The following is a 57,671-nucleotide window of genomic DNA, read 5'->3' on the forward strand; positions in this document are numbered from 1 at the left end:
AAATTTGAAGATTACGGCCTGTCCGGCTATTACAAGCAATTTGCCCTGCGCCTGGGGTATCGTCTTAAACTAAGTAAATAATATTTCCCGGCCCGCGTAGGGGTAAAAGCCATAGTTGTTGTCACAGCCTCAAACAACAATATGGAAAGAGTCCGCGAAACAATTATTGCTTTACTGATGATCTTTTTACTGATCGGCACGCTGATCATCATTTACAGTTTACTGATCTGGCAGGAGCTACCCAGGATATTGACACTGGTTTTACTTTTTTCACTGGTATTACTAAAAAGCAGCATCACTCATCTGCATCATGATCAAAAAACCCGGGAGTTAACCTGCACCGATACCAGGGCCCTTAAATTCTTTTTGCTGAGCGTGCTCAGTGTTTTTTGCGTAGTGATATTTATTTCATACCTGCTTAAAAGCCAGCAACAAGCGGCCGAACTGGCCTTTGGCACAAGTCTGCTGACCATTAAAAAAGCGCTCGACTTTTTACCGGCCGACTAACCCTTCTGCACACACACAAATTAATAATTATAGCGTAATCACATGAAACCATCATGAGCTAAAGCTCACCAACCGGTATGTATAATACGGCTCATGATAGCTTCATTACCATTAAAAAACAAATTACACACATGAAAATTAAACTTTGCTTATCATCACTTTTTTTGCTGCTGATATTATGCTGCCCGATAGCAAGGGCACAAACAACCAATGGCTGGCGCTTAGGCTTTGGTATCGACGCCGGAGTAGCGCCCACAAACGCATTTAAATACACGCTCGGCGGCGACATCAGGCTGCAAAAAGATATCAACAAACATTTTGCCGCAACGCTCACTACCGGATTTACTCATTTTTTTGAGAAAGATCATTTTGACAGCTTCCCGCAATATGGCAGCCCCTACAATGTGATCCCGGTTAAAGCGGGTGTTAAGTATTTTGTAACGGATAACTTTTACCTGGGCGGCGAAGCCGGTGCAGGCCTTGCTTTTGAGCAATGGGGAACATCGTTCTTATGGTCGCCGTCTGTTGGCCTTGCATTTAAAAATGGTATAGACCTGAGCGTGAAATATGAAGATTATACCAAAGATAAATCGACTAAAAACATTGGTTTAAGGTTAGCTTATGGTATAGGCACCCCAAAACTTAAGGTACACAAAAAAACAAACCCACCTAAAGGCTGGGAACTAGCCCTGGGCCTTAACCCCGGTTTAATAGCTGGTAAATCTGATTTTGTGCTGGGCGCCGAAGTTGGCATCAGCAAATCATTAACAAACAACCTGGAAGCCACCGGTTCTGTTGGGTACATGCATTACTTCAAAAAATATGAGGGTGCTTATATTAGTTATGACGGGCAGGGTGGTTATGTTTGGGGCCAAACCAGTGCCATACAAAATGTATTGCCCGTTAAAGCAGGGCTCCGCTTGTTTTTAGGCGATGAGTTTTATATAGCCGGCGAAACGGGTGTCGCATTTGCCTCGCATATTACTTCTTTTGCGTATACGCCCTCGTTAGGTTTACGCTTTCACAATGGCTTTGATATTGGCGCTAAGTATGACAATTACAGCAATGATCGTATACCACATACACTTACGCTTAAACTCGCCTATCATCTTAAATTGAATTAACCTATCAGACACAACCATCATGAAACACAAATTCATTTACCTTTTAAGCGCATTATTAATTGTGGGCACGTTACACAGTTATGCCCAAACAACAGAAAAAGGCAAATGGCACTGGAGCCTTGGCGCTGAGGCCGGTTTGCCCACCGGAAGCATTAAAAAGTACAGCAATTTTGAACTGGGTGCTACATTACGTGCTCAATATGGCTTGAGCAATTCATTGGCACTCACCTTTACATCAGGTTACTATAACTTCTCCGCTAAAAAACAGGAGATTCCAGGCTTTGGTTTTACCCAGCCCGATGATATGGGCATTATCCCGGTTAAGGTTGGGATCAAATCATTTGTAAGCTCAGGTTTTTACTGGGCAGCCGAAGCAGGTGCCGGTTTTGAAACACCCGGCGGCCCTGTTAAACTGATCCTATCGCCAAGTATCGGTTTCGCATCCAAATCATGGGATACAGGCATCGGGTATGAGCATTTCATCCAGCAAGGTTCCAATTTTGGTACTGCTACGATCCGTATGGCATATGGTTTTTAATATCGCTTTATCCTAAATCTTAAATATATCCAATCAAAAAGCCCTCTCCGTAAGGAAAGGGCTTTATTCTTTATTCAGCAAACTTTTTCATCAGGTCGGGTGTCATTAGGGGGAGTTTAATTTTATAGCGGTATCCGCCATCAAAGCTGTCTTCTTCCCTTAAAAATTCATGCCCTTTTTTGCTTATCCAATAGGTTTCGGTATAGTGCTTGCCCTGGTATTCACTTTCGGTAAAAAGTTTCCAGCAGTCAACTTTGTCGTTATTCAGGGTGCTTAGTACTTCGCTGCCGCTTACTTTATAGGTTACATATTCAGGTGGCGCTAACCCCGCATCGTAAAAATTAATAACAAAGGTTTTGCCGGCGGCCAGGGGCAGCATTTCAAAAGTTTCGATATCCAGGTTCCAGTTAAAATTGGGTCGCGTAAACGCAAGCGAGAAGTTTTTAGCCGTATTATCCTTTACACTATCGGCCCCGGTAATTTTATCCACGCGCCAGTTATAGGCCTTTGTCTTATTGTTAATAGTTTCTGCATGGTAAAGCGGTGCAAAATCAGCTGTTCTGTTAACCGAATATACCGAGCGGTAGGCCAACGTATCGCTGCCAAACCAGTGTTGGTTTATGGTAAATACCTTTTCACCCCTCCGGTTTTCGATGGAGGTATTACGTATCCAGTACCAGAAACGTAAGTTTTTTTTGTTTTTCAGCATTTGAAAATACACCAGATACTGGCGGTTGCCCGGTTGCAGTACCTGTGTCATTAATCGTTTATCAGCCAGGCGTATGGTATCTGTTTGTGCCCATACCGGTTTTAAATTACCCATTAAGGCCCATAGCAAGGCTAAAGTGGTAATAATAAATTTAAAGATGGAGCAGTCCGTTCTCATGATAGTTAATTATTAAAGGTTATTACTATTGAATGATCAAAGCTGTTATTTATAAGCTATTGCCAAAAATCATTTCAACTGCTATGGGCCTATTTTTAACCATGCTGGCTATACGTTCAACCAAGCCACTACAGGTCAATCAGTTGACTATCAATACTCGTCGGTTGAATAAAATTGGGGATCCGTTGAAAAAAAAGCTCAACAACAAAAAACCTTTGTAATTTTAGGCATGATGCAAGTGTTTAAGGGTAAGGCTACAATTACCCAACTCCAGTGGCTGGTCTGGATCTCTGTTTATATTATACTTTTCCTGTCGTTCACCTCCATGGATGGCATTAAGGAAAGTGTGTTTTATACCAACATGTACATTGTTTATTATGTATTGATCATATACGGCAATATCCGCTTTCTGTATCCCCGTTTTTATGAAACCCGCAAATATGTTTTGTATGCACTACTTTCCCTGCTCCTGTTATTTGTTGCAGGCATAGGCCGGGGGTATTTGAGTACCTATTTTTATAACACCTATTTTGCCAAGCCCGGACAAGCCGAGCCGATAACATTTCCCACCCTATTAAAATTTGTTTTGGGTGGCGGCTTGATATTCGCGCTCAGCTTTATATTCCGTATCGCTATTGCTTACTTTAAATTAAAGCAGCAAACCGAAGAGATCATGGTGCAAAAAAGCCAGGCCGAGCTCAACCTGCTCAAATCGCAGGTACAGCCTCATTTTTTGTTCAATACGCTCAACAATATTTATTACGAGGCTTACCGCGAAGCTCCCCGGACGGCGGCGCTCATAGAGCGCTTATCAGACATTATGCGTTATTTTTTAGATGAAAGCCCGTTGGATGAGGTTTCCATTAATACCGAAGTTAAATTTTTGGAGAATTACCTGGAGCTGGAAAAGATCCGTATCCGTCATGAAGTGCAGCTCACTTTCACAAAACAATTTAACACCGACCTGCGTATCCCGCCTATGCTGCTGATGACTTTTGTGGAGAATATTTTTAAGCATGGCATCGATAAATCAAGCCAGGATAACTGCATTAAAATTTCGCTGGTTCAGGAGGATAATTACCTGATGTTTGAAACCGTTAACCGGATCTACGACAAGCCCAAACAGAACGGTAGCAATGGTTTTGGTATCACTAATTTGCGTAAAAGACTTACCTTGCTTTACCAAAACAATTTTGAACTGGATACCCATAAAAACGAACAATCATTTACGGCTTTTTTAAAGATCCCTTTAGCGTGAATTTAAGTTGTATTATTATTGACGATGAACCCAATGCGGTGAAACTGCTCGAAATGCTGATTGGCCAAACCACACAATGGCAGCTTTTAACCAAGTGCTACAATGGCCTGGAGGCGCTCGCTTTTTTAAAGGAGAACAAAAACAAGGTTGATTTTATATTTCTAGATATCAACATGCCCCATCTGAGTGGGATGGAGCTTGCTGCCCTATTACCAGCTGATACAAAGATCATTTTCACTACAGCCTACTCTGAGTTTGCGGCCGAAAGTTATACTTTTAAAACTATCGACTACCTGCTGAAACCTATTACCTTGAAACGTTTCCTGGCGGCGCAGCAAAAAATAGAATCGTACTTTGGTAAGGCTCCGGCGGCGGTTGCCATACCTGTACAAGCAGATCAGGAATACTTTTTTGTAAAATCGGGCAAGGTGCTGCGCAAGATCCTGCTGGAACATATCCTGTATTTTGAAGGCGAAAAAGAATACGTGCGAGTAGTGACCCATACCGATCAGCTATTGATCTATCGCAGGTTAAAGGATATTGAGGAACAGCTTACCGTTCCGTTTGTGCGGGTACACAACTCTTATATCGTCAATACCAAACAGCTCAACAAGATCCAGGATAACCACATCTACATTGGTGACAAGCACATCCCCGTAAGCGAAAAGTTTAAGGATGGTTTTATGGCGGTTATTAATCAAAGGATATTTTAATTATTGAATTAGTGATTGAGCACAATCCTTTTCCTTTCCTGTCAGCAGAACAGCTTCGGACGAAAGCGGGCAGAACAATGGTGGCCTGTGCGGCTGTAGGGGCATAGCAAGTTTTTGCTGAAGCGTAGGGTTGTGGGAACGAAGTAGGGTAAAATAATTGCAGCCCGTGGTTCTGCCAGCTTTGCAGGGCAAAGGCCATGAGCGCAAAGAAGCATTTCTGCTGACTTGATTTTTGGTTACTTTGTATCAAGACAAAGTAACAGCCTTAGCGGCAATTGAGCGCTCTACGATTTGCATTATTCGCCCTGTAAAGCTTAGAGATTGCTTCGTTCCTCGCAATGACGCGTGGAGAGGTAAACAGGTTTAGAGACAGAGAATAAGAAGAACTTACGATACTGTGATCTCACCCCGTAAATCAAGCTCCATATAATATTTTACCTGGGCCGGGTCATCAAACATCCCCAGCAGGTACATCATTTTGGTTACGGCAGATTCAAAGGTCATATCATAGCCATTAGCCACGCCTATATCTTTCAACTGGCGACTGGTATCGTACCTGCCCAGTTCAACCGTACCTACTTTACATTGCGAAATATCCACGATCACTTTACCACTGTCAATAGCACCTTTCAGCAAATCAATAAACCAACTATCTGTAGTTGTATTGCCTGCTCCAAATGTTTCCATTACAATACCCCTTACATCGGAGTTTAGAATGGTTTCCACCACTTTAGTACCAATGCCCGGATATAGCTTTAATACGGCCACATCACTCACCAGGTTATTATGGATAATAAGTTCCGAACCTTCCTGCGGATGCCTGATATCATTGGCGCTGAAACGCAGGTGGACACCCGACTCGGCCAGTATAGGATAGTTAGGCGAACGGAATGCCTCGAATTTGGAAGAATTGTATTTAAATGCCCGGTTACCACGGAACAGTTTATAATCAAAGTAAATGCAAACTTCTGGTACACGTGCACGGTCGCCTTTTTTTGATTTGGCAATCTCAATGGCTGTCATCAGGTTTTCCTTGGCATCGGTGCGTATAGCACTTATGGGCAGTTGTGAGCCGGTGAATATGATGGGTTTACCCAGGTTCTCGAGCATAAAGCTTAAAGCAGATGCGGTATAGGCCATGGTATCAGAACCATGCAATATCACAAAGCCATCGTTATCATGGTAGTTTGACAGGATGATGCCAGCCAGTTCGCTCCAGATAGCCGGGTTCATGTTTGATGAATCAATGATCTCATCAAAAGAATGAACCTTAATTTTGCAGTTTAATTTTTCAAGTTCCGGAACATTATCCATGATATGCTCAAAGTCGATAGGTTTTAAAACTTTGGTCACAGGATCGGTCATCATTCCAATTGTCCCTCCGGTATAGATGATCAGTATCTGGCTCATGAAATATTAGTATGCTGTATAAAATTCAATAAATAATGTTGTTAAATACCAAATAGCCTTTTTGAATTTTCGGTGGTTATATCGGCCACTTTATCCAGGGGTATTTGATGCAGCTCCGCCACCTTTTGTGCAATGTAGATCAGGTATGAACTTTCATTAGGCTTGCCGCGGAACGGAACGGGCGTAAGGTACGGAGAATCTGTTTCTAAAACTATATGTTTCAAGTCAATTTCGGTTACAACTTTATCCAAACCCGAATTTTTGTAGGTAACCACCCCGCCTATACCCAGGTAAAAGCCCAAAGCCGTTACTTTTTGGGCCTGCTCCAGCGTGCCGGTAAAGCAGTGGAAAACACCACGCAGGTTATCGTCCTGCTCTTGCTGCAGCACCTCGTATACCTCATTAAAGGCATCACGGCAATGGATAACGATAGGGAGTTTAAGACTTTTTGCCCAGTTGATCTGTTGACGGAAAGCTTCTATCTGTTCATTCAGGGTAGTTTTATCCCAGTACAGATCGATACCGATCTCGCCGATGGCTACAATTTGATGTTGCTGATGGGCCTCCCGGATATCGTTAAGTTCCTGCTGCCAGTTTTCTTTTACCGAGCAGGGATGTAAACCCAGCATCGGAAAGCATTGGTCGGGATAAGCCTGCACCAGGTCAAACACCATTGGCACGGATTCTCTGTCAACATTAGGTAAAAACAGGCGGCTGATGTTATTGCTCAGGCAGCGTTCCATTAAGGCCGCGCGCTTATCGGCAATGGTTTCGTAATATAAGTGGGTATGTGTGTCGGTTAGTACCATAGTGCAAAAATAAAAAAGCCTTCTGGTTTTTGGCAGAAGGCTTTTTTATTAATTTGTCTTTTTAGTGAGCGGTTTTTTATAAACCCGTTTTTTAGTCGGACTAACTACACCCGTTTTGGCCGGGGCATGTTTAGCTTGTTTAACCTGTACCAATTCTATATCAAATATCAATGTGCTGTATGGTGGTATATCCTGACCGGCACCTCTATCGCCATAAGCCAGGGTCGATGGGATGATAAATTTAGCTTTTGAACCTTCGTTCAGTAACAGCAAGCCTTCGTCCCAACCGGGTATCACTTGTTGCCGACCAAGCACTACGCTTATTGGCTTATACTCACGACCTGGTTGATCCAGACCCGCGCTTTTAGCATCGGCTGCAATGCTTGAGTCAAATACTTTTCCATTTAATATACGTCCGGTATAATTTACCAGTACCGTATCGCCGGCTAAGGGTTTGCGTTTTACTGATGGCTTGGTAACCACATATCTTAAACCAGAGCCGGTTGGTATCGCATTTATCTTATTGGCCGCTAAATAACTGTTGGCCTCTGTTAGTTCTTTATCTTTCAGTTTTTGTCCTTCAGTGTTTTTCTCAACAATAGCTTCATTTAACGATTGGATCTTTTCTATCTTAATAACAAAGGTTAAATAACTGCCTTTCGGAAAAAACGGAGGACGTGCTTCTTCATGTCCTTTAAAAACAGAGTCGGTAGGTACTTTGACCAGGGCGCTGTCCTTTGCGCACAGCAAAGGGAAAACTTCCATCAGGTCGCCTACGTTTTGGGAAGCCTGTATTTGCGCCTGTACCGGCTTCCCGGATTTATAGGTGCTGAACAATAGCGAATCTTTATCCGTAGTTTGGATAAAGTTAAAGGTGATCACATCGTTCTGTTTTGCTTTTACGCCGGTGTTGCTGGTAAATATCTTATACAAGGCACCATTGGAGGTCTTTTTCAGATCGGTTACTTGCGCCTTTACGCTTATGGTAAATAAGGCAATCAGGGGCAGGATGAAATAAATAGCACGTTTCATATTAACAAAAAAAAGCCTTTTTGCCCGCGGGCAAAAAGGCTGTGTTCAATTTCTTTTAATTATTTAGCTGGTGGCGGTGTTAAACCTGGTACAACCGGCTTTGGAGCATTAGGATTTGGTTTAACTACATCAACCATATCCATTTCAAACACCAATGGAGAGTATGGGCCAATTGGGCCAATTCCCTGATCTTTATAAGCAATATCAGATGGAATAATAAATATCGCTTTAGCACCTTTGTTTAACAATTGCAAGCCTTCGTCCCAACCTGGTATTACTTTAGCCTGGCCAACCGGAATACGGATAGGCGCAAACTGACGCATTGGATCAACAGGTATTTTCGCTTTAAGAGCTTCTGCTTTAATGCTGGTATCAAATACTTTACCGCTAACCATTTTACCGGTATAATTTACTACCGCGGTATCGCCAACTGCTGGTTTTTCGCCAGTACCAGGGGTGGTAATAACGTATTGCAAGCCAGAAGCTGTTTTGGTCAATGTAAGGTTATGATCGGCAATATATTTTTTGATCTTGGCTGGTTCCTGTGCTTTTAAAGCATCACCTTGTGATTTAATATAATCCATTACACGGCCACGGAACACCTGCTCATTAAGAGCGCCTTTAGCTATTACTTTTTCAACCTTAACTACAAACACCAGGTACTTGCTTTTAAAGCCCGGAGGACGTTGCTGACCACCTTTAAATATCGAATCGGAAGCTATTTTAAAAGTAGCGCTATCACCTTCGCCCAGTAAACCAATACCTGCAACCACATCACCTTTGGCTTGTGGTTTTGGCATAGCCATTCTTGTAGGCTGGCCGCTTTCATAAGTACTGTTCAGCACAGAGTCGCCATCGGTTTTTACCACCATGTTAAGGCTTATAAAATCGCCTTCTTTAATTTTGGCTCCACCTTTAGAAGTGTGAATATTATAAAGCAAGCCGCCATCGCCCTGCTTAAATCCACCGTTGCAACTTGCTAAACCTATAGCCGCAAGAGACAAGAACATCAATTTTCTTTTCATTTTTACTGTTTTACTGTATTAATAGTTTTTTATATTCTGGTAATATTAGTTTAAACTGTTGTATAACCTGTTCAAGGCTGTCTTCAGAATGGCCGCCGGCCGCATTACGGTGACCGCCACCACTAAAGTATTTTTTAACGATCTCATTAGCCGGAAATTCTCCTTTTGAGCGCAGCGAAAGTTTTACCTTATCGCGTCGTTCTACAATAAATGCTGCCAGGCGTATACTCGCCATGGATAAAGCATAGTTCACAATTCCTTCCGTATCTCCGGTATCAACGTCATATTTCTCAAGATCGTCTTTACTAACTGCAATAATAGCAGTATTATATTCGGGCAACACTTCCAGGCAATTGGCCAGGCAATGCCCCAGAAACCTGAGCCGGCCTTCAGACGCGCTATTATAAACCAGCTCATGTATGCGCCAGTTAACCGCGCCCGCGTCAATCAGATCGGCTACTATACGGTGTACGGTTGAGGTAGTATTGGGTAACCTGAATGATGCCGAATCCGTCATGATGCCGGTATACAGGCAGGTAGCTACATCCTTATTAACTAATTCGGGGTGTTGTAACTCATTTACAATAAAATCATAAATAAGCTGGGCGGTAGCACAGGCGTTGATGTTCCAGTGCCGGTAATCATCAAAATCTTCGGGCTCCAGGTGATGGTCGATCATGATCTTGTAGGCACTGCTTGCACCTACCAGCTCACCCATTTGATTGATCCTGCCCAAGGCATTAAAATCCAGACAGAACACGATATCGGCATCAGCAATGAGCGTTGCCGATTGTTCCTGATGCTCGGTATAAATAATAACCTCCTCGTTACCAGGCATCCAACTCAAAAAATCGGGATAATCTGTAGGGGTGATCACCTTAGCATGATGGCCCTGCTGTATCAGATAATTATATAAACCTAAGGACGAGCCCATCGCATCACCATCAGGTTTATGATGGGTAGTGATCACTATTTTTTGAGGCTGTGCTAAAAGTTCTTTAAGCGAGGCTAAATCTAACATCAATTTTAAAAAAGAGTTGCAAAGCTAAATAAATAAATTAAATACAAACCATCTAATTTAATTCAAAACGCTTTATGTTACAGATGTAAAAACCTATTTTTGCGCCAATTTTAAAAAGCAATAATGAAATCATATAGTATCAGGTAATTAGTATCAAGTATCAAGACAGTTTCTAAAAGTGGCATTAATAGCTTGCAAGAAATCATGATACTTGATACTAATTACTTGATACTAATTAAAACAAACCATTTCAATGAAAACCAACAGAACTTTTACCATGATAAAGCCCGATGCGGTAGCAAACGGCCACATTGGTGCGATTATAGACAAGATCACGAAGAGTGGATTCAAGATCATCGCTCTTAAATATACTTCATTAAGCCCCGAAAAAGCAGGCCAGTTTTATGAAGTGCACAAAGAACGTCCTTTTTATAAAGACCTGGTTAGCTTCATGTCATCAGGCCCTATTGTAGCCGCTATATTGGAGAAAGATAATGCTATTGAAGATTTCCGTAAGCTGATCGGTGCTACCGATCCGGCTAAGGCAGAAGAAGGTACTATCCGTAACCTGTTCGCTAAATCAATTGACGCAAACGCTGTTCACGGATCTGATTCTGATGAGAATGCTGATATCGAAGGCAACTTCTTCTTTTCGGCTTTCGAAAGATTTTAACTTTTAGATAACTTACCGGTGTAATTCAGTTAATTACACCGGTAAATGTTATTTTCTTGTTTTATTTTGGTATATGTTTTGTAGATTTACCCAACAGGGTTAATATTACATTTTTATTGAGTTCACCCTGAATTAATAACCTGGTAATTTTTAAAGCTATACTGTATGAAACTATTTCTGAAATGTATCATATACCTCTTACTCATCGTGTGCCTGGCAGCAGCATCTATTCTGCTATATAAAGCCCACCCAGAGGTTCAGCTGGCTTTTATCATTCCGGGCATATTCATTTTTGCCTACTCCATGATCAGTGATGATATTAGCGTAAGGCATAGGCTCCGTTTTTCTAAAGAAAAATAACCTCCTCAACCAGTATCCCGTTTGCTTTTTCGTTTATCTTATCCATGATCTGGGCTCGCATCATCATGAGCTCGTTTTTGATCACCGACGATTCGATACGCAGAAACAATTTTTTATCACGGATAAATAACTCTTTGGTGCGGTTGGCCACAGGTTTACCTACCAGCTCGGGCCAGGCGGCCACTACAGCGGTTTCGTCAAAGCGGCGTTTAATTTTATAAACGTTCAGCATTTGGTCAATAGCATCCTTTAACGATTTGTCATTTGCTTTACGCATCAATTACCCCTCCTGTTACTTTAAATAGTTTTACATCTACGTTTATTCGCTGAAAAATGTCCTGTACGCGATTTACGCTTGTATCGGTGATAAATACTTGTCCAAAATCATTATTGGATACCATTTTCATCAACTTGGTAACGCGTTCATCATCCAGCTTATCAAAAATATCATCCAGCAGCAGCAAAGGTTTAAATCCTTTTTGCTGATATAAAAAAGTGTACTGTGCCAGCTTAAGCGCAATTAAAAACGACTTTTGCTGCCCCTGTGACCCAAATTTTTTCATTGACATACCATGGATGCCAAATTGCAGGTCGTCCTTATGTATGCCCGCGGTGGTACGCTCAAGTGCCCGGTCGCGCTCCACATTCCTTTTTAACAAAGCTGCGAAGTCATCTTGCAACAGTTGTGATTCATAAACCAGTTCAACACGCTCGGCCCCATCACTCAAAAAACTATAATGGCTGTTAAAAATAGCGGTAAAGCTTTCCATAAAAGCTTTGCGTCTTTCAAATATACGGTTGCCGGAGGCCGATAGCTGTTCATCGAGCACTTCCAGCAAGTTGGGGTCGTAACGGCCGGTATCGGCAATCAATTTTAACAGCGCGTTACGATTGGCCAGCACCTTATTGTAGGTAATGAGCTCATCCAGATAATGATTATCGGTTTGCGATATTACATTATCAACAAACTTGCGGCGCTCTTCGCTCCCTTCGGTAATAATGCTGGTATCATATGGAGAGATCATCACCAGTGGCAGCAACCCTATATGGTCGGCCAGGCGCTGATAGTCTTTTTTATTCCGTTTAAACTGTTTTTTCTGGTTACGTTTAACAGAACAGGCCACCGCTTCGGTTTGTTTATTTTTATTAAAAACACCGGTGATGATAAAAAAATCCTCGTCCTGCTTTATCTGCTGGCTATCTATCGGGTTAAAATAACTTTTACATAACGACAGATAATGAATAGCATCCAACAGGTTGGTTTTGCCGGCTCCATTGTTACCGGTAAAGGCATTCACCCCCGCGCTAAACACAAGCTCGGCCTCCTGGTAATTTTTAAAATTGATAACTGACAGCTGCTGCAAATACATAATGGGGAGGCAAATTTAGTTAGAATTGTTCATTAGTTCAGCAGTTCACTGCTTCATTATTTTGTCTGAACCATGATTTGCCAGATTCGGAGAATAAGAGATGATTATTACGAAAAAATCAGGAGAATCCTTTAATTGCATAATCATGGTTCAGAAAAAATAACAGCTTAAATAACCCATTATTCCCCAATAATCTTTGGTATAATTGGGCGTAAAATCATCTCCATAAAGATTTAATACAAAAGCTATTGCCAGAAATTTTGAAAACCGTAACTTTGCACACTTAATTTTAGAACAACAATGTCAAAAACCCAGGCGAACACCAAAGCTGCATCACCAGAAAATAATTTTGGACAAAGCGGAAATTTCGTGCGCGAGAATCAAAAAAGCCTATTATTTATAGGTGGGGCCATCATTGCCCTTATTGCTATTTATCTTTTATATCTGAAATTATATTTAGGTCCGCGCGAAATTCAGGCTGCCGACCAAATGCACGTTGCGCAGGATTTTTGGGCTAAAAAAGATTGGGACAAAGCTATTAAAGGCGATGCCAGCTATCCAGGTTTTGAAAAGATCATTACCGAATACAGCAATACCAAGGCCGCTAACCTGGCTTATTTTTACTTAGGTACCGCTTATTTAAACAAAGGCGAATACCGTAAAGCGCTTGATAACCTGAACAACTATCGTGGCGACGACAGCATGGTAGCTGCCGAAGCGTTAGGTAGCGCGGGTGATGCTTATGTAGAGCTAAAAGATTATGATAAAGCAGCCTCGTCATTTAACAAAGCTGTTGATAAAGCGAAAAACAAATTTTTATCACCTCTTTATTTAAAGAAATTAGGCTTGGTTTACGAAGAGCAAAAAGATAACAAATCAGCCACCGAGGCTTACAAAAGGATAAAATCAGAATATCCTGAAAGTGCAGAAGCACAAAATATTGACGAGTATATAGCTCGTACCGAAGCGAAACTTTAATTCTCGATTTCGGATGTCGAATGTTCGATTTCGGATTTACAGACTTGCAAGGGCCTTTAAATCCAGAATCGAACATTTTTTGTTTATACAGAAACTGAATCCGAAATTCAAATAAAATAAATCATAAATCGAACATCCGAAATCCGAAATAAAAATGGCTACACAGCTTAAAAACCTATCAGATTTTTCAAATACCGAGATCCCATCAGCAAAGCCATACCGCTTTGGTATTGTTGTAGCCGAATGGAATGCCGAAATTACCAATGCCCTTTACCAGGGTGCCTATCAAAGCCTGGTAAATAATGGCGCCCTGCCCGAAAACATTATAGTATACCCGGTACCCGGCAGCTTTGAGCTTACATCGGGCGCCGACCTGTTGTTAAAAAAAGGCGGACTGGAAGCGGTGATATGCCTGGGTTGTGTGATACAAGGCGAAACCCGCCACTTTGATTTTATTTGTAATGCTGTGGCAAATGGTGTAAGTAATGTTGCCATAAAATATTCAAAACCTGTTATATTTGGTGTGTTAACTACTGATAACCAGCAGCAGGCTATTGACCGTGCCGGTGGTAAACATGGTAACAAAGGCGATGAGGCTGCTATTACAGCTATAAAAATGGCCCATCTTGCCGAAACATTAAACAACTGATCAACGTAAAAACCTGTATCAATTAATACGATGAAAAAAATTATTTACATAGCGTTTATAGCCCTGGTAGTTGGATGCACGATCTCGTCATGCTCCAATAAACTATGCCCAGCTTATGGTTCATATCCTAAAAGCCGTCGTTAACAGGCAATTGTCATTTTTTATTTTCATTTAAAGCTATAGGAAGTTTTTTGCGTTATTTTGTGTTTTAATAACACTTATAGCACTGTACACTATATCATTATCTTTATGAATTGGATTTCGTTGGAGTCGGTAGATCAATTGAATAGCATTAAACAGCACCAGGGCTACAGCCTTATATTTAAACACAGTACCCGTTGTTCCATCAGCATGATGGCAAAAAAACGTTTTGAGTTGGACTGGGAAGATCTTCCCGAAGACATGCCCCTTTATTTCTTAGATCTCATCAGTTACCGTGATCTGTCAAAACAAGTAGCCGAAATTTTCCAGGTACACCACGAATCGCCGCAGCTGCTGCTGATCAAAGACGGTGAATGTGTGCTCGATCAGTCACATGGCCAGATCTCGGTTGACGAAGCCCTGTCGGTTTTAAATTAGCAAAGAATTTCAGAAAATAGTATCGGAGGACTTCTCCGCACGCGTCATTGCGAGGCACGAAGCAATTCCTAACTATACAAAAGCGGGCCTACAGATCGGGGATTGCCACGCTACGCTCGCAATGGCGTGGTGCACATTTTGTCTTGTTTCCTGATTCTTGCCTCTTGCTTCAGACCTCTCATTATAATTTATTCGTAAAACTTGTACTATAGCCCATAAAGGGTTATTTGGTTTTTAACTACATTTGTACCATGATTGATTTGCCGGTAATTCCTGCTGTTAGCCAACAACCTCAACGCAAGCCCGATTGGCTTAGGGTAAAGCTTCCTATTGGAAAAGAGTATACGCATGTACGCAGTTTGGTTGATGAACATAAGCTGCACACCATATGCGAGAGTGGTAATTGCCCCAATATGGGTGAGTGCTGGGGAGCCGGCACAGCTACCTTCATGATACTGGGTAATATTTGCACCCGCTCTTGCTCGTTTTGTGCCGTAGCAACCGGCAGGCCTTTGGCTGTTGATGTAGACGAGCCAAACCGTGTAGCTACTTCGGTAAAACTAATGCAGGTAAAACACTGCGTGATCACTTCTGTTGACCGCGACGACCTGAAAGACGGCGGATCCATTATCTGGGCCGAAACTATCAATGCGATACGCCGCGAAAGCCCTGATACTACATTAGAAACTTTACTGCCCGATTTCAGGGGGAACTGGGATAACCTGGCTCGCGTTTTAGAAACTCGTCCTGAGGTAGTATCACACAACCTGGAAACTGTACGCCGCTTGACCAAAGAGGTTCGCATCCAGGCTAAGTATGATCGTAGTCTGGAAGCTTTAAAACATGTATCTGAAGCGGGTTTACGTACCAAATCGGGCATTATGCTGGGTTTAGGCGAAACCGAAGATGATATTTTAGAAGCTATGGACGATCTGCTGGCGGCTGGTGTACACATACTTACTTTAGGCCAGTACTTACAGCCAACACGTAACCACCACCCGGTAATTGACTGGATCCACCCCGATCAGTTTGCCCGGTTAAAACAATTTGGATTAGATAAAGGTTTCAAATACGTAGAGAGCGGACCATTGGTACGTTCATCCTATCATGCAGAAAAGCATCTGTTTGATATGTGATAATTCCTTTATATATTCACACTGTTGAGTAAGAAACATAAAATATCGCTGACCGAGGAGCAGTTGGTTTTTTCATTGAGAAATCATGAGAAAATTGCTATTGAGGCCTTATATGATATGTATTCTGCTGCATTGTTCGGCGTTATTTCACGCATTGTTGTCGACACCGCCATTGCCGAAGATGTTTTACAGGAAACTTTTGTAAAGATCTGGCATTCCTTCTCAAGCTATAGCACCGAAAAAGGCCGCCTGTTTACCTGGATGGTAAATATCGCGCGCAACCTGGCTATAGATAAAATCAGATCAAAGGATTTTAAGAACCAGAATAAAAACCAGGAACTTGAAAATACCGTAAATTCCATTGACGAGCAAAGGAGCACGGTTTACAAGCCTGAGTTGATGGGTGTTAAAGATCTGGTTGATACGTTAAAGCCTGAACAAAAATCAATAATCGATCTGGTGTATTTTAAAGGTTACACGCATGTGGAAGCTGCTGATGAGTTAGGCGTTCCGCTGGGTACCATTAAAACGCGGTTGCGAATGGGTATACAGCAACTCAGAAAACATTTTAATTGAAGTAGTGGAAGATATAAGAGCATATATAGAAACAGGGATACTGGAACTTTACGTTCTGGGGGATGTAACCTCCGACGAAAAGTTGCAGGTGGAAGAGATGGCCAAGAAACATCCTGCCGTAAAAGCGGAACTGGATGAAATTGAGCGCTCCCTGGAACTGTACGCTCAGGAAAATGCGGTTGAACCTTCAGAAAATTTACGTAGCCGGGTAATGGGCAGCATCCTTACCAATTTGGGCGACGATAATAATTTCCCCGAAAAGCCACAGCCGGTTAACCATAATAAGTTGGTGGAATTAACCGCACGTAAGGAAAACAACTTTTATAAATATGCCTTCGCGGCCTGTTTGGCTTTATTGGTAGCCAGCACCATTGCTTTGCTGAGCGTTTACTCGCGTCTGCAACAATCTACCAACCAGTTGGAGGCTATACAATTGCAAAATCAACATTTTAGTAACCGTGTAAATTTAATGGACAGGGAACTGGGCATTTTCCGCGACCCATCTTTTAAATTATTAAAACTACAGGGAACAGCTAAAACCCCGGCATCAGTTGTAATGCTGGCATTTAGCCCTTCCAGGAAAAAAGTAATGATCGACATGGGCAATGTTAAACTGCCCGAGAACGATAAAGACCATCAATACCAGCTTTGGGCATTAGTTGGTGGCAAACCGGTTGACCTGGGTGTTTTTGATGCCAAAAATGATTCGACCGGCATGAAAGAGATGAAGTCGATAGCACTTGCCGATGCTTTTGCCGTGACCCTTGAACCAAAAGGCGGCAGCGTTAACCCTACCATGGATCAAATGATGGTTTTGGGTAAATTCTGATCCACACTATTCCTCTGTTTTATTGCATTTATCATACTATGGTCCCCGTAGTTCATTCCCTATCCCCGACAGTTTTAACAAATTTTAACACAGTTTATACCCCAGTTAAAGCTATTTTAAGCTACTTTTGTAAACAAACCAGTACCTTATCGTGTTATTTAACAATTATTTAACCGAAATCCAGACAAATTATTTGTTTTTTTGTAACTATTAGGGTAGTTGGTGCGTCTTATGTATAGTTAGATCGAAAAACCTAATGAATATCATAAATCTAACGCCATAAATTTGAGTATTTAGTTCTTTATAAGATCAGTTAATAGTTAATCAAAAACGGTTGTATCAATACTTGCAACCGTTTTTTTATGCCATTAGCTTGGCCATGGTAACCGGCAATTGAGTGATAAGCTTGCCCGGCAAAACCACATTTAACCTATTGGGTAATGCCAATTCATCGCCGGCTTTGCCGTGTACATAAATACCAATAAGGCAAGCTTGCAAAGGTGTATATTTTTGAGCCAACAGAGCTGCAATGATCCCCGTCAAAACATCGCCCATACCACCCGATGCCATAGCCGCATTGCCTGATGAATTAAAGTAAGCCTGTCCCTCCGGCGATAGAGTTATGGTATAATCATTTTTTAAAACGATATGGATATTCAATTTTTTAGCCTGCTCCATACCTGTTTGCAACCGTTGCCACCAGTTTTTATGCTCACCAAACAAACGATCAAACTCTTTCATATGGGGTGTTAGCACACTTCCTTGCGGTAATTTTTTCAATAACTCCGGATGTTCTGCCAACAAATTAAGCGCGTCGGCATCAACAACTATAGGCTTTTTATAGTTTTTGATCAATGCCGATAACAATTTAAAGGCATCATCACCTTTGCCCAGGCCAGGTCCAATGGCTATCGAACTAAACTTATCCCATTCAATTTCGGGCAATTCATTTTCGTTACGCACAATGGCCATAATTTCGGGCAGATAGCTGTTCAGGGCAGTAAGTCCGCTTTCGGGTACGCAGGCAGTGGTAAGCCCTGCACCGGCATGAGCAGCGGCAGAAGCAGATAACAGTGCCGCTCCCATGGTTTTGGCCTGCCCGGCTATAATAAGGGCATGTCCGTAAGTACCTTTGTTACTAAAATGTCCCCGTGGTTTCAACCAGGTCTTTGCATCCTTTTCCTCTATAAACTGGTAAGGCGAGTTTATGGATCGTACATATCCCTCGTCAATACCAATATTTACCGCTTCCCAACAATGAATATAGGGTGCCGATTCAGGTAGCAAAAAATTGATCCTTGGTTGCTGAAAGCTGATCACTAGATCGGCTTCAATAGCTATGGCCTCTGGTTGTATTTCTCCATCACAGAAAAGCCCGGTAGGCACATCAACAGCCACAACTGTTTTGTTTAGGGCATTGATATGTTTAACCAATCGCTCATAATCGCCGGTAAGCGGTTTATTTAAACCGCTGCCTAAAAGTGCGTCGATAATGATGGCGCTGTTATCATCAGGGAGCTCTTCTCCCTTATTTATTTCGCTTACCGGGATATCAATTTGTTTTAAACGCTTCAGGTTAATATCAAAATCGGCAGAAGTTTTATCGCTGAAACGCACTATCCTTACGGTTAGTTTTTTATACTGATGCTGATGGAGTATACGCGCGATGGCTAGTCCATCGCCGCCATTATTGCCTGTGCCACAGTAAAAACTGATCGATTGTTTTTTATCCGGAAAATGATTGATAAACCAGCCCACAAACGCTTTGGAAGCCCGCTCCATCAGATCAACAGAGGAGATGGGCTCATGGGCTATGGTATAGGCATCAGCCTGGCGTATTTGTTCGGCAACTAATAAAGGCAGCATATTATTCTAAAGTAAGGAATAATATGTTTTGTTTTTGTAAAGTTCCTAATGCGCAAAACTAAACTTCCCCATCAGCACAGCAGGGTTATTGCCAATGGTCATCGGCTCACCACACAGGGCCTCGTTACCCAGCAAGGCAAATAGTATAGCTTCCTTGGCATCGGGATCAATTCCCAGGCTGCTGGTATCGGCAATTTGGGTATCGGCCAATGCCTGTTTTAAATAATTAACCACAAAAGGATTTCGGGCACCACCGCCGCTTATAAATACATGCAGATCATGGGCCTTGATATTTGTCCGGATAAAATGCTCAATAGCTACCGCGGTAAACATGCTTAAGGTACTAACCAGGTCCTCATTTTTAATGTGTTCCGTCCCGGTTCGTAACTGCGCCTGCTCCACATAGGCCAAACCAAATAATTCGGGACCCGTGGTTTTTGGAGCCGCCTCCTCAAAAAAGGCATGGTTGAGCAATGCCCTGAGCAGGTCTTCATTTACTTTACCACCATAGGCAATAGCCGAATCTTTATCATAAGCCGTATTAAAAAATTTACGACAAGCCGCATCGATCAGCGTATTTCCAGGACCGATATCTGTGCATAAGATTTGATTGGCATCGCCATCAGCAGGCAGATAGGTGAGATTGGCTATCCCTCCTATATTCAATAGTATCCGGTTTTCGCCGGGTTTACTGCCCAACAGCACGTCGCCATATAAAGCCAAAGGCGCGCCTTCACCACCGGCGGCGATATGTTTCTGCCTGAAATCGCTGATGGTTAAGATCCCGGTTTTTACCGCCAGGTGGTCGCCATCTCCAATTTGCAGGGTGGCATTTGGATAATTGGCCCGATGATGCAGCCGTTGCGGCGCATGGTAAATGGTTTGCCCGTGACTGGCTATAAAATCAACCGAACCTGCATCTATTCCCCAGCCGGCCAGCGCTTCCAAAACCAGTTGGCCATGATAGTTACCTATAAAAGCATTCAGTAAAGTTACCTGCTCCAGGTCGGCTGTTTTGCGGGCAAAAACCTGCTGCACTTCATCCTTAAAACTTTGTTGATAGGGTATAGTGATAAATTGCTGTAGCTCGAACTGTGTTTGCAGACCGCTGCCGGTGAAACTGCACAGGGCGATGTCGAGCCCATCCAGCGAAGTACCCGACATGAGACCAATACCCATCTTTTTATTTTTTTGGGCGATATTGAACAGCTGCTGCAGATTTTGATTAAACGGTAACATGGCTTTAAATTACGATTTGTTGCGGGGCTTTGCAAAAGTTAAATTAATAAAAGGCCTCATCCCGACCCTTCTTCAAAGGAGAGGGCTTAACACAAACGTTTGCGAATCAAAGTCCTCTCCTTTGGAGAGGATTTACACTAAATTAATAGCTGCACTACATAAATATCTGATATATTTGTTTTGGAACAAGCATATAAACTTATTAATACTGATACATGGCCCGATTAAATTTATTGGAAGAGACCCGGTACGAGAAGCTGCCGGTAAGCGTTTATGGTACCCAGCAACAAGCCTCGGTAGCGGTGGCGGCTCGCATTGCAGCACTCATCCGCGACAAACAAAGTAAGGGTGAAAAAACCGTGCTCGGTTTAGCTACCGGTGTTACTCCCATCCGCGTGTATGCCGAACTGATTCGTTTGCACAAAGAGGATGGCCTTTCTTTCCGCGACGTGATCACTTTCAATCTCGATGAGTATTTTCCCATGAAACCCGATGCAGCTCAAAGCTACGTGACTTTCATGTATGAGAACCTTTTCAGCCATGTAGATATTGATAAAGCTAACGTACACATCCCTGATGGCACCCTGGATAAAGATGATGTGGTGGCTTTTTGTTTAAATTATGAGCGCCAGATCGAAGAACTCGGTGGTCTTGATCTCCAGATCCTGGGGATCGGTCGTACCGGTCACATCGGTTTTAACGAGCCGGGCTCTGCCCCTAACTCGGGCACGAGGTTGGTGACTTTGGATGACCTGACCCGCAGTGATGCCGCCCGTGATTTTGGTGGTAAAGCCAATGTGCCTACCAAAGCTATCACCATGGGGATCGGTACTATTTTTAAAGCCCGCGAAATTATCCTGATGGCCTGGAGCAAGAAAAAAGCGCCCATCATCAAAAAAGCAGTAGAAGGTGAAATGTCTGGCGAAGTGCCGGCTACTTACCTGCAATTGTCTGACCATGTAGAGTTTGTACTGGATGAGGCCGCTGCTTCGGAACTCACCCGTTTTGATACCCCATGGCTGGTTAAAGATTGTTCATGGGAGGATAATGTGCTGAAGAAAAAAGCGGTGATCTGGCTGGCCGACACGATTGGTAAACCGGTATTGAAGCTGACCGAAGAGGATTATAATAACCATGGCATGGCGCAATTAGCTGTGGAGCAGGGCCCGGTATACAACATCAACATTGATATTTTTAACCAGATCCAGCATACCATTACTGGCTGGCCGGGTGGCAAGCCCGATGCGGATGATTCACAGCGTCCGGAGCGTGCTTTACCTGCCAAAAAACGCTCGATCATTTTTTCTCCGCATCCGGATGATGACGTGATCTCCATGGGGGGTACGTTTATCCGTTTGGTAGATCAGGGGCATGATGTGCATGTAGCTTACCAGACTTCGGGTAATACTGCCGTTTGGGATGATGATGTATTACGTTACATGGAGTTCGCCATTGATTTTACCAACAGTATCGGTGAAGATCCTGGTCACCTGAAAAAACTATATGAAGAGATGCGCGGCTTTTTCCCGCAGAAACAACCCAACCAGATCGATACACAGGAGATCCGCAATGTAAAAGGTTTTATTCGGAAGACCGAAGCGATCTCGGGTGCCCGTTACGCGGGTTTACAGGATGACCATATCCATTTTATGGCTTTGCCTTTTTACGAGACCGGCAAAACCAAGAAAAACGCGGTGGGTGAGGAAGACATTCTCTTAACTATCGAGCTTTTACAAAAAGTAAAACCACAGCAGATCTTCGCGGCCGGTGATTTTGCCGATCCGAATGGTACCCACCTGGTGTGTTTCAACATTATCCTGGCTGCTTTGGCGCGCCTGAAAGGGAAAGAGGCCTGGGTGGATGATTGCTGGTTATGGATGTATCGCGGTGCATGGCACGAGTTTGAAACGTATGAAATTGAAATGGCTGTGCCGCTTTCACCACAGGAGGTGATCCGCAAGCGGAATGCCATCTTTAAACATCAGTCGCAAAAAGATCGTCCTGTGTTCCCGGGTGATGATGCAAGGGAGTTCTGGGTAAGGGCTGAAGATCGTACCCGTGATACTGCACAGCGTTATGACCGCCTCGGACTGGCGGAGTATGAGGCCATGGAGGCGTTTAAGCGGTATAAGTTCTAAAAAACAATATGTCATTGCGAGCGTAGCGTGGCAATCGCGAAATTTACAGAGAGGACTTGCACAGTTCGCGATTGCTTCGTCGTTCCTCCTCGCAATGACATGGTTTTTATGCATTCCATCGGCTGTGTACTCACAGCCGATTTATTTATCAGTTGAAATAGCAGAAGTTGTCTGTGAGGACACACAGGCAACGGGAATAAAAAGAAAGCCTGGGTATGTGCGATTCCCTCCCTCGGGAGGGGCAGGGAGGGGTTTCGTTAAGCGTATGGTTCAATCGCTTGTATAAACCCCTCCCTGCCTTTACGCACAGACCAAACGCACCCCTCCCGTGGGGAGGGAATTAAAACACAGATAATTAAAACGTACAACCTAAATGACCGCCACACAAATCAAAAGTACCAGGCTCCTTTCCCTCGATGTTTTCCGTGGTGCCACCATAGCCGCCATGATCCTGGTAAATGACCCGGGCGACTGGGGGCATATATATGCTCCACTGGAACACTCTAAATGGGATGGTTGCACACCTACCGACCTGGTGTTTCCCTTCTTCCTGTTTATGGTCGGGGTATCTGTGGTGTATGCTATGGAAAGCAAAAAAGCTACCGTACCACATGGTAAATTGTTATTAAATGCTTTGCGCCGTACTGCTATCCTGATCGCTATTCCCTGGATCACGCAATTGATCTTTCATCCGGATGGCGGATTGGCACATCTGCGCCTGCCCGGAGTATTGCCGCGCATCGCGCTGGTTTATTTTATCTGCACCATCCTCTACCTCAAAACATCACAAAAAACCCGCGACTGGATCTTTGCCTTCGCGCTCATTGGTTATTTTATCATCATGACCTGCATACCGGTACCCGGTGTGGGCTATGCCAATCTGAAACCCGAAACCAATATGGGTGCCTGGATTGATCGACTCGTATTTACCACCAACCACCTCTGGCGCGAATCACATACCTGGGACCCTGAAGGTTTGCTGGGCACCTTACCCGCCATAGCTACAGGCTTATTTGGCATACGGGTAGGCAGCTGGCTAAAACGTAAAGACCGCGACGATAATGTTAAGGTAAGCTGGATGTTTACCTATGGCGTAATTGCTGTGATATTGGGGCTAATCTGGGACCTGTTTTTCCCCATCAACAAAGCATTGTGGACAAGCTCATTTGTGCTATACACCGGCGGACTGGCCACTATTGCCCTGGCCCTTTGTTATTGGCTTATTGATGTGCAGGGCCGCAAGCGGTTCACCTACTTTTTTGTAGTTTTCGGGGCCAATGCCATTACCGCCTATGTATTGTCGGGCTATATCCCGCATTATATGGGTATGATCAAAATTGGCGGGGCATCCATTTATCAAACTTTATTTGCACCTTACTTTTCGCCCATCAATGCTTCGCTGGTCAGCGCTATATTTACGGTGGCCATATTATGGCTGGTGATGTGGGTATTCTACATCAAAAAAATCTTTATCAAAATATAATCATGAAATTAAAACTCAACCTTATCATCCTTACGGCAACTGTTTTTCTGTTTGCCACTCATTTAAAAGCGCAAACTGCTACTCCCGATTTTAAACCATCGCACCTCAAGGCCGCCGAACAATATTTGATAGCTACGGGAGTGAGCGCTCAATTCGGCGATATATTAAATAAAATGGTAGATGCCTCAAGCGCACAGATACCCGAGGCAAACCGGGCATCATACGTGAAAGTAATGAACGCTTTTATGGCTAAGTACTTCACCTGGGATGCCCTGAAAGACCGACTTGAAAAAACCTACGCGGCTGAATTTACCGAGGATGAGCTTAAACAATTAACTGCTTTTTATAGTACCCCGCTCGGAAAAAAAGTGAGTGTTAAAGCCCCTATTTTGATACAAAAGGGAATGTTATTAGGACAACAAGCGGTTGCCGATCATCGCCCCGAACTGGAACAAATGATGAAGGATGCGTTTCAGGCCGACGCAGCTCCGGCCCCAAAGAATAATTAACATCAAGTAACTTGTAACTAAGAGTTTCGTTTTGCATCTTAGCATTATATATCCCCATTAATTATATGAATTTAAACCTTAAGCTTTCCGCAGTTGCCCTGGCAGTGATCATCAGCTCGGGAAGTGCCATAGCACAAGTAAAGAAAAAGCCAGCCGCCCCGGCAAAAAATAAACCGGCTGCTGCACAAACGGCGACAAAAGCTAACACCTTACCCGTTGATGACCAGGTGATCATAGGCAAACTGCCTAATGGTTTAACCTATTACATCCGCAAGAATGTGGAGCCGAAGAACAAGGCCGAACTATACCTGGTGAATAAAGCCGGATCGGTTTTGGAAACCGACGATCAGCAGGGCCTGGCCCACTTTACCGAGCACATGGCTTTTAACGGCACCCGCGATTTCCCGAAGAACGCAATGGTTGATTATCTGCAAAAATCAGGTGTAAAATTTGGCGCCGACCTGAATGCCTATACCTCCTTTAATGAGACCGTGTATCAGCTGCCCATCCCGTCGGATACGGTTAAAATATTTGAGAACGGCTTTAAAATACTGGCCAACTGGGCCGGCTATGTAAGTTTTGACCCCAGCGAAATTGATAAAGAACGCGGTGTGGTGTTAGAAGAAGAACGTCTTCGCGGTAAAAACGCGCAGGAACGTTTACAGTTGCAAACCTTACCGGTATTGCTGAATAATTCGCGCTATGCCTTGCGCTTGCCTATCGGGAAAGAGGATATATTGAAAAACTTTAAACCGGAAACCATTAAAAGTTTCTACCACGACTGGTACCGTCCCGATCTGCAGGCAGTTATAGCTGTGGGCGATTTTGATCCGAAGCGTGTAGAGGAGCTCATCAAACAAAACTTTTCGCAGCTGCAAAACCCGGCCGGCGAAAAAGCACGCACCAAATATACCGTACCGCCAACACCTGGCACCGCGGTTAAAATAGCTACCGATAAGGAGTTTCCGTACACGCTTGCCCAGATCGTTGTAAAACATCCGGGAGCAGCAACTAAAACCACTACCGACTACATGCAGCAAATACGTGAGGGGCTGTTTAACCAGATGCTAAACGCTCGTTTGGGTGAGCTGCTGCAAAAACCTAATCCACCATTTTTATATGGCCACTCCAGCTATGGTAATTTTATTGGCGAACAGGACGCGTTTACCTCCATCGCTGTATCCAAACCTGGTGAATTGGAAGCCGCCGTTAAAGCCGTAGTTGCCGAAACCGAACGCGCCCGCAAATTTGGATTTACCCTTACCGAGCTGGAACGCGCCAAACAGGATGCCCTGGTAGGTATAGGCAATGCTTATAGAGAACGCGACAAAACCCGCTCGGTAAATTTTGTACGGGAATACCAGCAAAACTTTTTAACCGGTGAAGCTATACCCGGTATTGAATTTGAATACAATTTTTATGTAAACAACATTGGCAAAATAAGCCTTGCCGAAATGAACGCCCTTGCCGGTAAATTCATCAGCGACCAAAACCGAGTGGTGATCGTGGAAGGCCCGGATAAGGATAAGGACAAATTGCCCGATGAAAAAACCATTTTACAATGGATAGCTTCGGCAGGGCAAAATGTAACTGCGTATGTTGATAATGTATCGTCAGATCCATTGATCAGTAAGTTGCCCGATGGTAGTGCTGTTACCAACGAGGTGAAGGATGAGGCCATCGGCACCACCACCCTTACCTTAGGCAACGGTGTAAAGGTTGTCTTAAAACCTACCGATTTCCGTAACGACCAGATCCTCATCAACGGTTACTCATTTGGTGGTACATCATTGGCTAATGATGAGGATTTTACTTCCGCAAATTTAGCCTCACCTATAGTAAGCAGCAGTGGTATTGCCCAATTTAATCAGGGCCAGCTGGATAAAAAGCTTGCTGGTAAAAACGTAAACATATCACCTTACATCAGTGACTATGCGCAGGGTATCAACGGTAATTCGTCGCCGGCAGATTTTGAAACGGCTATGCAGCTTGTTTACCTGTACTTTACACAACCCCGTAAGGATAAGGATATCTGGCAATCACAAATTGACCAAACCCGGTCGCTGCTGGCCAATCGCGGTCTCGACCCTGTAAATGTTTTCCAGGATACTGTGTCGGCTGTTTTGAGCAACCATAACTTCAGGTCGATGGTAACCACGATCGACAGGTTAAACAAGGCCACATTGGATAAAGCTTACGCCTTTTATAAAAGCCGTTTTTCCGATGCCAGCGGATTTACCTTTACCCTGGTTGGTAATTTCAATGTAGAAACCATTAAGCCATTCCTAACCCATTACTTAGGTGCCCTGCCATCAACCAACAGTAACGAAAACTATAAAAATCTCGAGATCCATCCGCCCGCAGGCATCGTCAATACCACGGTGAATAAAGGTGTAGGCGAAAAAAGCAGCGTACAACTGGTTTTCAGCGGCGATTATGATTATAATGATGCCAACAACCTGCAAATGGACGCGCTGGAAGAGGTGTTAAACATTAAATTGATAGAGCGCCTGCGCGAGCAGGAAAGCGGTGTTTATGCTCCGGGCGTACGTGCCTCCTACCGCAAAATTCCAGGAGGTCGTTACAGCATCAACATTTATTTTGGTTGCGCGCCTGAAAATGTAGATAAGCTGATCAATGCCACTATCGAGGAAATTGGTAAGATCAAACAGAACGGTGCCCAGCCAACAGACATCCAGAAGTTTGTGGCCAAAGAAGCCCGTTCAACGCAGGAACAACTGAAAGAAAACTTCTTTTGGGCAAGCTACCTGGCTTCTTCCTTACAAAACAAAGAAAACCCCGACCAGATCCTGACCCATGTAAATAGCCTGGACCAGGTAACTGTTCAAAGCACCAAAGATGCCGCCAACAAATACCTGATCGGTAAAAACTATATCAAACTGGTACTAATGCCAGAGAAAACAGAAAAGAGATAATTTTTCTCTCAGGGATATAAAATACAAACGCCCCGCCGATAAACCCGGCGGGGCGTTTTTGTAACGTTACGTCATCCTGAACTTGTTTCAGGATCTCACAGGACAATTATACATCATGTATAACCCTACTGATGGGATGCCGAAACAAGTTCGGCATGACTTGATATTATAGATTAGTTAAAAGGGTGTCACCCTGAGCTCAGTCGAAGGGTAGAGCGCAGAAGCCACCCACCATGCTTCGACGGAGCTCAGCATGACCCATTATAGGTTCAGTTAGCCCCTAATGCATATTAAAATAAGCGGCAGCCGTATCATGGGGCTGATGTACCACCACACCCACACATTTACCGGCGGTATCTATCTCAAAAGAGATCCCTTTATCCAGGTCGGTATAAACCTGTACTTTGCCATTCTTATTTTGATAATCGCTGGTTGGTTTCAGGTTGTAGCTTTTTTTGATCTCATCGGCAGTGCTACCAACACCAAGGCCCTCTGCGGTTTTAAATTCCGGCGAATTAACCAATATCTTCTGGATCCGGCTGATGATCTCGTCCTTATCGCCCATTTTACGGTGGGCAAATACGCTCGTGCGGTAACCATCGGCTTTATGTCCGGTGTACCATACCATTAACGAACTTCCCATGGCCGCGTCCGAGCTATCGGGCCTGCCCAATAACTGACTCACATTGGTTACATCTTCACTTAATACAATGTCACCAATGCTCCTGCCCGGGGTGATTAGTTTATTGGCTACTGAGGTTTTGGTCTTAGTGGTATCCGCTGTACTTGCTGTGGTATCAGAGCTGTTTTGTTTTTGCGCCGGTTGTTTACACGCAAACAGGGCGGTGCAGCATAATAATAGCAGACTATTCTTCATCATATTTATCATAACGGTATTATATTTATTTTGTTGGGTAGCTTGATATACCTAACCAAATTAACATTAATTTGTTGAACAAATAATGACATCCAAAGGCCAACAGGTTATACAGCAGTGGTACAGGCAAAAAAACTGGCAGCAGTTCCCTTTTCAGCAGGAAATGGAGGCGGCCTATCTTTCTGGCTACTCCGGTTTGCTTAATGCGCCAACAGGCAGCGGTAAAACCTTCGCGCTGTTCCTGCCATTTCTGGCTGGCTTTATCAATCAGCATCCGGATACTTATACCACGCAAAAAAATAATGGTTTGCTTATGTTGTGGATAACACCACTGCGTGCGCTCACCAACGATATCCGCAAAGCCATGCAGGAAGCCTGCGACGAGATCGGCCTGCCCTGGCACATCGCCACCCGCACTGGGGATACACCTGCTGCCGAAAAACAGGCCCTCAAGAAAAAACTGCCCGAAGTACTGCTCACCACACCCGAAAGCTTGCACCTGATGCTGGCTCAAAAGGAGTACCCTAAAATGTTCAGTCAACTACAGGTAGTCGTGATCGACGAATGGCACGAACTCTTGGGCACCAAACGCGGCGTACAGGTGGAGTTGGGGCTGTCCCGCCTCAAAGCCCTTGCTACAGTTGGCAGTTATCAGTTTGCGGTGGGCAGTTTAGCGTTTGCAGTTGACAGTGGGCAGTTGCCAGCAGTAGAGAAAAATAATAAAAAGGATAAAAGTCTGCCAACTGCAAACAGCCTACTGCAAACTGATAACCGCCAACTAAAAATCTGGGGTATCAGCGCTACCATTGGCAACCTGGAGCAAGCAGCCGAAGTTTTACTGGGCAACGATTTCCCGCCGGAGCGCGTCAAAATGGTGCGGGCCAATCTGGATAAAAAGCTGGATATCCGGTCCATCATCCCGGAAAATGTCGAGAATTATTCCTGGGCCGGGCATATCGGTTTAAAGCTGCTGCCCGAGGTAATGGAGATCGTAGCCCGCAGCAAAACCACGCTCATATTTACCAATACCCGGTCTCAGTCCGAAATTTGGTACCATGCCATCCTGGACAATTACCCTGAGTATGCAGGCATCATGGCCATGCACCATGGCTCGCTGGATAATGAGCTACGTAACTGGGTAGAGCAGGCCCTGCATGCCGAAGCTTTAAAGCTGGTGGTATGCACTTCCAGTCTGGATCTGGGGGTCGATTTTCGACCGGTTGACACCGTGGTGCAGGTAGGCAGTCCCAAAGGCGTGGCCCGTTTTATGCAGCGTGCCGGCCGAAGCGGTCACCACCCCGGCGCGGTATCCCGGGCTTATTTTGTGCCCACGCACTCACTCGAACTGTTGGAGGGTGCCGCGCTGAAAGAAGCCATTAAAAAAGGCATTTTTGAAAGCCGTGACCCGATGCTGCTCACCATGGATGTACTCATCCAATACATGGTTACCCTGGCCGTGTCCGACGGCTTCAGGGCCGAGGAACTGTTTAACGAAGTAAAAACAACTTATGCCTTTGCCGATTTGACCCGCAACGAATTTGGTCAGCTGCTGGATTTTATCACCACCGGTGGCAAAACACTGGCCCAGTACGATGAGTTTTTAAAAGTAGAAATAGCCGATGGCCTGTACAAAGTAAACAACCGCCGCGTGGCCATGCGTCATCGCCTCAGCATCGGCACCATCACCAGCGAACTCAGCGTACGCGTAAAATGGCTGAGTGGCGGCAGCCTGGGCACCATCGAAGAATCATTTATCTCCCGCTTAAAACCAGGCAATACCTTTTGGTTCGCCGGGCGCAGCCTGGAGTTTATAAGGGTAAAGGAAATGACAGCCTATGTTAAAAAATCAAACTCCACCAAGGGCATTATCCCCAGCTGGAACGGTGGGCGCATGCCGCTGTCGTCGCAATTGGCGGCAGTGTTCAGGGATAAGCTGGATGAGGTAGCGCATGGTGTGGAAAAGGACGAAGAAGTGATCGCGCTCAAACCGCTGTTCGATTTACAGCAGCAGCTTTCGCACCTGCCTCAAAGCCATGAGTTTTTGATCGAGTCGTTTAAATCGCGCGAAGGCCACCATCTCTTGTTTTATCCTTTTGAAGGGCGCTTGGTACATGAGGGTATGGCGTCGCTGCTGGCCTTCCGCATCAGCAAAATAAAACCGGCCAGCTTTTCTATCGCCATGAACGATTATGGCTTTGAACTGTTGACCGACGAAGACGTACCCATTGAACAGGTACTGGAAGATGCCAGCTTCTTTTCGATCGATAACCTCCTGGATGACATTCAGCACAGCCTCAACGCCAACGAAATGGCCCGCCGCCGCTTCCGGGATATCGCCCACATCGGCGGACTGGTATTTACAGGCTATCCCGGTCAGCAGGTAAAAAACAAACACCTGCAGGCATCTACCTCCTTATTATTTGAAGTATTTACAGAGTACGAGCCCAACAACCTGCTGGTACGGCAGGCCTATAACGAAGCCCTGGCTTTTCAGCTGGAGGAGTTCAGGCTGAGGGCAGCATTGCAACGCATCGCCACACAAAACATCATTCTCAAAACTATCGAACGCCCAACACCATTCGCGTTCCCCATTATGGTGGATAGCCTGGGGCGTGAACGGCTCACTACCGAAACTCTCGAAGAGCGCATTGCCAAAATGGCCCGAAGCTACGGCGCCGAAGGCTTCGCAGAACCAGCTGAACGCAAAACCCGCAAACCGGGAGTTACCAGGAAGAAGGGGTTTTAAAATTTTACAACTACCTTGCGCTCGTTTGCAACGAGTGCTTAATATGGCGCGGCGATTGCATCGCCATAGCGTTTTAAACGCAAACCCACGTTAAGCACTCGTTGCAAACGAGCGCAAGTAAGTAATTGATCCATTCCATTTCGCAATAACATCCTAACAACATGTCATTGCGAGCGCAGCGTGGCAATCTCGTCGCGTTCTCACGAATAAGTATAGCTACGAGATTGCCACGTCGTTCCTCCTCGCAATGACGTACGGATTATTATATTATTTTCCTATCCGCACATCTACACATCCAAAATCTGCACATCTATTTTTACCTTTGCCGATATGGATACGATTACCTGGCACGATTTTGAGCAAGTAGAACTCCGGATCGGGACCATCCTCGAAGTAGTAGAATTTCCTGAAGCACGCAAACCCGCCTTTAAAGTGAGGGTTGACTTTGGCGAATTTGGTATTAAATGGTCAAGCGCGCAGATCACTAAACATTATACTATAGATGAATTGCCCGGGCGCCAGATTGTCGGTGTGATCAACTTTCCGAAAAAACAAATCGGCAAATTTATGTCGGAGTTTTTGGTAACCGGTTTTGCCGACGAGAACGGAGATATTGTTTTAGCCGCTGTGGACAAACCTGTGCCCAACGGCAGCAAATTGATTTAAATGAGATATTTTAGTTTTGAGGACGAGCCAACGATCTCGCCGGATGATTTTTTTATGGGCGAAGCTTTAAAGGAAGCCCAATATGCCCTGGAAGAAGACGAGATACCTATTGGCGCCATTGTGGTGCATGGCGGTAAGATCATTGGCCGGGGTCATAACCTTACGGAGCGATTGACTGATGTATCGGCCCACGCCGAAATGCAGGCCCTTACAGCTGCGGCCAACTCTATGGGCGGCAAATACCTGCAGGGTTGCACCCTTTACGTAACCATGGAACCCTGTGTGATGTGCGCCGGGGCATCCTACTGGTTCCAGGTAAGCCGGATAGTGTTTGGCGCTTATGATACCAAACTGGGTTTCGGCAGGCTCAATCAAAAAATAACCCACCCCAAAACGGTGATCACCGGAGGCATCCGCGAAAACGAATGCTCGGAATTGGTGAAGAGTTTTTTTAAAGGGAAGAGGAAGAAATAAGTCCATAGATCAAAGTTCATGGTTGATAGTTCATTGATCATAGCGGATAGTCTATTTACAAAATATTGACCACCAATCGTGAACTACTGGGCACAATCCATGATCTATGAACTATCAACCATGAACTACGCACCCTTACACAATCCTGACAATTTTTTTAGAACAAAAACTCAGTTCATCTCTTATATTTGTTACGTCACAACATTAAACTTTTAAACTTAATAAAATAACTATTATGGCATTTACACTACCGGCGTTATCCTACGCTACAGATGCATTGGAACCGCATATTGATAAACTGACTATGGAAATTCACCATGGCAAACATCACCAGGCTTACGTAACCAACTTAAACAAAGCTTTAGAAGGCAAGCCAGAGGCGGATAGCAATATCGACGATATCATCAAAAACATTTCTAAATTCCCGCCTGCTGTACGCAACAATGGTGGCGGTCATTATAACCACTCTTTATTCTGGACCTTGCTTTCTCCAAACGGAGGCGGTGAGCCTACAGGCGCTTTGGCCGATGCTATTAACAGCACATTCGGTTCATTTGCCGATTTCAAAACTAAAGTATCTGAAGCCGGTGCAACCCGTTTCGGATCTGGCTGGGCATGGTTAATTGTTACTGCCGATAAAAAACTGGCTGTAACTTCAACCCCTAACCAGGACAACCCATTAATGGACATCGCCGAAGTAAAAGGCACCCCAATTTTAGGTATCGACGTTTGGGAACACGCGTACTACCTGAAATACCAGAACCGTCGCCCGGATTACCTGGCGGCTATCTGGAACGTGATCAACTGGAAACACGTTGCCGAGCTTTACGCAAAAGCAACCGCTTAATTAAAAAATTAAGCACATAAAAAAGGGGCAGGTTCAAATGAACCTGCCCCTTTTTTAGTTATTGAAGTAGTGAATTATTGAATTGGTTTCTATTAAACAAGCTTCCTTCCCTCGTCAGCAGATAAGCTTCGGACGAAAGCGGGCAGAACGATGGCGGCCTGTGCGGCTGCAAAGGCATTAGCAAACCTTGCCGAAGTCTGGAATTGAGCGAACGAAGTGGAGGTAAGGTTTAGCAGCCGTGGTTCTGTCTGCTTTGCAGGATAACGGCCAAGTGCGGCAAAGAAGCCTCTCTGCTGACTTGATTTTTGGTTACTTTTCATCAAGGAAAAGTAACTGGCCCTCCCGCGGCCAAGAGCGGGTATACGCCAAGTAGGCAGCTCTGTATAACTACCATGCTGTACACTTTACTTTATGGGATGCCGAAACAAGTTCGGCATAACGTTGATCTTCTCCTCAATATTTCGTATATTTACATATACAGCAGCCCGGTTTTCTAAAAAATAGAAAATTGGGCTGTTTAGTTAAGACCAAAACAAGGCCAAAACCGACCGCTTAACATGTAGTTATTTGACAATCAATAACTTAATACTTTTTAAACCTTTCAAAACCTATCAAAAATTTGTTAAAAAGTGTTAAAATCGATGGTTTTGAATGAGTTTTAAGCAGTTTTTGATGTGTTTTTGCCCTGTTTTCGACTAAAAATTGTTAAAATTCTAACTTTAAAAAGTTTTAAGAATAGGTGTGTGGATGAAATTCCGGAGGAAAAAATCACTAATTCAATAAATCAATAATTCAATAACTAACCTATGAAAGCCATCGTTTTAGAAGCCGCCGATAAACCACTGGTATGTAAAGAAGTTGAAAAACCAACCCTTGCTCCCGGTGAGGTTTTAGTTCATATCAAAGCCGCAGCCCTAAACCGCCGCGACTATTGGATAACCGTAGGCAAATATGCTGGCATCAAATACCCGAGCATATTGGGCTCAGACGGTGCCGGCGTGGTAGCCGAAGTAGGCAGCGAAGCGGACAAACAGTGGATCAATAAAGAAGTAGTGATCAACCCCAGCAATAACTACGGTAAAAGCGACGATTACCAGGGTACCGATTTTAAAATACTGGGCCTGCCGGATGATGGTACTTTTGCCGAATATGTAAAAACCAGGGTGGAATATCTGCACCCCAAACCCAATCACCTTACCTGGGAGCAGGCAGCCGCTATTCCGCTGGCAGGTTTAACTGCTTACCGGGCCTTATTTACCAAAGCCAAGGCAAAAAAGGGCGACAAGGTTTTGATATCGGGTGTAGGGGCGGGCACAGGTGTTTTTGCCTTGCAATGGGCCGTTGCAGCGGGTTGCCAGGTGTTTGTAACATCGGGCAGTGGCGAAAAAATTGAACGTGCCAAAAAACTGGGTGCTGCGGCAGGTGTAAACTACAAAGCGCAGGACTGGGCCGAACAACTGAAACTGATGGCCCACGGTTTTGACATTATTATCGACAGTGCCCTGGGCGCTGGCTTCGCCAAATTCCCCGATCTCTGCAATCCCGGTGGCCGTATCGTGGTATTCGGCGGAACAGCAGGTAACATTCCCCCGCTGGATGGACGTAAGATATTCTGGAAACAGCTACAACTATTGGGTACCACCATGGGCACCCATGATGATTTTACGGCTATGCTGGCTTTTGTGACCAAGCACGAGTTGGTGCCGGTAGTTGATGAAGTTTATGATTTCAAAAATGCTCAAAAAGCCATCGACAAAATGGAGAAATCCTCACAGTTTGGTAAAATTGTGTTGCAGAATTTATGGTGTTGATTTATAAATAGCTATATATCAATTATTTACATAAATAACGAGTCATATTCCATGCCTAACGGTCATTAAATAAAATGATTGCAAAATAATCTACTAATTTTGTGGACTTTATTTTAGGCATGATCAAAAAACCCATCGACCTGCTGCTGCAGGAATCGGCAGAAGAAGGCGAGCACTCATTAAAACGTACATTGGGCCCGGTTAACCTTATCCTCATCGGGATAGGCATTATCATAGGGGCCGGTTTATTTTCATTAACAGGCATCGCCGCCGGGCAGCATTCGGGACCGGCCGTAACCATATCATTTTTAATAGCAGCCGTTGGTTGCGCCTTCGCAGCACTTTGTTATGCCGAATTTTCGGCCATGATACCGGTAGCTGGTAGCGCCTATACCTACTCCTATGCCACTATGGGCGAGCTTTTTGCCTGGATCATTGGTTGGGACCTGGTATTGGAATACTCCGTTGGTGCAGCAACCGTGGCTATCAGCTGGTCGCAATATTTAACCAAGTTTCTGTCCTGGTTTGATCTTTATCTGCCGCCGCAGTTGATCCTGTCGCCTTTTGAAACTTCAAAAGCGGCCAATGGTGATATTGTGCGGGGTATCATTAACCTGCCTGCAGCACTCATCGTTATTGTGGTTACCAGTATCATTATCAGGGGTACTAAAGGCTCGGCATTGGTTAATGCCATTATTGTGAGCTTAAAAGTGGGCGTGGTGTTGGTATTTATAGCCGTGGGCTGGTCGTTCATCAACCCGCAGAACTATCATCCTTATATACCGCAAAATACGGGCGTATGGGGTGATTATGGATGGTCGGGCATACTGAGAGGTGCCGGACTAGTGTTCTTTGTATTCATCGGTTTCGACGCGGTATCAACTGCGGCGCAGGAGGCCAAAAACCCGCAGCGCAACATGCCTATAGGGATCATTGGTTCGCTGGTGGTGTGTACTATCCTGTTTGTGATCTTCGCCCATGTGATGACGGGTATGGCCAATTATAAAGAGTTTATTGGCTCGGGCGCACCGGTTGCCATCGCGATCGAAAAAACACATTACCAGTGGCTAAGCAAGGCTATTGTACTGGCTATATTGATTGGCTATACATCCGTGATCCTGGTTGATCTGCTGGGGCAATCAAGGGTATTTTTCTCCATGTCGAAGGATGGCTTGTTACCCAAAGTATTTTCAGATGTGCACCCAAAATTCCGCACACCCTGGAAGTCGAATATCGTACTTTGTGCCTTTATCGCGCTGTTCGCGGCATTTGTCCCTATCCGTGTGGTAGGCGAAATGACCAGCATAGGTACCTTGCTGGCCTTTGTGATGGTATGCGCGGGTGTACTTATTTTACGCAAACAGCAGCCCAATATTCACCGGCCATTTAAAACACCATGGGTACCGGTAGTACCTATATTGGGCATTTTGGTTTGTTTTGCCATGATGACTTTTTTACCCGGCGATACCTGGTTACGATTAATAATTTGGTTGGCAATTGGTTTAGTTATATATTTCACCTACGGTAAAAAGAATAGCGTGATACGCAAAAGGCTTGCAGCTAAACATGGATAGCTTTCATGAATGAGGATATACTAAAACTAAAAATTGAACGGATAAAGTGGGAAACAAAGGATACAGCCACCTTTTATTTGAGCAATGTTTCGGGCAAACCTATCCCATATAAGGCCGGGCAATTTGTTACCCTGATATTTAACCATCGTAACGAGGAGATTCGCAGGTCCTATTCTTTAGGTTCATCACCGGATGAGGAATTGTTATCTATCACCGTAAAACGCATTACCAATGGCGAAATATCCCGCTTCATGCTTGCTAAAGAACATCCTGGCGATGTTTTGACCGCGCTGGCTCCAGCCGGGAGGTTCACCATCAATCAATTTGAACAGGAAAAGGATATTTTGCTTTTTGCAGGTGGCACAGGTATTACCCCGATATTTTCGCAGATCAAGTATGTACTCAAACGCCCCGGGAAAAGCAGGCTTACACTTATTTATAGTAACCAGGATGCTAACTCCATCGTGTTTAAAGATGAGCTGGATAACTTGGCAGTACAACATCCCGACAGGTTTAAAATTATTTACCTGCTCAGCAGTGAGGCTAACCGGCTGAATAACGATAAGGTGGAAGCCCTTACCCGCCAGATAGTGCAACAGGATGTGAATAAAGCGGAATTTTACCTGTGTGGTCCTTTCCCCTATATGCGTATGATCAGATTCGCGTTGGTGTACATGGGGATCGACCCTAAACAGATCCGTAGGGAAAACTTTGTCATAGAGACCGTATCGGTTACCAGCAGCATCCTGAATTTCCAGCCCAGGACGATCAGGATCAGGTTTAAAAATGAGCTGCACGACCTAGCCGTCGGTGAAAATCAATCCATACTGCAGGCTGCCTTACAAAACAACGTGCAGCTACCCTATAGTTGCCGAAACGGCGTATGCTCAACCTGTACCGCCCGGTGTACCAGCGGTAAAATTGAAATGGTAAAAAACGATGTACTCACCGATGCCGATATCGCTGAAGGCTGGGTGCTCACCTGTACCGGTCACCCGGTAAGTGATGATGTGGTGATAGACTATTCGCCGGTTTCCTGAACATCAATTAGTTTAGTTGTCATCCTGAGCGCAGCGAAGGATCTTCTTCGCTATGCACATCGCATGATAGATGCTTCACTCCGTTCAGCATGACAAATTTAGTTGAGCATCAAGCCAAATGCTGCTTATGCACCCTGCGGTGCACTACTTCTTTTACTTTTTTTGATTTGGACTTTTTTCGTTTCCCCAGCCAAATAATAAAACCGGTTATGGGCAACGAAGCGCAGATCAAACTGGTTAAAAACGCGATGATCTTGGTGGTTAAACCGCCTATTTGCCCTACATGCAGATCATAATTCATGTCGTTCATTTTCATACCCGGGCTTTTTTTATCATGCGGGGTTTGTTTTAAGAGTTTGCCTGTATATTTTTCAAAAATAAACTCATCACTCTTGTAATAGTGCAGGGTTTGCGCATAGGCATTTATACCAATGGTTCCGGCCGCCGAAGCATCCTCACTAATGGAAAACATCTCGGCTCTGGGGGCTCGTGCCTGTGCTATTGTAAACACCTGATCAATGACCGGTTTACCCTTTACCTTGTTCTTTAAAAGCGAGTCGGACTTGAGTACTTCTTTTTCGGAAGGATAGGAGCGGCCCAGGTTAGCGGTTGTATAAATCCCCTCCCTTACCGACTCGAACACCATGGATAAACCGGTTATCGATAATATAAGCGCTATAGAGGTAGCATAAAAACCGAGTACATTATGCAGATCATAATTTACCCTGCGCCAACGCCCATTCCATTTAATATTGAAACTTCGCTTACGGTCGCTTTTTCGTTTAGGCCACCATAATATTAACCCGGTGATCATGATCACCATAAATATAATAACAGATATGCCTACCACCAGGCTACCTATTTTGGGAGGCAATAACAGATAAAGGTGTATAAACTCCACTACTATAAAAAAGTTCTTCGCGGGGTTTTCCGTATAAGTTATTTTGCCGGTATAGGGGTTAAGGTAAACATATAGCATCCCGTCCTTTGGTAGATTAACCAATATGCCCGCAGGACGGTTAACTCCGTAATAATACATATAGGTGGCGGTAGCCCCTTTATGACCTTTTAATGCTTCGGCTTTTAATACTGATGGATCCAGATAGGGTTTATGCTGTACCTCAACTTTGCGGTAACTGTAAAAAGCATCCTGTATCTCGTCCTGAAAACAGAAAAGACAGCCGGTAACACTCACTATAAACACCACCAGCCCGGATATAAATCCGAGCCAGCGATGACAAAACAGGATGATCTTTTTAAAGGTCATATTAAAATTTATAGGCAAATGTTAAGGCGTAACTTCTTAATTTTTGCGGATTAACGGTGGTATAACCTATCCAGTATTTTTCGTTGGTGAGGTTATCCATTTTAAACCCTATCCTGTATTGGCTTACATCATAAAATGCTGATGCATTCAACACAGTGTAAGCGGGTAGCGAAAATACACCAAGCGTTTTACTGTTTATAATTTTGTTATCGCTTGCATAATTGCCGCCAAAACCAAAGCCAAGACCTTTTACCAAGCCTTTTGAAATGCGGTAGCTGGCCCAAAAGTTAGCATTATAAGGTGACCCGGCTGTAGTTGGGCGCAAGCCTTCTACAGTGGCATCGGCGGTTTTCTCCAGTTTTGAATCATTGTATGAAAACCCTGCAATAATATTTAAGCCTGTTACGGGGTTTGCTATTATCTCGGCCTCAAAGCCACGGCTAAACTGGGTACCATCCTGTACAGAAAGACTTGGATTTATAGCTGAGGCACGTACAACATCTTTTACCTTAATATCATAGTAACTTAAAGTACTGCTTAATTTACCATCAAACAGATCAATTTTAACCCCGCCTTCAATTTGGTTGGCTTGTTCAGGCTTTAATGGTTTATTATCTTCTGTTATTCCGGTTTTATTGGTAAAACCATTCTGGTAGTTGGCAAATAATGCCACGTGATCCTTAACCGGCTGATAGATCAAACCGAACTTTGGTGAAAACGCGGTTTGTTTATAACCTCCGGATGTAGTATTGGTTGTTGGGTCGTAATTACCTTTATTATCAAAACGATCGACACGCAATGCGGCTGAGGCTATTAACTGATCGGTAATATTAAACACGTCCGAAACATAAGCGCTGTAAGTATTGGTTTTATAGATTGAAGGATATGTAAACCCATATTTGCCAGTAGCATACAAAGCATTCATAGCTGCCCGGTTAAAATTGGAATAGTCATGAGCACCTTTTACCGATACGGTATCAAGCGTGCTGCCGAAAAAGAACTGATTGGAGTTTTCCCGGAAGAAATCCAACCCGGCAACTACCCGGTTTCTGAACTTGCCTATTTTAAAATCGCCGTTGAAGTTTTGCTGTATCTCGATCATATTATCCGTACTGTTACGGGTTGACTGATCATTGCGAGAAACTGAATCGCCGGGAAGCAAATAAAAGTAAGGGTTAAAGCCGTTTGAAAAACTATTAGTTGAACTGATGTTGGTACTTGTTGTCCACTGATCGGATATTTTATATTTTACTTGTCCGAAAAAGTTGGTACTTCTTGACGTTTGAGTCAAATCATCTCCATAGTAGGATTGTTTATAATCCAGTTTTAACTGATCAGCACTGGTGTATCCCAAAGCAGCAACCGATTGTCCATAAGGCATAAAGAAGATTGATTTACCGATGTTTTTACCATAAGACAACTCTGCGTCTGCCGATATTGTTAACCTGTCATTAACCTTATAAAGCAAGCTTGGTGCTATAGCCCATGCACGGTTAAAGCCATTATTCTGGAAACTGCCATCATTATTGAAGGCTGTATTTAAGCGGAACAATACCTTTTTCTGCACGTCCAATGGTGTATTTATATCAAGCGCCACACGGTGGAAGTCATAATTACCACCGGCCAAGGAAACCTCACCACCAAACGAGTCGTAAGGCGTTTTGGTTACCCGGTTAATCAGGCCGCCGTAAGAGGTTAAGGTACTTCCGAATAAAGTTGCAGATGGACCTTTGATCACTTCTATTCTGTCCAGATTAACAGCATCAATACCAGAGGTTATATTACCTGCTATGCCATTTCGCAACTTGGCTTGTACAATAAATCCACGTGAGTTATAATAACTGCCACCATCGCCACCACGACCGGTTGGCTCCCACATTTTTTGTATGCCCGGGGCATTACGCAAAGCATCGTCAACCGAAAAAATTTGCTGTTCCTGTAATAACTGGCTGGTTATGGTAGTGTAAACCTGCGCGTTTTCAAGGTTGCTCAAAGGCATTTTAGCAACGTCAACACTCTTTTTGGTTTTAAACTTATTTACCTTACTGCCACTGATACTTACTTCCCGCAAGTTGTTGGAGGCTTTGCTAACAGTAAATTGTGGTAAGGTTAGCGTTTGGCCTGCTGCAAGCTCAACAGGTGCTTCCTGGCTTTTGCTACCTACCTGTGATATAACCAGGGTGTATTTACCTTGGGGTGCCCTTAAAGTAAAATCACCGTCTTCGTTAGTGATAGTACCGTATTTTGTACCTTTTAAAGTAACCGAAACGTTTTCGGCCGGGCCGTCATTCTGAATAACAACGTGGCCTTTGATGGTTCCTTTTGATTGCTGAGCAATTGCAGCTGAATTGAAGAGCAGTATAATTGCTAAAATTGAGAGAGAGAATAGTTTGTGAAAATTAAGTTGGGGTTGCGTCATTTTATTTAGACTAATTATAAACAATTGGCCAAAAATAAGACACAGTGCCTAACAATCCAAATTATTTAGAATAATTATAAATAATAAAACTCAACCCCATGAAATTAGCTAAACCAATTTATATGGCTAAAACTCAGATATCCATTACCTCTTTCTTCTTTTTACTCTTCATTCGTTTGGGTACAAATTCAAGTATTTCATTTTTTAAAGCTTCGATCATTCTGCGTTTTAAAAAATTACGCTGTATCACTATGCTTACTTCGCGCGCAGGTTCAGGTGATTTAAAATAGCGCACCTTATCCAATTGTTTATCTGTCAGTTCGGCTAAAGCCAGCTCAGGTAAAATGGTAGCGCCATTGTTTTGGTCAACCATGCGCTTCAGAGTTTCAACACTACCGGTATTATATTCAAAGTGCAGAAAGCCTTTGGTTGATTTACGCCGCTGGCAAATATTTAAAACCTGCTCGCGCATGCAATGCCCTTCGTTAAGCACCCAGATCTCTTCCATATCAATATCTTCTGGATTGATATTTTTCTTTTTGGAGAGTTTGCTGTTTTTGGATACATAAGCCACAAAATTCTCATAAAATACAGGAATCTCGGTCAAGGAGCTTTCATGGAGCGGTGTTGACATAATACCGCAATCGATCTTGCCCAGCTTTAGTTGCTGTATGATATCTTCGGTAGTTTGCTCCCAAACTATCAGCTTAACCTGCGGGTATTTTTCAATAAAACCCCGTATGATCTTGGGTAATATATAAGGTGATACGGTGGGTATAATACCAACCCTCAATTCGCCGGATAGTTCTTTTTGTCTGTCGGTAATAATTTCTTTTATTTTTTCGCTTTCCGACAGCATGATACGCGCTTGCGTGATGATCTCGATGCCAATTTCCGTAGGGGTTACCGGCTGTTTACTACGATCGAATAGTTTCACGCCCAGGGTATCTTCCAGCTTTTGCACCTGCATACTTAATGTAGGTTGAGTAACAAAGCATTTTTCGGCTGCGATCACGAAACTCCGATAGGTGTCAACAGCTACAATATATTCCAATTGAGTAATAGTCATATAGATAAATCCTATTCAAATATAACAATTATTGATTTTCTCTATTGAAATATTATGATGAAGTTTGAAATAAGAAACCCCGATGACTATGGAAACTAATAAAAAGAAACTGACCACTGCCTCTGGCAGGCCATATGCTGAAAATGAAAATTCGCAAACAGCCGGCCCAAGAGGACCTATCTTGTTGCAGGACTATATTCTCCATGAAAAAATGGCTCATTTTAACCGTGAGCGTATCCCTGAGCGCGTGGTACATGCCAAAGGGTCTGGCGCTTATGGAACGCTAACCATAACGCATGATATTTCAAAATACACCCGTGCCAAAGTGTTTAACCAGATAGGTAAACAAACTAAATTATTTTTACGATTTTCGACCGTTGGCGGAGAAAAAGGTTCGGCCGATACCGAGCGCGATCCGCGCGGTTTTGCCATCAAATTTTACACTGAAGATGGTAACTGGGACCTGGTAGGTAACAATACTCCTGTATTTTTTATAAAAGACCCTAAGAAATTCGGAGATTTTATCCATACCCAAAAACGCGATCCGTATACCAATTGTAAAAGCGCAACCATGGTATGGGATTTTTGGTCGTTAAACCCAGAAAGCCTGCACCAGGTAACCATCCTGATGAGCGACAGGGGTACTCCTTATGGTTATCGCCACATGGATGGATTTGGCAGCCATACCTTCTCGTTCATCAATGCTAAAAATGAAAGATTTTGGGTGAAATTCCACTTTAAAACGCAACAAGGCATTAAAAACTTTACCGATGCAGAAGCAGGCCAAATGCGCGGCAAAAATCCCGACTTTGCGCAACACGACTTGCTAACAGCTATTGATAATGGCAATTTCCCAAAATGGGACATGAAAATACAAGTAATGCTTGAAGCTGATGCCGCAACATATCATATCAACCCATTTGATTTAACCAAAGTATGGCCTCATGCCGATTATCCGTTGATCGATGTAGGTGTTATGGAGCTAAACGAAAACCCCGACAATTATTTCGCTCATGTAGAGCAGGCTGCTTTTGCCCCGGCACACGTAATTGATGGTGTTGGCTACTCACCTGATAAAATGTTACAAGGCCGTATCCTTTCTTATCCGGACGCACACCGTTATCGCCTGGGTGGTAATTATGAACAGATCCCGGTTAACAAATGCCCGTTCATGATAAACAATTACCAGCGGGATGGTCAAATGCGTGTAGATGGTAACGGGGGCTCGGGTCCTAACTATTTCCCAAACAGCTTTGATGATATTGAAGCAGATCAAACTTACAAAGAACCGGCCTGGGATTTTGGTAACTCTGTAGGCGACTGGTATGATCGTAACGGAGAAGGTGAAAACGATCATTATACCCAACCAGGTAATTTATATCGCTTAATGGATGCACAAGCAAAACATGATTTGATCACCAATATCGTAAACTCTATGAGCGGTATTGATGGACCTAAGAAAGATCAGATCGTTAACCGTCAGTTGTGTCACTGGTTCAGGGCTGACATCAATTTAGGTATGGCTGTTGCCAAAGGTCTTGAACTTGATCTAGCTGAAACCATGAAACAAATGCCGGCTTCTGTATAGTTAGCAGTCTTCGGTTGGCAGTTTGCAGACTTATATAAAAAAAGCGATGGCTTTAACGCCATCGCTTTTTTTATGAATCTGAATTAAATAGATTAATGAACTATCAGATTTTGAAGAAACTATTGCTGTTAAAAAACTGCAAACTGCCTAACTGTAACTGTAAACTCCACTATTCTACCGTAACAGATTTAGCCAGGTTGCGTGGCTGATCGACATTACAGCCCCGCATCACGGCAATATGATAAGCCAATAACTGCAGCGGTATTGTAGCCACCAGAGGCACAAACGCTTCATTGGTTTGCGGTATCTCGATCACATAATCGGCCATATTTCTCACCTCGGTATCCCCTTCGGTAACAATGGCGATAACGTGGCCTTTACGAGCCTTTACTTCCTGGATGTTACTGATCACTTTTTCGTAAGATGAATGTTGGGTAGCAATAAATACTACAGGCATCTCATCGTCAATTAAAGCGATAGGGCCATGCTTCATTTCGGCAGCAGGATAACCTTCGGCATGTATATAGGATATTTCCTTAAGCTTTAAAGCACCTTCTAATGCTACCGGGAAAGAGCTCCCCCTACCCAGGAACAGGCAATTCGTTGAATCCTTGAATTTCGCGGCAATTTCTTTCACCCGCTCATTTGATTTTAATGCTTTTTCTACCAGTTGCGGAACTTCATTCAATTCTGTCAGGTATTCCACAAGCTTGCTTTGTGTTATGGTACCCCTTTGTTGTGCTATATAAAATGCCATTAGGGTTAATACACTTACCTGGGCGGTAAAAGCTTTTGTAGAAGCTACACCAATTTCTGGACCGGCATGAGTATAAACCCCCGCATGGGTAACACGCGGAATAGACGCACCTACCACATTACAAACGCCAAAAATGGTGGCACCTTTTTCTTTCGCTAATTCAATAGCGGCCATAGTATCGGCAGTTTCGCCCGATTGCGATATGGCTATCACCAGGTCTTTTTCGGTAATGATGGGGTTACGATACCTGAACTCCGATGCATATTCTACTTCAACCGGAACACGGGCATACTCCTCGATCAGGTATTCACCTACCAACCCAGCATGCCAGGAAGTTCCGCAAGCTATAATAATGATGCGATCTACATTTTTTAGCTTCTCAGCATACTCTTTGATGCCTCCCAATTGCACTTTACCCTGTTGCGGATATATACGCCCACGCAGACAATCACGAATGGAACGCGGCTGCTCATATATCTCTTTAAGCATGAAGTGATCATACCCGCCTTTTTCAAGCATCTCCAGCTTCAGATCAAGCTCCTGTATGTATGGGGTTTGAACTGAGTTATCGATATTTTTGATCAGCAACTTTTCCCTGTTGATGTAAGCTATCTCATTATCATTTAAGTAGATCACATTTTTGGTATATTCTACAATTGGTGTAGCATCCGAAGCTATAAAATATTCGCCTTTGCCTACACCTATCACCATTGGGCTTCCTTTACGGGCTGCTATTAACAGATCGGGTTCATCGGCATCCATGATCACAATAGCGTAAGCACCTATTACCTTATTCAAAGCAACCCGCACAGCATCGCGCAGTTCAAGTCCTCCCTGTAGTTGTATATCCTCGATGAGATGGATCAGCACTTCGGTATCCGTATCACTTTTAAAGATATGCCCTTTGGCCAGTAAAGTTTCTTTTATAACACCGTAATTTTCAATAATGCCATTATGAATAATGGTTAACTTACGGTTTCCTGATGAATGAGGGTGTGAGTTACGATCGCTTGGTTCACCATGTGTTGCCCAGCGGGTATGTCCCATGCCAATTGATCCTTTAAGGTCGATATCTTTAACAAACTTTTCAAGATCATCAACCTTACCTGCCTTTTTGTAAACTTTCAGTTCCTCATCAAGCAAAGCAATACCGGCACTATCATAGCCCCGATACTCTAAACGATGAAGCCCTTTTATAATAATGGGATAAGCATCCCGGTAACCTATATAACCAACAATTCCGCACATAATAAATTTAATAAAATGTAAATGGAGCAAAAATAATTAGCTATATAACATAAATCACAGCTTATTATTTTGATTTTTTCACAAATAGGGAGAGTTTTTCCCTACTTAAAAACAAATTTTAAAAAGTGGAAATGGCTTAAACAAAAAATCCCCTTAACGGGGATTCTTTTTATTAAAAATATACTTTTATTTTATTTACGTATGCGGGTGTAAATAATATTTAGCTTGATCTTGTAAGGTGAGCTTTTGTCGCTCCCAACCGCAACGGTACGGGCCGCAGTTTGCACACTCGGAGTAATACTGGTTGTTCCAACGCTGCTACCACTTGCCGTGGTAACCTCGGTTGTATCAATCGGAGCTATAAAAGTTCCGTAATCAATTGTTTTTTTACGTATCAAATCCTGAACGTAAGCTGTTACGAGAAAATGATACTCCTTCTTAGTTTTATCATACCTGCCTCCAAATGCTGATATTTGATTACGCGCGTCACTTGGTGAAGCATCCTGAATATATGTCCGCTGGTGAGCTATATCTAACTGGTACATGGTTAACTTTGGCAATGGCGCATAAGGTATTCCGGAATTAGGCTGAGGCGTAATGACCAACTCGGCACGGTTCAGCACAATAGAATCAGGGTTAAATTTGTCAAGGCCTGGAAAACTCACTTTAGCTCTTAATCCGGCCAATCCCTGCAAATAAACTGTATTTTGTGAATTTGTTTGATCAGCCAACAACGCCTGGATGGTTGTAGTATAGGTATATTTTATCTCTGCGCTATGTGATACAATAGGTAGTGTAACTGTAGCAGTATCTATTGTTGAACCATTAACTGTTTTATAAAACACATCTAACCGTGAAGAGTCAAGTGCCATTTGTAAAATTCCCCCAACGTCATTAACCTGTCCTTTACTCACCGTAACATATAAACCCTTTACGGCATTTTGAAAAAGTAAAGTAGAGGCTAATTGCGACCCGTTCGCATTGAACAGGTTATTATATATAAATGCCTTACTAAACGGTATACGCACCTGCGGACCTGCTTTTTGTATAGTATCAACCTTGCCTGTTCTGATATTGGCAATAGTTACACTATCATGTGTACGTGCTGTAAAAGTTTTAGTTCCCAGGGTCGCTCCCAAATTCACCTGCCAGCGCTTAGTATTGTAATAAACCTGAGTAGTGGCTTTTTCTGCTAACTGATAAACATTCGCAGTATAGCGCGTAGCAATCGAGTCACCATAAAAACCGTCAGCATATCTTAACACAAGTACGGCGGAGTCAATAGTCAACGTACCTGCAGGTACTGTATAAGCCGCGTCATTTGGCAATGAAATACCAAGAGCCACATTTGAAACAATGGTTCCAAATGTAGGGTCAGCAAAGTTACCAAGCGGTGTTTTTGTAAGTGATGATGTTACTGCCGCAGAATCGACTTCTGTACGGATAACGATGTTGGTATCAACAACCAGGCTACCATTAATCTGATTGTTTGGATCAATACCCAAACCAATTCCATCCTGTCGTTTACAACTATTAAAAATAAAAAGACTTATTAACAGGGTCAATAAGTCTAATCTTAAAAATTTCATATATAATATTAAAGATTAAGCAACATGCACCAATTCATCGTTGGTAATTTCGTCGTAAAAATTGTAATAATTTTCGAAATCTGCGGTAGAATCAAATTCTAAAACCGATTTATTGCTGTTTTTAACATTATTTAACACATCTGCATCTATATTCTCACTGCCTAAAACAATTCCGTCAGAGTACTGAATGGCTCCTGCATATAATGCAGAATTTGAGCCCTCTTTATAAGCTTCAACGTGTTGTTCGGTCATGTTGCTCATTACCGCTTTTTGTGCGAAATCAGCATCTAATTTCTCTTTAAAATCATTTTCGTAAATAGAATAAATGATCTTGGAGTTTTTAAATGTTGGATCGTCCTTATAAGTAGTTTTTAAGTAAGCTGGAACCAATGCGCTTAACCAGCCATGGCAATGAATAATATCCGGAGCCCAGCCTAATTTTTTTACAGTTTCCAATGCGCCTTTACAAAAGAAGATCATTCTTTCATCGTTATCAGCATAAAATTTACCGTCTTTATCACCAAACACATGTTTACGCTGAAAATATTCCTCATTATCTAAAAAATACACCTGCATACGCGCCGCCGGGATAGATGCTACTTTAATGATCAACGGGTTATCATTATCGTTGATAATGATGTTCATTCCCGATAAACGGATCACTTCATGAAGTCTGTTCCTGCGCTCATTGATATTGCCAAAACGCGGCATAAGGATACGGATCTCGTAACCTTTCTCCTGCATAGCCTGCGGAAGTTGGCGTGTTATTTCAGCAATTTTTGTGAGTTCGAGAAAGGGAGACATTTCATGAGTTATAAACAAAAGCTTAGATTTACCCATCACTTAATCAGTATTAAATATGTAAAGAAGTCAAAAAATTTGAGTCTGCAAATATAAGCATTATTATATGAACTGTCAACGAATTACGCAAGTAACTTTTGGTATTTTTTAGAGAAATGTACACCTTTACCAAAATTTGTAATAACTTTTGCATTGAAGATATTTACCACCAAAAATGAAATAGCTCAGTATTTTACCGCTAAACAGGGCAAAATAGTGGGTTTTGTTCCCACTCTGGGCGCCCTGCACCAGGGCCATATATCATTAATTAAACAAGCTCAGCAAAATAGCTCAGAAGTAGTTTGCAGCATTTTTGTAAACCCCACGCAGTTTAACGATCCTAAAGACCTTGAAAAATACCCCCGGCCTATAGCCGCCGATATAGCGTTGCTTGAACAATCTGGCTGTGATGTTTTGTTTAATCCAGCAGTTAGCGAAATATATGATGATAATGAGAAATGGCATTTAGACATAGGCGATCTGGAGCATTTATTGGAAGGCAAGTTCAGACCGGGGCATTACCAGGGCGTTACTCAGGTGGTTTCTAAATTGTTTAATATTGTTAAGCCCGATCTCGCTTTTTTTGGCCAGAAGGATTATCAGCAGTTCCTGATTGTCAGCAAAATGGTTGATCTGCTGCATATGCCTGTTCAATTGGTCATGTGTCCTACCCAACGAGAAACAGATGGGCTGGCTATGAGCTCAAGAAATATCCATTTAACTCCCTATGACCGCGAGCATGCCCTTATACTCTCAAAAACGTTAAATTGGGTTAAAACCAATTTTGATGCGGGTAATATTCCCGCCATAAAACAACAGGCAGAATCAATGATCAGTAATGAGCCGGGGATCGAGCTGGAATATTTCGAGATAGTTGACGGAAAAACTTTGCATACTGCAGTCTCAGACACTCAAAATATTGTTGCACTTGTTGCTGCCCGTGCAGGTAAAACAAGATTGATAGATAATATGTTGATTGGATGAGTGTTCATAGCTGATGGTTCATAGATCATAGTAGCATGTGTACAAATTTGTTATTCAACTATGTTTTACTATATGCTAATTACATCTCATTGTAAATTCTCAGCTACGAACCATCAACCATTAACTATGAACTTCTAATCAACTAATTATTCCTAACTTTGCGCCATGATTATTGAAGTATTAAAGTCCAAACTTCACCGGGTTAAGGTAACACAAGCCGAATTGAATTACGTGGGCAGTATTACAATTGACGAAGATTTGATCGAGGCGGCCAATATTATACCTAACGAGAAGGTACAGATTGTAAATAATAATAACGGCGCGCGTTTTGAAACTTATGTAATAAAGGGCGAACGCGGCAGCGGTACTGTTTGCCTCAATGGGGCTACTGCCCGCCTGGCCCAGGTTGGCGATATTGTGATCATTATGTCATACGCTTACATGGACGCTGAAGAGGCTCGCTCTTATGAACCTATATTGATATTCCCCGATTCTGATAATAAGCTGATCAAATAACCCTAATTCTCCCCAATATTTTTCTTTTTTAACTTCTGCTAAAAAGCGGACAGATATGTTATCACATATTCCCTTGCTTTTTATTCTCCTGATAAGCATACATACCCCAATATATCCAGTAAGATTACCTATTAATTAAAATTTATTAATGTAAACATGACATTAATAAATTTTAATTAATACCTTTATAAGGCATCCATGGTAATCCTTTGTCCGCGGTGCAAAAAACATGAATTCTATTACCACAACGCTGGGTAATAGCTTCAGGTTATACCAGTTTGAACCAATTAAACTTAAATCTTATACTATGAAACAGACATGTTTTATCCCCCCTGCTTTGCGGCAAAACCAGCGAAAGCTGTTCACCGCACTACTTGTTGTCCTATTACTCTTTACTTCTCAGTTAACACTTGCTCAAATTACCTGGACCGAAGCAGAATCGGGCAGTGTATCAAATGGAGCGGCTGTGCAGGCTAACAGCAGTAGTTCGGGTGGGCAACAGGTGGGTAATCTCGGAGGCCCATCAAACGGAACGGTTACTATTCCCGTTAATGTTACTACAGCTGGTCAATATACCTTATCAGTCAATTACCTGACAGCCGATCCTCGTAATTTATACTTAACCGTAAACAATGATGCTGCGGTAATACTAGCTTGTAATTCAGGTAGCTGGAGTACTGTGGCAACCACTACCCTGGTTATTAATTTGCAAGCTGGGGCTAATACCATAAAATTAAATAACAATGCGTTGCAATGGGCTCCAAATGTAGATAGGATAGGCGTTGCCCCCATATTTTACGAAGCCGAAGCCGGAACATTAGCAGGTGGAGCTAATATACAATCATGCCCATCCTGTTCAGGTACTTCAATGGTGGGCAACCTGGGTACAGGATCAGTAACCACTACTGTGAATGTAAATACTACTGGTAACTATATACTCACTGTTTATTATGCAACCCAGGATCCGCGTTCATTCTTCGTCTCGGTTAACAACGCAACCGCAACAGAGCTATCCTGCGTTCCATCTGGTGGATGGACTACCGTGGCAACAGCCACCCTAACCGTAGCGTTAAACGCCGGCAATAATACCATTACATTAAACAATCCGGGATGGTATGCTCCCAATGCCGATAAACTAAGCTTATCGGCAATACCTGCTACTACAAAAAATATAACTTTTGCACCAAACAGCCGCATTGAATACGACCTTACCACAGGCAAATACAATGTTTATTTTAATGGCACTAAAGTTATTACCGACGCTTATGCTACAGCACAATCAAACAATTTGTATTCAAGTCTTAATTATACCACCCGTACGTATAGTTCCACGCCCGTTTCTGATGGTTTAGGGTCAGGGACAAAACATATCATCTCGCTGTCGGGTAGTGGACTTATCCCCATGCAGCAGGTATTTTATGTATATAGCAACCGGAGTTATTTTTACACCGAAGTTATATTAAATGGAACCGGTGCCAATTGTTACGGTATGACTCCTTTGGCATCCAACAATGTCGTTTTACCTGTAAGTGGAGACAACCGCGTATTAAAATCACCTTTTGATAACGATACCTTTATTTCATATGATGCTCAATCAATAGGCAGCTCGGTAAATGTTACCAGTTCAGAGGTGAGTGCTTTGTATGACAATAACAGTCGCAACGGATTGGTATTAGGTTCCATTGAACACAGTAATTGGAAAACCGGGGTATTGGTAGCAGGCTCGGGTAGTAACACCTTATCGCAATTAAATCTTTTTGGAGGTTTTACCAATGTAAATATTACCCGCGATGTCAGAGGTCATGGCTGGGTTGGTGTGGGGGCAACTACATGCAAATCACCCAAAATGATGGTTGGCTTTTTTAGCGACTGGCGCGATGGCATGGAGGAGTACGGAAAATCAAATCGGATAGCCGAACCTCCGTACATTTTTAACTGGACCCTGCCTACTCCATTTGGCTGGAACAGCTGGGGAGCGATACAGAGCAACCTGAACCTAACCAATGCCAAGGGCGTGGTTGATTTTTTCGCCAATAACCTAACCAGTTTCCGCAATGGCAACACGGCCTATATTGATCTTGATTCCTACTGGGATAACCTGAACGACAGTGAACTGAAACAATTTGCCGACTATGCAAAAAGCAAAGGGCTAACACCAGGTGTTTACTGGGCTCCATTTGTTGACTGGGGCAAAAGCAGTCGCACGGTAGAAGGTAGCACCTATAACTACACCGATATCTGGGCAAAGGAAAATGGTGCTTACCATGACCTGGATGGCGCCCGTGCCTTAGATCCTACCCATCCCGGCACCAAACAACGCATAGCTTATATGATTGGTCGTTTTAAAACCGCGGGCTTCCAAATGATCAAGATCGATTTCCTGGGGCATGCGGCTATCGAGGCTGACAGCTATTATGACGGCAATGTTCATACTGGCATGCAGGCTTACAAACAAGGAATGGAATACCTTACCGATCAGCTTGCCGGGCAAATGCTGGTGTACGCGGCTATTTCACCCAACCTGGCAACAGCACGTTATGCGCACATGCGCAGGATAGCCTGTGATGCCTACTCGTCTGTAAATGACGCCAAATACACCCTAAATAGCACCAACTATGGCTGGTGGCAAACTTATATGTACAATTACATTGATGCCGATCACGAGGTTTTGGCTAATGAAACATTAGGCACCAATCATATAAGGGTTACTTCGGGGGTTATTACCGGCACCGTAATTACCGGCGATAACTACTCAACAACCGGACAATGGACAGGCAGGGCGCAAACCCTTTTCCAAAACCAGGACGTATTGGATATTGCCCGTAATGGAGTAGCGTTCAGACCGGTTGACGGCAATACGGGTACCGGCACAAGTGAACAATTTGCCCGTAAAATAGGCAATTACTTGTATCTGGCAGTACTTAACTACGGTACCAGCAGTAAATCATACACCGTAAATTTCAGCCGTATAGGTTTACCTAACGGCACTTATGCTATGAAAGAATTATATACCGGCACAGCATCAAACATCAGCAATAACTCCATGAGCGTTACTGTTGGCGCCGCCGATGCTGCCATTTATCGCATTACCGTTGGCGCAGGTACTCTGGCAGATGTAAAAAACACGCAGATCATCCCCGCTAAAGCTCAATCAACATCAAAACTCACCTTTTACCCCAACCCGGCAACCTCTGTATTGCATTTAGATAACTCTATTGAAATATCGGGCCTACAGCTTACTGAATTTGGGACCGGACATACTGTTAAAAAATTCTCGAACATTAATAACACCCATTACGAGCTTGACCTTAATGGTTTATCGCCTGGCTATTATGTGATTAACGTAACTGACAATAAGGGTAAAACCAAAGGCTACAAGATCTATAAAAACTGACAGTTCAAGAGCGTATCAAAAGATACGCTCCTGAATAAATAATCTTCAGATAAAACCTACCGAAGAAGCTGATTATTTTTGCGCACAATTATATTTATTGCTGTAAATTTGAGCACTAAACCCTCACTGTTTCGATGAAACTTTTTTTCATTTCTCTCTTCCTTTTAGCCGCAAGTATATGCTTTGCGCAAAGGCAAAATGTTTACTTCCTGAAAAACGATGGTAAATATGTAGATGTTCGTGACAGCGCCGATTACATCAGAATAGTGAGAGAACCTGATTCTGCTTCAACACTATACAATGTGGCTGAGTTTTACCTCAATGGTACCCAGAAGCTTGTAGGAAAATCAATAAGTATCGATCCACCCAAGTATGAAGGCCCATGTGTTACCTATTATACAAATGGTAATAAACAATCTTTGATCAATTATAAAAAAGGAGTTAAAACAGGGAGTGATCTTGAATTTTATCCAAACGGTAAAATTTATCTGGAAACCATATATCCCGAAGATGATCATGCCCGGGATTCGCAATTCAGAGATGGTTATTTGATACAAAGCAATAGCGACTCCTTAGGCAATGCAACCGTAACCAATGGAAACGGATATTACAAAGGCTACAACGATAAGTTTACCTATGTTGAGGAAGAGGGGAATATCAAAAACGGCAAAAGGGATGGAAAGTGGAAAGGTGAATATAAAAAAACACATGTTACATTTACCGAAAGTTACGATAATGGCAAATTGTTAACCGGGAGTGCTATAGCTGAAGATGGCAAAACCAGCACGTACTCGGGCACAAGAGGAGTGCCTCCCGAGTTTAAAGGAGGTATCGAAGGCTTTGGGCGGTATTTGTCAAGAAACATTATATACCCAGATCCGGCTCGCCAAAAGGGTATACAAGGCAGGGTGATACTCACATTTGTAGTTGAAAAAACAGGTGAACTTTCTGATATAAAAGTAACCAAATCGGTAATTCCGCTTATTGATGATGAAGCCATACGCGTACTTAGGCTATCACCCAGATGGATACCAGGCACACAGTTTGGTATGCCCGTAAGAGTACAATACAGCGTACCTATAAGCTTTGCTTTAGGTAATTAACTACCGCGGATCGGCACCTATGCCAAGTGATAGTTTCAGACTTACATCCACATCACTGGCTTTACGTAATTTGTAAACCATCCGGATACGCACGCTGGGTTGTCTCACCAACTCGTCAAGAAAATGCGAATTATCAATATCCAGCACAATACTGTTACCCACGGTAGCACTAATATCCTTTCGTATAGCCACCATCACCTCATCACTCCCATCGGCTTTGGCCATATATACCCGTAATGACGCAATATTGCCAATGTTATAGTTAGCGGGGTCTTTCGATTCCAGCTTGGCCGATGATATGCGTACTTCACTAATTTTACCCGCATTATTGCCATCCTTGGTAAAGTCCTGGTCAAAGCTATTAGCGGTACTGATTGCCGTATGAGGCTCACCTATACTTGCTGATGCCGGGATTACCATATTGGCTGTATATGGGAACGTCCCTTTTACAACACGTTGCATCATGGCGCAGCTCCCCAAAAATAAAATTGAAGCAAGCAAAATAAATGTAAGTTTCTTCATCATTTTAATTCAGCTGGTTGACCGGTAAGCTACGGATAAAAGTCCGGGGATTCTCTTATACGAGGCTCGACTTAAAGTTCGGTATAATTTACCTTAAAATCCTATAAAAACACAATATGTGCAGGTTTTGAACTGGTTTATCGCAACAATATTTAAAAATACATTTTTTGCATTTAAAAACACATTTTAGTGCATGAAAAGCAACGCAAAATTGAACCAGAAGAGCTTTCTGAAATTTTATAAAAAAATAGTCAAAAAAGTTTAACAAAACTCTATCTTTGCACCCCGACACTGAGGTCGGGATTTCTCGCCTTCAGTGCATAGGAAAAATCGTTTACTGGCTCTTAAAACGCCTTTAACTTTTGACTTAGAACTTTTATTTAAAAAAAGCCCTATGCCCAAAGATAATTCCATCAAATCCGTTCTCATTATTGGCTCCGGCCCTATTATTATCGGCCAGGCCTGCGAATTTGATTACGCCGGCTCACAAGCAGCCCTTTCTCTGAAAGAAGAAGGTATTACCGTATCCATCATCAACAGTAACCCTGCCACCATCATGACAGATAAGGTTATTGCCGACCATGTGTACCTGCTACCGCTTGAACCTGAAAGTATTGAGAAAATACTACAGGAACAGCAAATTGATGCAGTACTGCCTACTATGGGTGGCCAAACCGCGCTTAACCTTTGTATTAGTGTTGCCGAGCTCGGAATTTGGGAAAAATATGGTGTTAAAATTGTTGGTGTTGATCTGGCCGCGATAGAAAAAACCGAGAACCGCGAAGCTTTCCGCCAGTTGATGGTTGATATTGGTGTAGGCGTTGCTACTTCAAAAATTGCCAACTCGTTTTTAGAAGGTAAAGAAGCTGCTCAGGAGATCGGCTTTCCGCTGGTTATCCGTCCAAGCTATACGCTTGGGGGCAAAGGCGCCGGTTTCGTACACAAAAAAGAAGATTTTGACGCAGCTCTAAGTCGTGGTCTGCAAGCGTCACCATCGCACGAGGTTTTGGTGGAGCAGGCTGTTATAGGCTGGAAAGAATACGAGCTGGAGCTGTTGCGTGATAACAATGATAACGTGATCATCATTTGCTCTATCGAGAATTTTGACCCGATGGGTATCCATACCGGCGACTCAATCACCGTGGCCCCGGCCATGACCCTGAGCGACCGCTGCTACCAGGATATGCGTAACCAGGCCATCCGCATGATGCGCGCCATTGGTAACTTTGCCGGCGGCTGTAACGTACAGTTTTCGGTTAACCCAGCCGATGAATCTATCATCGCTATTGAAATTAACCCACGCGTTTCACGCTCATCGGCACTGGCATCAAAAGCAACCGGTTATCCGATCGCTAAAATTGCTGCCAAACTGGCCATAGGTTATAATCTTGACGAAATTGAAAACCAGATCACCAAAACCACTTCGGCTTATTTTGAGCCAACGCTGGATTATGTGATCGTTAAAATACCTCGCTGGAACTTTGATAAATTCAAAGGCGCTAACCGCGAGCTGGGTCTGCAAATGAAATCAGTAGGTGAAGTAATGGGCATTGGCCGCAGCTTCATTGAAGCATTGCAGAAAGCCTGCCAGAGCTTAGAGATCGGTCGCGCTGGCTTAGGTGCCGACGGTCGTCAGAGCCGCAACCTGGAAGAGATCATGCACAGCCTGGAGCATCCAAGCTGGGACAGGCTTTTCCACGTATATGACGCTTTGAGTTTAGGTGTTCCTATTGAGTCGGTACGTAAAGTCACCAAAATTGATCGCTGGTTCCTGAACCAGATCATGGATGTGGTGAACCTGGAAAACGAATTACGCCGCTACTCCTTAACCAACATTCCTGAGGAATTCCTGTATACCTTGAAACAAAAAGGTTTCTCAGATACTCAAATAGCCTATATACTGGGCAATGTGACCGAAGAGGATGTTTACCAACGCCGCAAAGCTTTGGGCATTAATCGCGTTTATAAAATGGTTGATACCTGCGCTGCAGAATTCCCGGCCAAAACACCTTACTACTACTCCACTTACGAAGGCGAGAACGAATCGGTATCGTCTGACAAAAAGAAAATAATTGTATTAGGATCGGGCCCTAACCGTATAGGCCAGGGTATCGAATTTGATTACAGCTGTGTACACGGCTTGCTTGCAGCCAAAGAATCGGGCTTTGAAGCCATCATGGTGAACTGTAACCCAGAAACTGTTTCGACCGACTTTAACATGGCCGATAAGCTTTATTTTGAGCCGGTATACTGGGAGCATGTACGTGAGATCATCGAGCTGGAGAAACCTTATGGTGTAATTGTTCAACTTGGCGGGCAAACGGCTTTAAAAATGGCCGAGAAAATGCACGAGCATGGCATTAAGATCATCGGTACATCATTTAATGATATGGACATCGCCGAAGATCGTGGCCGTTTCTCAGACCTGTTGAAAGAACTCGAAATCCCTTACCCTAAATACGGTGTTGCCGAAAGTGCTGAAGAAGCGCTTGAAGTAGCCCATCATGTTGGTTACCCGGTATTGGTTCGTCCTAGTTATGTATTAGGCGGTCAGGGTATGAGCATTGTGATCAACGATGAAGATTTGGAAAAAGCGGTAGTTAGCTTATTGAAGAACCTTCCCGGAAATCGCGTGCTGATCGACCACTTCCTTGATCGTGCAGCCGAAGCTGAAACTGACTCGATCAGTGATGGTG

Annotated in this window: 50 protein-coding genes (2 of these 50 only partly in view); 32 read left to right on the forward strand and 18 right to left on the reverse strand. The window is 43.4% G+C overall.

The window, feature by feature from the left end:
- The 4 genes from AC57BQ_RS19840 to AC57BQ_RS19855 all read left to right on the forward strand — a co-directional run.
- Nucleotides 1-81: the 3' end of a carboxypeptidase-like regulatory domain-containing protein gene (locus AC57BQ_RS19840; protein WP_496407916.1), read on the forward strand. 2,037 nt of this gene lie to the left of the window's left edge; only the last 81 of its 2,118 coding nucleotides appear in the window; the start codon falls outside the window, past its left edge; its stop codon occupies nucleotides 79-81.
- A gap of 60 nt (nucleotides 82-141) precedes the next feature.
- Nucleotides 142-507: a hypothetical protein gene (locus AC57BQ_RS19845; protein WP_496407917.1), complete on the forward strand. Its 366-nt coding sequence runs from the start codon at nucleotides 142-144 to the stop codon at nucleotides 505-507.
- A 131-nt stretch (nucleotides 508-638) separates the two neighbouring features.
- The gene (locus tag AC57BQ_RS19850; RefSeq protein ID WP_496407918.1) at nucleotides 639-1,631 is read left to right on the forward strand and encodes a hypothetical protein; all 993 of its coding nucleotides are present in this window, start codon (nucleotides 639-641) and stop codon (nucleotides 1,629-1,631) included.
- A 19-nt stretch (nucleotides 1,632-1,650) separates the two neighbouring features.
- Nucleotides 1,651-2,169 carry a hypothetical protein gene (locus AC57BQ_RS19855; protein ID WP_496407919.1) on the forward strand — a complete coding sequence of 173 codons (519 nt, stop codon included), beginning with the start codon at nucleotides 1,651-1,653 and terminating at the stop codon, nucleotides 2,167-2,169.
- 70 nt (nucleotides 2,170-2,239) lie between these two features.
- On the opposite strand, the gene AC57BQ_RS19860 is transcribed toward AC57BQ_RS19855, so the two are convergent.
- Entirely contained in the window at nucleotides 2,240-3,055 is an 816-nt protein-coding gene (locus tag AC57BQ_RS19860) for a DUF3108 domain-containing protein (RefSeq protein ID WP_496407920.1), read from the reverse strand.
- 32 nt (nucleotides 3,056-3,087) lie between these two features.
- Between AC57BQ_RS19860 and AC57BQ_RS19865 the strand changes: the two genes are divergently transcribed.
- Genes AC57BQ_RS19865 through AC57BQ_RS19875 form a run of 3 tightly spaced genes read left to right on the forward strand, consistent with a single transcriptional unit; the run spans nucleotide 3,088 to nucleotide 5,026 of the window.
- Nucleotides 3,088-3,276 (forward strand): hypothetical protein, encoded by a 189-nt coding sequence (locus AC57BQ_RS19865; RefSeq protein WP_496407921.1) that lies wholly within the window; start codon nucleotides 3,088-3,090, stop codon nucleotides 3,274-3,276.
- Nucleotides 3,277-3,284: 8 nt separating this feature from the next.
- Nucleotides 3,285-4,313 carry a sensor histidine kinase gene (locus tag AC57BQ_RS19870; protein WP_496407922.1) on the forward strand — a complete coding sequence of 343 codons (1,029 nt, stop codon included), beginning with the start codon at nucleotides 3,285-3,287 and terminating at the stop codon, nucleotides 4,311-4,313.
- On the forward strand, nucleotides 4,310-5,026 hold the full coding sequence (locus AC57BQ_RS19875) for a LytR/AlgR family response regulator transcription factor (protein ID WP_496407923.1): 717 nt from the start codon (nucleotides 4,310-4,312) through the stop codon (nucleotides 5,024-5,026). The genes AC57BQ_RS19870 and AC57BQ_RS19875 overlap by 4 nt, the downstream gene beginning before the upstream one ends.
- A gap of 387 nt (nucleotides 5,027-5,413) precedes the next feature.
- On the opposite strand, the gene AC57BQ_RS19880 is transcribed toward AC57BQ_RS19875, so the two are convergent.
- The 5 genes from AC57BQ_RS19880 to AC57BQ_RS19900 are packed head-to-tail and all read right to left on the reverse strand — an operon-like array spanning nucleotide 5,414 to nucleotide 10,323.
- Entirely contained in the window at nucleotides 5,414-6,436 is a 1,023-nt protein-coding gene (locus tag AC57BQ_RS19880) for an asparaginase (RefSeq protein WP_090472632.1), read from the reverse strand.
- A 41-nt stretch (nucleotides 6,437-6,477) separates the two neighbouring features.
- Nucleotides 6,478-7,245, reverse strand: a complete 768-nt coding sequence (locus AC57BQ_RS19885; RefSeq protein WP_496407924.1) for a TatD family hydrolase — start codon at nucleotides 7,243-7,245, stop codon at nucleotides 6,478-6,480.
- A gap of 48 nt (nucleotides 7,246-7,293) precedes the next feature.
- The gene (locus tag AC57BQ_RS19890; RefSeq protein WP_496407925.1) at nucleotides 7,294-8,277 is read right to left on the reverse strand and encodes an FKBP-type peptidyl-prolyl cis-trans isomerase; all 984 of its coding nucleotides are present in this window, start codon (nucleotides 8,275-8,277) and stop codon (nucleotides 7,294-7,296) included.
- A gap of 59 nt (nucleotides 8,278-8,336) precedes the next feature.
- Complete coding sequence (locus AC57BQ_RS19895) at nucleotides 8,337-9,302, reverse strand: FKBP-type peptidyl-prolyl cis-trans isomerase (RefSeq protein ID WP_496407926.1); 966 nt, start codon at nucleotides 9,300-9,302, stop codon at nucleotides 8,337-8,339.
- Nucleotides 9,303-9,312: 10 nt separating this feature from the next.
- Complete coding sequence (locus AC57BQ_RS19900; protein ID WP_496407927.1) at nucleotides 9,313-10,323, reverse strand: DHH family phosphoesterase; 1,011 nt, start codon at nucleotides 10,321-10,323, stop codon at nucleotides 9,313-9,315.
- A 253-nt stretch (nucleotides 10,324-10,576) separates the two neighbouring features.
- Between AC57BQ_RS19900 and AC57BQ_RS19905 the strand changes: the two genes are divergently transcribed.
- Nucleotides 10,577-10,996 carry a nucleoside-diphosphate kinase gene (locus AC57BQ_RS19905; RefSeq protein WP_166090819.1) on the forward strand — a complete coding sequence of 140 codons (420 nt, stop codon included), beginning with the start codon at nucleotides 10,577-10,579 and terminating at the stop codon, nucleotides 10,994-10,996.
- A 165-nt stretch (nucleotides 10,997-11,161) separates the two neighbouring features.
- Nucleotides 11,162-11,356 carry a hypothetical protein gene (locus AC57BQ_RS19910; RefSeq protein WP_496407928.1) on the forward strand — a complete coding sequence of 65 codons (195 nt, stop codon included), beginning with the start codon at nucleotides 11,162-11,164 and terminating at the stop codon, nucleotides 11,354-11,356.
- Here AC57BQ_RS19910 and AC57BQ_RS19915 read toward each other — a convergent pair.
- Nucleotides 11,343-11,633 (reverse strand): DciA family protein, encoded by a 291-nt coding sequence (locus AC57BQ_RS19915; protein WP_076376360.1) that lies wholly within the window; start codon nucleotides 11,631-11,633, stop codon nucleotides 11,343-11,345. The genes AC57BQ_RS19910 and AC57BQ_RS19915 overlap by 14 nt on opposite strands.
- The gene (gene recF, locus AC57BQ_RS19920) at nucleotides 11,626-12,726 is read right to left on the reverse strand and encodes a DNA replication/repair protein RecF (protein ID WP_496407929.1); all 1,101 of its coding nucleotides are present in this window, start codon (nucleotides 12,724-12,726) and stop codon (nucleotides 11,626-11,628) included. The genes AC57BQ_RS19915 and recF overlap by 8 nt, the downstream gene beginning before the upstream one ends.
- Before the next feature lie 300 nt (nucleotides 12,727-13,026).
- On the opposite strand from recF, the gene AC57BQ_RS19925 reads away from it, so the two are divergent.
- The 6 genes from AC57BQ_RS19925 to AC57BQ_RS19950 all read left to right on the forward strand — a co-directional run bounded on the left by AC57BQ_RS19925 (nucleotide 13,027) and on the right by AC57BQ_RS19950 (nucleotide 17,473).
- Nucleotides 13,027-13,704, forward strand: a complete 678-nt coding sequence (locus tag AC57BQ_RS19925; RefSeq protein ID WP_496407930.1) for a tetratricopeptide repeat protein — start codon at nucleotides 13,027-13,029, stop codon at nucleotides 13,702-13,704.
- A gap of 154 nt (nucleotides 13,705-13,858) precedes the next feature.
- Nucleotides 13,859-14,353 (forward strand): 6,7-dimethyl-8-ribityllumazine synthase, encoded by a 495-nt coding sequence (gene ribH / locus AC57BQ_RS19930; protein ID WP_496407931.1) that lies wholly within the window; start codon nucleotides 13,859-13,861, stop codon nucleotides 14,351-14,353.
- Nucleotides 14,354-14,602: 249 nt separating this feature from the next.
- On the forward strand, nucleotides 14,603-14,932 hold the full coding sequence (gene ytxJ, locus AC57BQ_RS19935; protein WP_496407932.1) for a bacillithiol system redox-active protein YtxJ: 330 nt from the start codon (nucleotides 14,603-14,605) through the stop codon (nucleotides 14,930-14,932).
- A gap of 251 nt (nucleotides 14,933-15,183) precedes the next feature.
- Nucleotides 15,184-16,068, forward strand: coding sequence for a lipoyl synthase (gene lipA / locus AC57BQ_RS19940; protein ID WP_496407933.1), 885 nt, complete (start codon nucleotides 15,184-15,186; stop codon nucleotides 16,066-16,068).
- Between the two features lie 24 nt (nucleotides 16,069-16,092).
- Nucleotides 16,093-16,644 (forward strand): RNA polymerase sigma factor, encoded by a 552-nt coding sequence (locus AC57BQ_RS19945; RefSeq protein ID WP_496407934.1) that lies wholly within the window; start codon nucleotides 16,093-16,095, stop codon nucleotides 16,642-16,644.
- A gap of 4 nt (nucleotides 16,645-16,648) precedes the next feature.
- Nucleotides 16,649-17,473: an anti-sigma factor gene (locus AC57BQ_RS19950; protein WP_496407935.1), complete on the forward strand. Its 825-nt coding sequence runs from the start codon at nucleotides 16,649-16,651 to the stop codon at nucleotides 17,471-17,473.
- Nucleotides 17,474-17,833: 360 nt separating this feature from the next.
- Here AC57BQ_RS19950 and AC57BQ_RS19955 read toward each other — a convergent pair whose 3' ends face one another.
- Together AC57BQ_RS19955 and AC57BQ_RS19960 are read right to left on the reverse strand one after the other, a co-directional pair.
- Nucleotides 17,834-19,339, reverse strand: a complete 1,506-nt coding sequence (locus tag AC57BQ_RS19955) for an NAD(P)H-hydrate dehydratase (RefSeq protein ID WP_496407936.1) — start codon at nucleotides 19,337-19,339, stop codon at nucleotides 17,834-17,836.
- Nucleotides 19,340-19,384: 45 nt separating this feature from the next.
- Complete coding sequence (locus AC57BQ_RS19960; RefSeq protein ID WP_496407937.1) at nucleotides 19,385-20,578, reverse strand: anhydro-N-acetylmuramic acid kinase; 1,194 nt, start codon at nucleotides 20,576-20,578, stop codon at nucleotides 19,385-19,387.
- Nucleotides 20,579-20,793: 215 nt separating this feature from the next.
- Between AC57BQ_RS19960 and nagB the strand changes: the two genes are divergently transcribed.
- From nagB to AC57BQ_RS19980, 4 genes are all read left to right on the forward strand, one after another.
- Entirely contained in the window at nucleotides 20,794-22,716 is a 1,923-nt protein-coding gene (gene nagB, locus AC57BQ_RS19965) for a glucosamine-6-phosphate deaminase (RefSeq protein ID WP_496407938.1), read from the forward strand.
- 373 nt (nucleotides 22,717-23,089) lie between these two features.
- Nucleotides 23,090-24,199: an acyltransferase family protein gene (locus AC57BQ_RS19970; protein WP_496407939.1), complete on the forward strand. Its 1,110-nt coding sequence runs from the start codon at nucleotides 23,090-23,092 to the stop codon at nucleotides 24,197-24,199.
- A gap of 2 nt (nucleotides 24,200-24,201) precedes the next feature.
- Nucleotides 24,202-24,708: a DUF2059 domain-containing protein gene (locus AC57BQ_RS19975; protein ID WP_496407940.1), complete on the forward strand. Its 507-nt coding sequence runs from the start codon at nucleotides 24,202-24,204 to the stop codon at nucleotides 24,706-24,708.
- A 65-nt stretch (nucleotides 24,709-24,773) separates the two neighbouring features.
- A complete protein-coding gene (locus AC57BQ_RS19980; RefSeq protein WP_496407941.1) occupies nucleotides 24,774-27,644 on the forward strand; it encodes a M16 family metallopeptidase in 2,871 nt (956 codons plus the stop codon).
- 280 nt (nucleotides 27,645-27,924) lie between these two features.
- Here the strand turns inward: AC57BQ_RS19980 and AC57BQ_RS19985 are convergent, their stop codons facing one another.
- Nucleotides 27,925-28,524 (reverse strand): hypothetical protein, encoded by a 600-nt coding sequence (locus AC57BQ_RS19985; RefSeq protein ID WP_496407942.1) that lies wholly within the window; start codon nucleotides 28,522-28,524, stop codon nucleotides 27,925-27,927.
- 82 nt (nucleotides 28,525-28,606) lie between these two features.
- Between AC57BQ_RS19985 and AC57BQ_RS19990 the strand changes: the two genes are divergently transcribed.
- From AC57BQ_RS19990 to AC57BQ_RS20020, 7 genes are all read left to right on the forward strand, one after another.
- Complete coding sequence (locus AC57BQ_RS19990) at nucleotides 28,607-31,267, forward strand: ligase-associated DNA damage response DEXH box helicase (protein ID WP_496407943.1); 2,661 nt, start codon at nucleotides 28,607-28,609, stop codon at nucleotides 31,265-31,267.
- Nucleotides 31,268-31,597: 330 nt separating this feature from the next.
- Nucleotides 31,598-31,933 carry a tRNA-binding protein gene (locus AC57BQ_RS19995; RefSeq protein WP_496407944.1) on the forward strand — a complete coding sequence of 112 codons (336 nt, stop codon included), beginning with the start codon at nucleotides 31,598-31,600 and terminating at the stop codon, nucleotides 31,931-31,933.
- Nucleotides 31,934-32,407, forward strand: a complete 474-nt coding sequence (locus AC57BQ_RS20000; protein ID WP_496407945.1) for a nucleoside deaminase — start codon at nucleotides 31,934-31,936, stop codon at nucleotides 32,405-32,407. It abuts the gene before it with no gap.
- A gap of 235 nt (nucleotides 32,408-32,642) precedes the next feature.
- Nucleotides 32,643-33,254, forward strand: a complete 612-nt coding sequence (locus AC57BQ_RS20005) for a superoxide dismutase (RefSeq protein WP_496407946.1) — start codon at nucleotides 32,643-32,645, stop codon at nucleotides 33,252-33,254.
- Nucleotides 33,255-34,060: 806 nt separating this feature from the next.
- A complete protein-coding gene (locus tag AC57BQ_RS20010) occupies nucleotides 34,061-35,065 on the forward strand; it encodes a zinc-binding dehydrogenase (RefSeq protein WP_496407947.1) in 1,005 nt (334 codons plus the stop codon).
- 119 nt (nucleotides 35,066-35,184) lie between these two features.
- The gene (locus AC57BQ_RS20015; RefSeq protein WP_076378480.1) at nucleotides 35,185-36,639 is read left to right on the forward strand and encodes an amino acid permease; all 1,455 of its coding nucleotides are present in this window, start codon (nucleotides 35,185-35,187) and stop codon (nucleotides 36,637-36,639) included.
- A gap of 5 nt (nucleotides 36,640-36,644) precedes the next feature.
- Nucleotides 36,645-37,679, forward strand: a complete 1,035-nt coding sequence (locus AC57BQ_RS20020) for a 2Fe-2S iron-sulfur cluster-binding protein (RefSeq protein ID WP_496407948.1) — start codon at nucleotides 36,645-36,647, stop codon at nucleotides 37,677-37,679.
- 109 nt (nucleotides 37,680-37,788) lie between these two features.
- Here the strand turns inward: AC57BQ_RS20020 and AC57BQ_RS20025 are convergent, their stop codons facing one another.
- The 3 genes from AC57BQ_RS20025 to AC57BQ_RS20035 form a co-directional block, all read right to left on the reverse strand.
- Nucleotides 37,789-38,946, reverse strand: a complete 1,158-nt coding sequence (locus AC57BQ_RS20025; protein WP_496407949.1) for a PepSY-associated TM helix domain-containing protein — start codon at nucleotides 38,944-38,946, stop codon at nucleotides 37,789-37,791.
- A gap of 1 nt (nucleotide 38,947) precedes the next feature.
- Entirely contained in the window at nucleotides 38,948-41,365 is a 2,418-nt protein-coding gene (locus AC57BQ_RS20030) for a TonB-dependent siderophore receptor (RefSeq protein ID WP_496407950.1), read from the reverse strand.
- Between the two features lie 133 nt (nucleotides 41,366-41,498).
- Nucleotides 41,499-42,434 (reverse strand): hydrogen peroxide-inducible genes activator, encoded by a 936-nt coding sequence (locus tag AC57BQ_RS20035; RefSeq protein WP_496407951.1) that lies wholly within the window; start codon nucleotides 42,432-42,434, stop codon nucleotides 41,499-41,501.
- An 88-nt stretch (nucleotides 42,435-42,522) separates the two neighbouring features.
- On the opposite strand from AC57BQ_RS20035, the gene AC57BQ_RS20040 reads away from it, so the two are divergent.
- Nucleotides 42,523-44,022: a catalase gene (locus AC57BQ_RS20040; protein ID WP_496407952.1), complete on the forward strand. Its 1,500-nt coding sequence runs from the start codon at nucleotides 42,523-42,525 to the stop codon at nucleotides 44,020-44,022.
- A 169-nt stretch (nucleotides 44,023-44,191) separates the two neighbouring features.
- Here the strand turns inward: AC57BQ_RS20040 and glmS are convergent, their stop codons facing one another.
- The 3 genes from glmS to AC57BQ_RS20055 form a co-directional block, all read right to left on the reverse strand.
- Nucleotides 44,192-46,027, reverse strand: a complete 1,836-nt coding sequence (gene glmS, locus AC57BQ_RS20045) for a glutamine--fructose-6-phosphate transaminase (isomerizing) (protein ID WP_496407953.1) — start codon at nucleotides 46,025-46,027, stop codon at nucleotides 44,192-44,194.
- A 191-nt stretch (nucleotides 46,028-46,218) separates the two neighbouring features.
- Nucleotides 46,219-47,616, reverse strand: a complete 1,398-nt coding sequence (locus tag AC57BQ_RS20050) for a DUF4270 family protein (protein WP_496407954.1) — start codon at nucleotides 47,614-47,616, stop codon at nucleotides 46,219-46,221.
- 15 nt (nucleotides 47,617-47,631) lie between these two features.
- On the reverse strand, nucleotides 47,632-48,456 hold the full coding sequence (locus AC57BQ_RS20055; protein WP_172337609.1) for a glycogen/starch synthase: 825 nt from the start codon (nucleotides 48,454-48,456) through the stop codon (nucleotides 47,632-47,634).
- A gap of 153 nt (nucleotides 48,457-48,609) precedes the next feature.
- On the opposite strand from AC57BQ_RS20055, the gene panC reads away from it, so the two are divergent.
- From panC to AC57BQ_RS20075, 4 genes are all read left to right on the forward strand, one after another.
- Nucleotides 48,610-49,440, forward strand: coding sequence for a pantoate--beta-alanine ligase (panC, locus tag AC57BQ_RS20060; protein ID WP_496407955.1), 831 nt, complete (start codon nucleotides 48,610-48,612; stop codon nucleotides 49,438-49,440).
- 165 nt (nucleotides 49,441-49,605) lie between these two features.
- The gene (gene panD, locus AC57BQ_RS20065; RefSeq protein ID WP_496407956.1) at nucleotides 49,606-49,956 is read left to right on the forward strand and encodes an aspartate 1-decarboxylase; all 351 of its coding nucleotides are present in this window, start codon (nucleotides 49,606-49,608) and stop codon (nucleotides 49,954-49,956) included.
- 307 nt (nucleotides 49,957-50,263) lie between these two features.
- Nucleotides 50,264-53,350, forward strand: coding sequence for a CBM35 domain-containing protein (locus AC57BQ_RS20070; protein ID WP_496407957.1), 3,087 nt, complete (start codon nucleotides 50,264-50,266; stop codon nucleotides 53,348-53,350).
- Nucleotides 53,351-53,484: 134 nt separating this feature from the next.
- Nucleotides 53,485-54,453: a TonB family protein gene (locus AC57BQ_RS20075; protein WP_496407958.1), complete on the forward strand. Its 969-nt coding sequence runs from the start codon at nucleotides 53,485-53,487 to the stop codon at nucleotides 54,451-54,453.
- Here AC57BQ_RS20075 and AC57BQ_RS20080 read toward each other — a convergent pair whose 3' ends face one another.
- On the reverse strand, nucleotides 54,454-54,978 hold the full coding sequence (locus AC57BQ_RS20080) for a hypothetical protein (protein ID WP_496407959.1): 525 nt from the start codon (nucleotides 54,976-54,978) through the stop codon (nucleotides 54,454-54,456).
- A gap of 391 nt (nucleotides 54,979-55,369) precedes the next feature.
- On the opposite strand from AC57BQ_RS20080, the gene carB reads away from it, so the two are divergent.
- On the forward strand, nucleotides 55,370-57,671 hold the 5' portion of the coding sequence (carB, locus tag AC57BQ_RS20085) for a carbamoyl-phosphate synthase large subunit (protein ID WP_496407960.1). Its footprint extends 515 nt past the window's final position; only the first 2,302 of its 2,817 coding nucleotides appear in the window; its start codon is at nucleotides 55,370-55,372; the stop codon falls past the right edge of the window.

Source organism: Mucilaginibacter sp. BGA-UO-ETr-C110, from assembly GCF_059567985.1.

Coding starts and splice junctions, on each gene's coding strand:
- AC57BQ_RS19865 (WP_496407921.1), top strand. CDS start 3,088: ATGATCAAAGCTGTTATTTATAAGCTATTGCCAAAAATCATTTCAACT.
- ytxJ (WP_496407932.1), top strand. CDS start 14,603: ATGAATTGGATTTCGTTGGAGTCGGTAGATCAATTGAATAGCATTAAA.
- AC57BQ_RS20055 (WP_172337609.1), bottom strand. CDS start 48,456: ATGGGTAAATCTAAGCTTTTGTTTATAACTCATGAAATGTCTCCCTTT.
- AC57BQ_RS20080 (WP_496407959.1), bottom strand. CDS start 54,978: ATGATGAAGAAACTTACATTTATTTTGCTTGCTTCAATTTTATTTTTG.
- AC57BQ_RS20020 (WP_496407948.1), top strand. CDS start 36,645: ATGAATGAGGATATACTAAAACTAAAAATTGAACGGATAAAGTGGGAA.
- AC57BQ_RS19910 (WP_496407928.1), top strand. CDS start 11,162: ATGAAACTATTTCTGAAATGTATCATATACCTCTTACTCATCGTGTGC.
- AC57BQ_RS19980 (WP_496407941.1), top strand. CDS start 24,774: ATGAATTTAAACCTTAAGCTTTCCGCAGTTGCCCTGGCAGTGATCATC.
- AC57BQ_RS19890 (WP_496407925.1), bottom strand. CDS start 8,277: ATGAAACGTGCTATTTATTTCATCCTGCCCCTGATTGCCTTATTTACC.
- lipA (WP_496407933.1), top strand. CDS start 15,184: ATGATTGATTTGCCGGTAATTCCTGCTGTTAGCCAACAACCTCAACGC.
- AC57BQ_RS19970 (WP_496407939.1), top strand. CDS start 23,090: ATGACCGCCACACAAATCAAAAGTACCAGGCTCCTTTCCCTCGATGTT.
- glmS (WP_496407953.1), bottom strand. CDS start 46,027: ATGTGCGGAATTGTTGGTTATATAGGTTACCGGGATGCTTATCCCATT.
- AC57BQ_RS20040 (WP_496407952.1), top strand. CDS start 42,523: ATGGAAACTAATAAAAAGAAACTGACCACTGCCTCTGGCAGGCCATAT.
- AC57BQ_RS19855 (WP_496407919.1), top strand. CDS start 1,651: ATGAAACACAAATTCATTTACCTTTTAAGCGCATTATTAATTGTGGGC.
- AC57BQ_RS19990 (WP_496407943.1), top strand. CDS start 28,607: ATGACATCCAAAGGCCAACAGGTTATACAGCAGTGGTACAGGCAAAAA.
- recF (WP_496407929.1), bottom strand. CDS start 12,726: ATGTATTTGCAGCAGCTGTCAGTTATCAATTTTAAAAATTACCAGGAG.
- AC57BQ_RS19895 (WP_496407926.1), bottom strand. CDS start 9,302: ATGAAAAGAAAATTGATGTTCTTGTCTCTTGCGGCTATAGGTTTAGCA.
- AC57BQ_RS19850 (WP_496407918.1), top strand. CDS start 639: ATGAAAATTAAACTTTGCTTATCATCACTTTTTTTGCTGCTGATATTA.
- AC57BQ_RS20015 (WP_076378480.1), top strand. CDS start 35,185: ATGATCAAAAAACCCATCGACCTGCTGCTGCAGGAATCGGCAGAAGAA.
- ribH (WP_496407931.1), top strand. CDS start 13,859: ATGGCTACACAGCTTAAAAACCTATCAGATTTTTCAAATACCGAGATC.
- AC57BQ_RS19955 (WP_496407936.1), bottom strand. CDS start 19,339: ATGCTGCCTTTATTAGTTGCCGAACAAATACGCCAGGCTGATGCCTAT.
- AC57BQ_RS19880 (WP_090472632.1), bottom strand. CDS start 6,436: ATGAGCCAGATACTGATCATCTATACCGGAGGGACAATTGGAATGATG.
- AC57BQ_RS20030 (WP_496407950.1), bottom strand. CDS start 41,365: ATGACGCAACCCCAACTTAATTTTCACAAACTATTCTCTCTCTCAATT.
- AC57BQ_RS20050 (WP_496407954.1), bottom strand. CDS start 47,616: ATGAAATTTTTAAGATTAGACTTATTGACCCTGTTAATAAGTCTTTTT.
- AC57BQ_RS19925 (WP_496407930.1), top strand. CDS start 13,027: ATGTCAAAAACCCAGGCGAACACCAAAGCTGCATCACCAGAAAATAAT.
- panD (WP_496407956.1), top strand. CDS start 49,606: ATGATTATTGAAGTATTAAAGTCCAAACTTCACCGGGTTAAGGTAACA.
- AC57BQ_RS19885 (WP_496407924.1), bottom strand. CDS start 7,245: ATGGTACTAACCGACACACATACCCACTTATATTACGAAACCATTGCC.
- AC57BQ_RS19905 (WP_166090819.1), top strand. CDS start 10,577: ATGAAAACCAACAGAACTTTTACCATGATAAAGCCCGATGCGGTAGCA.
- nagB (WP_496407938.1), top strand. CDS start 20,794: ATGGCCCGATTAAATTTATTGGAAGAGACCCGGTACGAGAAGCTGCCG.
- AC57BQ_RS19995 (WP_496407944.1), top strand. CDS start 31,598: ATGGATACGATTACCTGGCACGATTTTGAGCAAGTAGAACTCCGGATC.
- AC57BQ_RS20010 (WP_496407947.1), top strand. CDS start 34,061: ATGAAAGCCATCGTTTTAGAAGCCGCCGATAAACCACTGGTATGTAAA.
- AC57BQ_RS20070 (WP_496407957.1), top strand. CDS start 50,264: ATGAAACAGACATGTTTTATCCCCCCTGCTTTGCGGCAAAACCAGCGA.
- AC57BQ_RS19860 (WP_496407920.1), bottom strand. CDS start 3,055: ATGAGAACGGACTGCTCCATCTTTAAATTTATTATTACCACTTTAGCC.
- AC57BQ_RS20035 (WP_496407951.1), bottom strand. CDS start 42,434: ATGACTATTACTCAATTGGAATATATTGTAGCTGTTGACACCTATCGG.
- AC57BQ_RS19915 (WP_076376360.1), bottom strand. CDS start 11,633: ATGCGTAAAGCAAATGACAAATCGTTAAAGGATGCTATTGACCAAATG.
- AC57BQ_RS19975 (WP_496407940.1), top strand. CDS start 24,202: ATGAAATTAAAACTCAACCTTATCATCCTTACGGCAACTGTTTTTCTG.
- AC57BQ_RS20075 (WP_496407958.1), top strand. CDS start 53,485: ATGAAACTTTTTTTCATTTCTCTCTTCCTTTTAGCCGCAAGTATATGC.
- AC57BQ_RS20005 (WP_496407946.1), top strand. CDS start 32,643: ATGGCATTTACACTACCGGCGTTATCCTACGCTACAGATGCATTGGAA.
- AC57BQ_RS20025 (WP_496407949.1), bottom strand. CDS start 38,946: ATGACCTTTAAAAAGATCATCCTGTTTTGTCATCGCTGGCTCGGATTT.
- AC57BQ_RS20000 (WP_496407945.1), top strand. CDS start 31,934: ATGAGATATTTTAGTTTTGAGGACGAGCCAACGATCTCGCCGGATGAT.
- AC57BQ_RS19985 (WP_496407942.1), bottom strand. CDS start 28,524: ATGATGAAGAATAGTCTGCTATTATTATGCTGCACCGCCCTGTTTGCG.
- AC57BQ_RS19870 (WP_496407922.1), top strand. CDS start 3,285: ATGATGCAAGTGTTTAAGGGTAAGGCTACAATTACCCAACTCCAGTGG.
- AC57BQ_RS19960 (WP_496407937.1), bottom strand. CDS start 20,578: ATGTTACCGTTTAATCAAAATCTGCAGCAGCTGTTCAATATCGCCCAA.
- AC57BQ_RS19845 (WP_496407917.1), top strand. CDS start 142: ATGGAAAGAGTCCGCGAAACAATTATTGCTTTACTGATGATCTTTTTA.
- AC57BQ_RS19900 (WP_496407927.1), bottom strand. CDS start 10,323: ATGTTAGATTTAGCCTCGCTTAAAGAACTTTTAGCACAGCCTCAAAAA.